This window comes from Actinomyces sp. SKVG-SVH-4(1) (assembly GCF_048514265.1).
GTDB classification, from domain to species: Bacteria; Actinomycetota; Actinomycetes; order Actinomycetales; family Actinomycetaceae; genus Actinomyces; species Actinomyces oris.
This window is the reverse complement of sequence record NZ_JBGEVE010000001.1, coordinates 1-57,671: the sequence shown is the minus strand read 5'-3', so window position 1 is coordinate 57,671 and position 57,671 is coordinate 1. Positions and strand designations below refer to the sequence as shown.

Below are 57,671 nucleotides of genomic sequence, written 5' to 3'. Positions count from 1 at the left end.
CTCCCAAGGCACAGATCACACGGGGCGGCGCGCCGCGTCGCCGTGAGAACTCACGCGGTCGGCAGAGGGCTCCCCGCTCACAGGATGCGGGGCAGGTTGACGTAAGGCGACAGGAGCATCAGGACGGCGGCCAGGCCGATGCCGAGGACGACGTCGAACAGGCGGCTGCGCGCCGCCAGCCAGGTGCCGTCGGGGCGCTGGATCCGGACGATGGCCAGCATCAGGATCCCGGCGGCCGCCCACAGGACGGCGATGCGGCGGTGCCCCAGCAAGGCGATGGCTGGGACAGCCGCCAGGCCGAGGGCCACGAGGACGACGCAGATGGTGCGGTAGGGCTCCTTGTGCTCGGCCTGCTGGGGACGCGGGTCATGAGTCACGGGCAGGAGCCTATCGGCGCGTGGGGTGCGGGTCCATGACCTTTCTCCGACTGGCACGCCCGCCTGGTGCCCGGCGCGAGGAGCCGGGCACCAGGCGGCGCAGGCGCCCCAGTGGGAGATCAGTGGGAGAAGTGGCGGGTGCCGGTGAGGTACATGGTGACGCCGGCGGCCTGGGCGGCGTCGATGACCTCCTGGTCACGGATGGAGCCGCCCGGCTGGACGACGGCGCGGACCCCGGCGTCGATGAGGACCTGGAGGCCGTCGGCGAAGGGGAAGAAGGCGTCGGAGGCGGCCACGGCCCCGCGGGCGCGCTGTGGTGCGACCGCGTCACCGGACGAGTCCGCCAGGACCTCGGCGGCGTCGGCCCCTCCCACGGCCCCCTTCTCCTGCTGGGAGCCGTCGAGTGCGGCGTCGCCGGTGGAGCGGGCCCCCAGGGTGTTGGCGCGCTCGACGGCCAGCTTGCAGGAGTCGACGCGGTTGACCTGCCCCATGCCCACGCCGACGGTGGCACCGTCATGGGCCAGGAGGACCGCGTTGGAGCGCACGGCACGCACCGAGCGCCAGGCGAAGGCCAGATCGGCCAGGAGCGCGTCGTCGGCGGCCGGCCCCGCGGCCAGGGTCCAGGTCGAGGGGTCGTCGCCGGCGGCGTCCAGGACGTCACACTCCTGGATCACGGCGCCTCCCGAGACCTGCTTGATCTCGTAGCCCTCGCGCTGGGGGGCCTCGACGAGGAGCAGGCGCAGGTTCTTCTTGGTGGACAGGATCTCCACGGCCTCGTCGTCGAAGGCGGGGGCGGCGACGACCTCAGTGAAGATCGGCTTGATCTGACGGGCCATCTCGGCGGTGACGACCGTGTTGGTGGCGATGACGCCGCCGTAGGCCGAGACCGGGTCGCAGGCGTGGGCCTTGCGGTGGGCCTCGGCTACGTCGCCGGCGGCCGAGACCGCGATGCCGCAGGGGTTGGCGTGCTTGACGACGGCGACCGTGACGGCCTGGCCGTGGTCGTAGGCGGCGCGCACGGCGGCGTCGGTGTCGGTGTAGTTGTTGTAGCTCATGGCCTTGCCGTGGAGCTGGCGGGCGCCGGCCACTCCCCCGCTCGCCCCGGCGATGCGGTAGACGGCGGCCCGCTGGTGGGGGTTCTCCCCGTAGCGCAGGCTCGCCAGGCGCTCGTAGCCGACGCCGACGTAGGCCGGCGGCGTGGCCGGCCCGCTGGCTTCGACCTCGGCCGCATCGGCCGAGTCCGTGGCGTGGGCGACGTCATCGGCCTCGATCTGGGCGGCCATCCAGGTCGACACGGCCGCGTCGTAGGCGGCGGTGTGGGCGAAGGCCTCGGCGGCCAGGCGGCGGCGGCCGGCCAGGGTGAAGCCGCCTTCTCGCACGGCGGCCGCGACGTCCTCGTAGCGGCCTGGGCTGGTCACCACGGCGACAGCGGGGTGGTTCTTGGCGGCGGCGCGCACCATGGTGGGGCCGCCGATGTCGATCTGCTCCACGCAGGCGTCGAAGGGGGCACCGGAGGCGACGGTGTCGGTGAAGGGGTAGAGGTTGACGACAACCAGGTCGATGGGGGTCACCCCCAGGGTGGCCAGCTGGTCGAGGTGGTCGGGCTTGCGGCGGTCGGCGAGGATGCCGGCGTGGACGGCCGGGTGGAGGGTCTTGACCCGCCCCTCGAGGCACTCGGGGAAGCCGGTGACCTCCTCCACCGGGGTGACGGCCAGGCCCGCGGCGGCGATGGTGGCGGCGGTGGAGCCGGTGGAGACGATCTCGACACCGGCGTCGGCCAGGGCGTGGGCGAGCGGGAGGAGGCCGGTCTTGTCATAGACGGAGATGAGGGCGCGGCGCACGGGGACGCGGTCGGGGCTGACGAGGCCCTCGGTGGGGACGTGAGCGGTGGGGACCGCCTGGTTCGCGGGCTGCGAGGACTGGGACGACGGGGACGTGGACATGGCGCTCCTGGTGTGGCGTGAGGAAGCAGGACGCCCAGGCGGGCGACGTCCCCTTCATGGACGGCCTCGGCCACTCCCCGGTGGTGCCCCACCCTCGCCAGTTGCAGCCGCCCTCATCCTATCGGGTGGCGGCCACGGCGGCATCGGATGAGGCCACCGAGCCTGCCTGACCTGACGTTTTCCATGTCGCTCCCGGCGAATCATCCGACCGAACGGCCTGTTTCCTTGCGGGCGGCTTGAGGGACCGCATACAGTCCACAGCATGACTGCGCCCATCAACATCGCAGCAACACCGGTATATCGGAGGACTCCCCCGGAGCAGTGGCAGGAGGCCGCCTCCGCCTACCGGCGCTGGTGGAGCCGCCACCCGGGATTGTCCAGTGCCCTGAACCTGGTGGTGCGCGGAGCCTACGTCCTGATGATCCCGCTGCTCATCGCCGCCCTGGTGATGGTGCCACGGCTGGCCTACGCCGCTGTGCCGGCGGCCTTCATGGCCGTGTGCCTCATGGTGGTGGCCCTCCTGGCGCGCACACGCACCATCAGCTGGCGCTCGGTTCTGCTCATGTACGGTGTCGGCGCCGCCTGGTCGCTCGTCGTGGCCGCCATCATGAGCTCGGTGCGTACCCGCGCAGGCCTGTCCGTCATGGGCAACGGGATGAGTATCGCCCTGACCATTGCCCTGGAGGTTCTCAGCCCGCTGGTGCCCCTGGTGCTCGTGGTCTTCCTGGCGCCGGGGCGGATGCGCCGCCTGGCGGCCTCCGACTGGGCCCTGCTGGGTTTCGCGGCCGGAGCAGGCCTGACGGCCCTCAACGACGGCATTCGGGCCCTTGAGGAGAGCAGCCTACTCTCCTCGGTCCTGGGCAACGGGCGCCTTCCCTTCTCCTTCAACCCGTGGACCTCGGGGTCGATGACCCAGGAGAACAGCAACGTCCTGGCCGTCAGCAACCAGGTGAGCACCGCGAACATCACGATGGCGGTGGCGCTGGCGATCACGCTGTGGCGCCTCAAGGACTCCCCGGCCTTCGAAGGGGCTAAGAACCTCGTGTGGCTGAGGATCGTGGCCTGGATCCTGCCGGCGGTGGTCATCCTGCAGTCAGTCAGCGACCACGCCACCTACATCGCCAGGATCGCCCAGCAGCTCGGCCAGAGCGACTCCGGCGGCGGTTTCCCGGCGCTGCTCATGTTCCTGTGGAGGGTCAACGGCGGAGGCCTGAGCGCCATCCCCCTGTCCGTTATCCTCATGGCCGCCTGCCTGCTCCTGGACGCCCACCGCCGCGCCTACGCGGGCGTGCACGGCTGGACGGTGGCCGGGGCGCCGGCTCCCCGCTACCCCAACCTCACCGAGGCGCCGCCCTTCGTGCGCGCCCTCATCGTCTCGGTGGTGGCCCTGGCGAACTTCACCTGGGGCGACCTGGCCGTCACCTGGGGCGCCTACGGGGACCTGCGCCAGGGACGTCTGTACGCCATGCGGGCGGGACGGGCCACGGCCGAGCAGGTGCGCGGCGTGCGGGCCGACGCGATGGAGGCCACGACGCCGGGTGCTGAGCCTAATGCCCGCCAGGGCTTCCGCCTGGGGATCCTGGTGGTCAGCGTCGTGCTGTTCCTCCTGTGCTGCATGTACGAGGTGCGCACCGTCTGGCAGCTGGCCCCCGAGCTCAAGGAGACCGAGGACGATCTGTTCCTCTCCGCCCTGCCGCGCCTGTTCTCCCAGTGGTGGAGCGGCCTGAGTGGCACCCAGGGGCTCCTCTACGCGATCGGTGCGCTGGCGGCGGTGGCCATGAGTCTGTCCCTGGTCCTGACGCTGGGGGCCCCGGGGCGCCGCATCAGCACGGCACCGTCGTCGAGCAGCCTCATCAGTCACCTGCTCACTCTCACGCCGGGGCAGGCGTGCCTGGCACTGCTGGACTTCGCCATGACCTACATGCCGCGCTCGGCCCTGAGCGCCAGTCCCGCCGGGGGCGGAACCGACCTGGCCGCCGAACTCTCCGTCAACCGGCGGATCCGGGGCGCCGAGAACTTCTCCGAGAGTCAGGCGCTGTTCACGGCGCGCACCAAGCGGCAGGTGGCGGTCGAGGCCGACATCGCGCGCCTTCGCGAGCTCGCCGAGTCCTTGGGCGTGACCGACGTCGATGCCCTGGAGCCGAGCCGGATCGATGAGACCGTCGCCGATCTGGCCGCCTCCGGGGCCGACTCCCAAGTGGTCGGGCAGATGCGCGACCTGGCCGCCTCAGTGTCGGAGCAGCAGGCCGAGATCCTGGACCTGACGCGCCGCCTCAACACCGGCAACGGCGAGCAGTTCGCCATCCTGGAGGGCTATCGGATCACCGATGACTTCCGGGGTGAGGCCATCGACCAGCGGCCGGTGGACAGCCCCGTCCACGCTCTGGCGCTGTCCCCGGCCGGGAACCAGCTGGTCGTCGTCGAGTACCAGGGGGCGGCCCCCACCATTGATGACGACGACGAGACCGACATTCCTCCCCGCAGGCTGCCGGGGCGGGCGGCGCACAAGTCGGCCGACAACGTCCTGGAGCACCTGGCCCGCGACGAGCGCGTCGCGCGGTTCTTCCGGGAGAATCCTGAGCTGTGGCGGGACATCAAGGAGGGACGCGCCCTCTTGGAGGCGAACGTCCTCTACACCCCCATCCCCGGGATGACCTACCGGGCCGGGACCGCGCTCCTGGCGGTGACGCCCGAGCTCGTCGACGGCGTGGACGCGGCCGTCAGCGCCCTGAGCGGCGCGGGCACCGCGGCGCGCTGACCTGCGGGCTCAGGCCTCGCCGTCCACCTCGTCGTCGTCCGCATCGTCCTCTTCGTCAACGGCATCGTCGCGCGCGTCCTGGCGCCGGTAGGCCGCCGGCAGGACCGACTCGGGCAGGGTGTTGCGAGCCCAGGTACGCGTGTAGGGGTGGGCCAGGACGGCCATGGCCGCCAGGCCGACACCGATCTCGACGAAGACGAGGATGACGGTGTAGAGAACCAGTGGGCCGACGCTGCTCATCCGGTTCGGCCCCACGGATCCGGAGGCGGCCAGGCACAACAGGCCCACGCCAAAGGCCACGAGGAGGGCGGCCAGACCGGCGGCGCTGAGGGCGTAGCGCACCCGCAGGGCGTTGAGCACCGTCCGACGGCGCCAGGCGGCCACCATGGCGCCGGCCGTCACCACCAGGGGCAGCCACAGGCCCACGCTGCTCAGCGGCGTCGACGGCACCAGCCCCAGCAGCGGCAGGCGCGGGACGGGGCCGGCCACGACCCGGTCGGGGGCGAAGACGGTGCCCGTGCCCACGGAGAAGCCGGCGCCGATGAGCCAGGAGCAGGCCCAGATGAGCAGGGTCGGCACCCAGCCGGCCTGAAGCAGGATGAGACCGGCCATCGCGACGAAGCCGTCCCCGGCCAGGGAGTCGTGCAGGACCGAGACCCGGCCGGCACCGTTGAAGACGGCCGCGACCACCACCAGCAGGCTCAGCAGGCTCAGGGCTCGCGTGGCACCGTAGGCCAGTGACAGGGACGGCCCCAGCCAATGGGGTCGGCGGTCCCACCAGCGGGTCAGGGGCGGCCAGTGGTGGCCGGCGCGCATGAGCTGGATGGCGACGATGACTCCGGTGAGCAGGGCGATGCCGATGACGGCGGGCCAGGTGTCCAGCCCGGCGGGGCCGGTGAGGCAGGCCAGGGCCGCCACGACGGTCGCGGCGGCGACGATGGCCGCTCCGGCCGCCGGCCGGGAGGGGTGGGCGCGCCGCACGCAGAACCAGGTCCAACCCGCCTGCACCAGGGTGAGTCCCAGCAGCGGCAGGCTGAGCACGCCGTCGTCCTCGGAGGTCAGCGCGGTCGAGCCCCCGAAGCCGAGGCTCCACAGGGCGGTCCCGGTGTGCAGGGCGTCGCCTGCGCTGAGGATGGCCGCGGCATTGAGGCTGGCGGCCGCCTTGGACACGGCGATCGTCGCCAGCACCACCACCAGCCAGACCAGGCCGACCGACTCGACCCCCACGCGCAGGGACCACAGGGCCCAGGACGCCAGGCTGGTGGCTCGCTGCCGCGCCAGGCTCAAGCGCTCACCTCTCCGGTCAGCTGACGGTAGAGCTCGCGGGCGATCTCAGCGGTCTGGCTGGGGGTGCGCCCCACCCGGACGCCGGCGGCCTCCAGGGCGATCTTCTTGGCCTCGGCGGTGCCCGAGGAGCCGGAGACGATGGCGCCGGCGTGCCCCATGGTGCGGCCCTCGGGTGCGGTGAAGCCGGCGACGTAGGCGACGACCGGCTTGGTCATGTGCTCGCGGATGTAGGCGGCGGCCCGCTCCTCGGCGTCGCCCCCGATCTCACCGATCATGACGACCAGGCGGGTGTCGGGGTCGGCCTCGAAGGCGGCCAGGGCGTCGATGTGGGTGGTGCCGACCACCGGGTCCCCACCGATGCCGATGCAGGTGGTGAAGCCCAGGTCGGACAGCTCGTGCATGAGCTGGTAGGTGAGGGTGCCGGACTTGGAGACCAGTCCCAGGGGGCCGGGGCCGGTGATGTCGGGCGGGGTGATGCCCACGTTGGAGCGGGCCGGGGAAATGATGCCGGGGCAGTTGGGACCGATGATCTGCACGCCGTGGTCGGCCGCGTAGGCGCGCATCCAGGTGGCGTCGGCCACCGGGATGCCCTCGGTGATGACGACGAGGAGGCGCACTCCGGCGTCGACGGCCTCAACGACGGCCCCCTTGGCGAAGGCGGGCGGGACGAAGACGACGCTCACCTCGGCGCCGGTGGCCTCCTTGGCCTCGGCGACGGTGCCGTAGACGGGGACCTCAACGGTTCCGGCCTGGACCTCACCGGCGCCGGGGCCGATGGGGGCGACGTCGAAGGCGACGGTGGTGCCGGCCTTGCGGGGGTTGACGCCGGCGACGACCTTCGTGCCGGCCGAGAGCATGCGGGTGGTGTGCTTGCGGCCCTCGGAACCGGTCATGCCCTGGACGATGACGCGGTCGGTCTCAGTCAGGAAGATGCTCATGTCTCAGGCCTCCTTGCCAGCGGGCCGGCCGCTGATCTTCTCGGCGATGGCGGTGACGACGTCGGCGGCCCCGTCCATGGTGTCGACGACGGTGACGCCCTCAATGGCGGCGTCGGCCAGGATGGCGCGACCGGTGTCGGCGTTATTGCCGTCCAGGCGCACGACGACGGGCTTGGGCAGCCCGCCCAGGGACTCGACGGCGGTCACGATGCCCTGGGCGACGGTGTCGCAGGAGGTGATGCCGCCGAAGACGTTGACGAGGATTGCGCGCACCTGGGGGTCGGAGGCGACGACCTCCAGGCCGGTGGCCATGACCTCGGCCGATGAGCCGCCTCCCAGGTCGAGGAAGTTGGCGGGCTTCATGCCGCCGTGGCGCTCACCGGCGCCGGCGACGACGTCGAGGGTGGACATGACCAGGCCGGCGCCGTTGCCCAGGACCCCGACCTCGCCCTCGAGGCGCACGTAGTTGAGGCCGGCCTCGCGGGCGCGGGCCTCCAGGGGGTCGGTGGCGGCGTTGTCGACGAGCTCGGCGTGGGCGGGGTGGCGGAAGCGGGAGTTGTCGTCGAGGGTGACCTTGCCGTCCAGGGCGATGATGCGGCCGTCGGCGGCCTTGACCAGGGGGTTGACCTCCACGAGGGTGGCGTCCTCGGCGGTGAAGACCTCCCAGAGGCGTTCGATGACGGCGGCGACCTCGTCGGCCAGGTGGCCGGCCTCGAAGCCCGCGGCCTCGACGATCCGGTGGGCGACGGCCGGGGTGATGCCCTCGAGCGGGTCGATGCCGATGCGGGCCAGGGCCTCGGGGCGCTCGACGGCGAGGGTCTCGATGTCCATGCCGCCCTCGCGCGAGCACATCGCCAGGTACTGGCGCTCGGCGCGGTCCAGGAGGATGGAGAAGTAGTACTCGGCGTCGAGGTCGACGCCGTCGGAGATGAGGACGGCGCGCACCGTGTGGCCCTTGATGTCCATGCCCAGGATGTCGCGGGCACGGGCCTCGGCCTCCTCAGCGGTGCGGGCGAGCTTGACGCCGCCGGCCTTGCCGCGGCCGCCGGTCTTGACCTGGGCCTTGACGACCACCAGCTCGCTTCCCGCATCGAGGAGGGACTGCGCGGCGCTGCGCGCCTCCTCGGGGGTTGTGACCACGGCGCCGTCGAGCACGGGGACGCCGTGCTGGCGGAACAGGTTCCTGGCCTGGTATTCGTACAAATCCATGCAGCTGATCCTCTCGGGGCATGTGGATGGCTTGCGGGCGCGGGCCGACGTCGGCCGGGCAGGCACCAGTGATGAGCCTAACGTCCCAGTGGCCGGTTGGGAGGGCGGACACGGGCGCGAAGCGGCGGCGTCTCACACAGCGTGGTCGCAGCGTCTCACGGAGGGGCGTGCGCACCGGGGCCTCCACCGGCCACGAGCGCCGTCGAGAACGTACTTTTCCTACGAGGACTGCGTTGTCCTCCAGATGACTGCGGTCCGGCCCCAGTCGTCTGGAGGAAAAAGCAGTCCCCGTCCGCGATGTACGTTCCCGATCCTGAGCTGCTCGCCACACACGCGAATTATCATGAATTGACACGAGGAGCTCGAGAAGGGAGACGGTCATGCCCGCACTGACGGCAACGAGCGCGCTGGTCGGCGCCGCGGTGCTGCTCGGCGTCTGGAGCGGCAGGCGGTGGGGTCGACGACGCAAACGCGCCCTCGACGCCGAGGCCCGCAGGTTCCACGCCAGCCGAGACGGGTAGTTCCCTGATCGCGGCCCTGCTGCCCCCTGCTCCCAAAGCAGGGGCACATCGTTCCCCTCCTCCTGGGGTTCACCAGGAACCGGCGAATGCGCGGATGTCGCGGCAAGGAAACGCTTCTGGGACCACAGGCGGATGACGTGGCGGCGCTCACCAGCAACAATAAGGGCTGATGCCCTCCCGGCCGACGCCGGGAGCCCGGCCCACCGGCGCCCCAGGGAAGGACCCCACATGCCAGCCGCCATGTCCTCAGACACCGCAGACACTGTCCCCTCCCCCACCGGCTCGTCGGCCGGCCCGCTGCTCGGCCTGGACGGCGAGCCCCTGCGCATCGGGGTCCTCACCTCCGGCGGTGACGCCCAGGGCATGAACGCGGCCGTGCGGGCCGTGGTCCGCACCGCCATCCGCCTGGGGGCCAGGCCCTACGCGGTCATGGAGGGCTGGGCCGGGGCCGTGGCCGGGGGTGACGGCATCCGTCCCCTGGAGTGGGACTCGGTGGGCTCCATCCTCCAGCGCGGCGGCACCATCATCGGCACCGCCCGCTCGGCCGAGTTCCGCGAGCGCGCAGGCCAGCTGGCGGCCGCCCGCAACCTGTTGGAGCACGGCATCGACCGGCTCGTGGTCATCGGCGGCGACGGCTCCCTGACCGGCACCAACGAGTTCCGCAAGAACTGGCCCTCCCTGCTCGAGGAGCTCGTCGAGACCGGTGACATCAGTGCGGAGACGGCCGCCGCCCACCCCGTCCTCATGGTGACCGGCCTGGTGGGCAGCATCGACAACGACCTGGTGGGCGCCGACATGACCATCGGCACTGACTCCGCCCTCCACCGCATCCTGGAGGCCATTGACGACATCTCCTCGACGGCCGCCTCCCACCAGCGCACCTTCGTCGTGGAGGTCATGGGTCGCCACTGCGGCTACCTGGCCCTCATGGCGGCCGTGGCCGGGGGCTGTGACTACGTCCTGGTCCCCGAGCTCCCCCCGGGCAAGGACTGGGAGGAGGACATGTGCTCCAAGCTCAAGGCGGGCCGAGAGGCCGGGCGCCGCGAGTCCATGGTGATCGTCGCCGAGGGCGCCACCGACCGCGAGGGCAACCGCATCACCGCCGACGACGTCCGCCAGGTCATCGCCGACAAGCTGGGTGAGGCCGCCCGCGTCACCATCCTGGGTCACGTCCAGCGCGGTGGCCGCCCCAGCGCCTACGACCGCTGGATGTCCACGCTGCTGGGCTGCGCTGCCGCCCGTGAGGTGGTGTCCATGGAGCCGGGCAGCGAGCCGGTCATCATCGCCGAGCGCCGCAACCGCATCCGCCGCCTGCCGATGATGGAGCAGATCGCGGCCACCCGCGCCGTCAAGGATCTCGTGGCCGCCCATGACTACCTCGGGGCGATCCAGGCCCGCGGGGCGAGCTTCGGCAGGATGCTCGAGCTGTTCGAGACCATGTCGACGCCTCCCGCCGAGCCGGCCACCGATGCGGGTTCGACGCCGTCGGCCTGCGACCGCCCCAAGCGGGTTGCCATCATCCACGCCGGCGGCCTGGCCCCGGGGATGAACACGGCGGCGCGCGCGGCCGTGCGTCTGGGCCTCGACCACGATTTCACGATGCTGGGAGTCTACGGCGGCTTCCCCGGTCTGCTGGACGGCGACGTCCGCGAGCTGACCTGGGCCGACGTCGAGGGCTGGGTCGGTGACGGCGGCGCCCAGCTGGGCACGCGCCGCGAGGTGCCCACCATTGAGCAGCTCTACGCGCTGGGGCGGGCCATTGAGCTCCATGAGATCGACGCCCTGCTGGTCATCGGCGGCTACAACGCCTACCTGAGCGCCTACCGCCTGGTCACCGAGCGGGACCGCTACCCCGCCTTCCAGATCCCGATCGTGTGCGTGCCGGCCTCCATCGACAACAACCTGCCCGGCTCCGAGCTGAGCATCGGAACCGACACGGCCCTCAACAACGCGGTGGTGGCACTGGACTCCATCAAGCTCTCCGCGGCGGCCTCCCACCGCTGCTTCGTCGCCGAGGTCATGGGCCGCAAGTGCGGCTACCTGTCCCTGATGTCGGGCCTGGCCACCGGCGCGGAGAAGGTCTACCTCAACGAGGAGGGCATCACGCTGGCGGGCCTGGCGGCGGACTCCGAGCGGATGGTGGAGTCCTTCCGCTCGGGACGCAGCCTCTACCTCGTGATCCGCAACGAGCGGGCCAGCGTCAACTACACCACCGACGTCCTGGCCCACATCTTCGCTGAGGAAGGCAAGGGCCTCTACGACGTGCGCGAGTCGATCCTGGGCCACCAGCAGCAGGGCGGCAGCCCCACGGCCTTCGACCGGATCATGGCGACCAAGCTCGTCGCCCACTCCCTGGAGCTGCTGGCCTGCGCCCTCAAGCGCGGTGAGCCGACGGCCTCCTACGTGGGCCTGATGGGGGGCAAGGTCTCCGACCAGCCCCTGGACCGCATGAACGACGACCTCGACCGCGACCACCGTCGCCCCCGCCACCAGTGGTGGCTGGGCCTGCGACCCGCCGTGGGCCTGGTCAGCCAGGACATCGGGACCCTGACGCTTCAGGACGTGCCCGACTTCGGTGAGGCGGTCGACGACGCGGCCAGCGATCAGAGGTAGCAGGAGGTGGCCGCCCGACCCGGCCCGCGGCGCAGGGCGACCCCACCAGAGGCCGCCAGAACCCCCGCCGGGGCGGAGGCGGCCCGGACACGGAGGAGCGCCTGGGCGGCCCTGGTCCTGCTCGTCGGAGGCCTGTCGATCGGCGCCGTCCTGGCTCTGGTGGGCGGCCCCTGGCAGGTCCTCGCCGTCCTGCACCTGGGGGCGCTGGCAATCTGGTTCCTCATGTGGCGCCGCAGCTGGCGCGACCTGCTGCGCTCCGCAGGGCCTCGCAGTCCCTGGTTGCTCTTCGCCGTCGGCGCGAGCCTGTGCGCTCTGTCCGCCGTGGCACACCACCCGATCGACAACCCGGGAGCCGTCCTCGCCCCTGTGACACCTACCGGGTTGCTGTCCGCCCTGGCCATGGCGCTGGGGGTCGGCGTGCTCATGAACGCCGTCCCCGAGGAGTTCTCGCTGCGCCGCTGCCTGCTCGAGCCCCTGCGGGCGCAGTTCGGAGGCGGGTTCGCCCTGTGGACCACAGCCCTGGCTTTCGTTGTCATGCACCTGCCCACCTGGATCTCCTCTCACGCCACCGTCTCCACCTATGCGGCTGAGGTCCCCGAGAAGCTTCTCTTCGGACTGGTGGCCGCCTGGTCCGTCCTGCGCCTGGACTCCCTGGCCTTCGCCCTGGGCATGCATGTGGGCGGCAATTTCACCGGCGTCCTGCTGGACTGCCTGAGCCGGGAGGAGACCCTGACCGGGTGGAGCCGGTTCACCGCTCCGTCTGTCATCGCCATGGTCACCGAGACGCTGGTGACGGCTGCAGCCATCTGGTTCCTGGGACGCCCGAGCAGCACGTCCGCGTCCCACCGCTAGACCGGGCCGCAGAAGCCTGTCGGTCTCGAAACCGCCCAGGGTCTCGAGGAGGCACCATGGGGCTCACGGACTGTGCCCGAGGCATCCACGTCGAGGGTGAGGGTGTGTCCGCGACGATCCACGTACTTGACCGCACCTCAACTGCCGGGCCGGGTATGGTGCCTGGCGTGCGCGCGCTGATACGACCCCGGTTCCTTCTGGCTGCCGCCGCGGCGGGCGTGGCCGCGGGCCTCATCGGGATCGCGATGGCGCTGCTCCTGGAGCTCTTCGAGTCACTGTTCTACGGAGTCACCCACGGCGGGCTCCTGGAACGCCTGGCCACCGCCCCGCCCTGGCGGCGCACGCTCGCCCCGGCCCTGGGCGGCCTTGTCGCCGGTGGCCTGTGGTGGTGGCTGCGCGCCACCGGCGGGATGGCGGACGTGGAGTCTGTGGTCGCGGACCGCAGTGGTCAGGCGGCTGCCCGGATGGGGCTGGCGCGGCCCTTCCTCGACGCCGTCACCCAGGTCCTCACGGTTGGGGCGGGCAATTCGGTGGGCCGCGAGGGCGCTCCGCGTCTGGCCGCCGGGGCGGTGGCGGCCAGGCTTGCCGACCGCCTGGGGATCGGCGGGAGCGAGGGCGCGATCCTCATTGCCTCCGCCGCCGGGGCGGGGCTGGCGGCTATGTACAACGCGCCGCTGGGTGGGGCCGCCTACGCCGTCGAGCTCGTCATGGTCGCCGGGATGCGACGGCGCGGTGCCCTCGTGGCGGTGCCGGTGTGCCTCATCGCCACGCTCGTCTCCTGGCTGCACTCCCACGGGCGCCCCACCTTCGAGGTCGTCTCATCGGGGCTGTCGTCGGGGACCGTCCTCGGGCTGGTGCTGCTCGTGCCCGTGGCCGCGGTACTCGGCGTGGGGGCGAGGCGACTGTGGTCGTGGATGCTGGCGCACCGGGTGCGCGTCCCCCGGTGGCTGCCGGCGGCGATCGGTACGGCAGGACTGGTCACCGGGCTGGTGAGCCTGTGGGTCCCGGCGATCGTCGGCAATGGGCGCGACGCCATGGAGATGGCTCTGGGTACTGGCCTTCCCGGGGCCTCGAACAGCCCTGTGGGAGCGGGCCTAGTCCTGCTGGTGGGCATCGTGGCCCTCAAGCCGGTCCTCACCGGTCTCACGCTCGCCGCCGGCGCCACCGGCGGCCGGCTGGCCCCCTCCCTGGCCACGGGATCGAGCGCCGGAGCCGCCCTGGCGATCGCGCTCCACGCCTGCGGGGTGCAGGCCAACGTGCCGGTCCTGGCACTGGCGGGGGCGGGTGCCGTCCTCGCCACCACTCAGAGGGCCCCCGTCTTCGGGATCGTCTTCACCTGGGAGCTGGCCCGCGCCGGGGCCTGGACGCTGGTGGCTCTGCTCGCCGTCGTCGTGGCGGTCACGCTGCTGGCCTCCCCCACCTGGCAGCGCACCGTGGTCTCACGGCTGCGGACCTCACGGAGTCGGTAGCCGGACCCGCCTGCGACGTGTCAGGGTCATTGATTCAACCGCACGAACATATACTCCTGGGCGGATCGCAACCGGCAGCCACGTCTCCATCGGAATCACTATGGATAGTCTCCACGACGCCGCACCACCTCGTCACGCGCTACAGCCCAGCGCGGCCGACGCCTACGCCCTCGAGACCGGACGGCCCGCAGCCTCTGAGGGCACCGCCCTCACCGCAGTCACCCTGCTGGCCAGCGCGCCGGCGCTGGGCACGGCCCTGGCGCTCCTGCGGGGGCCGTGGATCCTCATGCTCGTCCTCCTTCACGTCGGCGGGCTCGCCCTGTGGTTCGGACTGTCCGGCCGAGGCTGGCGCGACCTGCTGACCGGCGGCGGCATCCGCAGCAGAACCGTCCTGTTCGCCGCTGGCGCGCTGGGCGGAGTCGCCTTCGGCGGCCTGCACACCTGGATGGGGCCGACGGGTACCGGCCCGCTGTGGAAGCCGGAGATCACCGCCTCCATGGTGCTTCACGCACTGGCCTTCGCCCTGACAGTCGGCGTCGTCTACAACGCGATCCCCGAGGAGATCACGCTCAGGCGCACCCTGTTCTCACCGATACACGAGCGCTTCGGGGCAACAGCCGCTGTGCTGATGACGACGGCGTCCTTCACCGCCCTGCACCTGCCGACCTGGCTGACCTCCGACACCAGCCTCAAGGGCTATGCCTGGCAGATCCTTCACAAGGTGCTCTTCGGGCTGCTCGCCGGCTGGTCGGTGGTGCGGCTGCGGTCGGTGTTCTTCGCCCTGGGCCTGCACGTCAGCGGAAACGCGCTGGGACTGTTCATCGGCCAGCTCGAGAGCGAGAACCTGCCCGACTTCGAGCTCTCGTGGCTCAACACGGCGATCCTGCTCACCGGCGCAGCCGTGGCCGCTTCCCTCATCCTCCTCCTGGGCCGACGTAGAAGAGTGCCACCACCAGTCTTCTAACCAGCGAGAAGGGCATCATCAATGGCTTGGCGAAGAAACTCCGACCGGCTCTTGCCGTGACGCTCAGCGTGCGCATCGATGGCCTGTAAACGTGAGGCAGGTATGCGGAACGAAATAGTCCTCATCTCTTCCTCGTACAGACGAGGACGACCCTGCACTACAGGACCAAGCCTCCCCTTCCAGTCACCTGCCTCATAGTCGGCAGCCAAGGAATCAAGTTGCTCATCAGTCACCCCGAAGGCGGCGTTCATCTGATCGCGGTTCATGATCTCCTCCTGTCGATGGATAGTTCCTTGAGAGTCTTTTTCGAGGGCGGCGTCATAGCATGATAAACAAGCCAGTCTCCACGCCCATTATGAACAGCAACCATCTCCAGCAACCGCCCCTTGACGTCCACTCCCACTGACACCCATGTGCGAGAGTCGTCCACCCGAGGCGCAGAGCGGATCGCATGCTTCCAGGCGGACTCACCCTTGGCAAGCAGCCCTCTGCGCTCAGTCCTTGATCGTGAGGATCTCGTTGACATCGACGCGGCTGGGGGCGAAGGCCGCCAGCGCCGAGTCTGCGGGATGGCCCAGCGCGATCCCGATCGCGACGATCTCATCGGCTCCGATCCCCATGGCCTCGCGCACCTCGTCCGGGTACATGACCAGGGCGTAGGCGTTGATAGCGCCAAGGCCCTTGTCGGCGGCCGCCAGGACGAGCATGGCGGAGAAGGCCCCGAGATCGTGGAAGGACCACGGGGTGGACTCGACCGGGATCGTCACGTACAGGGCTGCCTGGGCGTTGAACAGCCGTCCTTGCGATGCCTGGAACTCCTGGACGCCCTCGCCCAGCTGTGCACCGATCTGCTCGCCGAGCGCGGCCATGTTCTCCTGGGTGGTCGCAGACCACTCCGTACGAGGCTTCACCGGGAGGTCGGCGTTTCCCTTCCTGCCGGCAGCGACGTCCGCAGCATGGCGCTTCTTGATCCTGGCCAGCGTGGCCCCTGTGGCCGCATAGACCCGCCAGGGCTGGGAGTTCACCCACGACGGCGCCTGCTGGGCGGTGCGGACAATGTCGACCAGATCCTCCTGGGAGACGGGCTGGTCGGTGAAGTCTCGTACCGAGTGACGATTGGCGACGACCTGGCTGAACTCCATGGTGATCCCCTGCTTCCGAAATCCGCGGGTGTGTCCACCGAGGCCAACGACCGGCCGGCCAGCACTATTCCAGTTGGGGCCGTCGGGTAGGCGCAGAGCGCGCCCGACCTCCTCAGGCCCGACGGCGCAGCAGGACCGAGTCCCATCCCGGTAGTGCCTCCGGCAGGCCCGAGTGGGCCGAGCCGGGCTGAACGTCCGGATCGGCGGCGCGCAGCACCTGCTCGGCACCGCTCCACTCCTCTGGCTCCAGGCCCTCGGCCGCGAGCGCCGCCAGCAGGCCGCCCTGACCGGTCAGGGGCAGGTCCTCGCGGGCGCACTGGGCGATGAGCAGCAGCTGCTCGATACCGCCGCCCTGCGTCTCGGGGGCGCGCCACTGGCGCAGGATGACCCAGGCGGTGGGGTGGTCGGCGGCCAGGAGCCGGAAGGTGCCCAGGGCGAGGGCGTCGTCGTCGTGCCGCAGGGCGATGAGCTGGCGGTAGTGCTCGAAGACGCTGCCAGGTACTCCCACCTGGGCGGCGGCGTTGACGGTGCCGTGGTCGGGGGCCAGGGCGATCCAGGGCTCGCCGGTGGTGAACCCGGCCTTCTCGCTGCTGTCCCAGTGGACGGGGGTGCGGGCGTTGTCCCGGGAGACGGGGGCGATGCCGGCCAGGACGGCGGCCGGGTCATCGCCGGCGCGCACGCGCTCGTGGAAGTGGTTGACGGACTCCAGGTCCCGGTAGTCCTCGATGCCACGGAAGACCGTGTTGGCCATGCCCAGTTCTTCGCCCTGGTAGATGTAGGGGGTGCCGCGGTGGGTGTGGAGGATCGTGGCGAGGGTCTTGGCCGAGCGGACACGCCAAGCGGGGTCGTCGTCGCCGAAGCGGGAGACGGCGCGGGGCTGGTCGTGGTTGTCCCAGTAGGCGGAGTTCCAGCCCTTCTCCGCGCTCACGGCACCGGTGGGGGTCGTGTCGGGAGCGAGGGCGGCCTGCCAGTGGGCCAGGTTCTGCTTGAGGGTGACGAGCTCGAGGGGCTGCGGGTCGAACTTGCCTCCGGGCCCGTCGGTGAGGCTGACGTGCTCGAACTGGAAGACCATGTCGAGCTCGCCTCGCGCGGGGTCGGTGTAGAGGGCGGCCTCGGCGCTCGTGGCCCCGGGCATCTCCCCGACGGTCAGGACGTGGCCGGGCCGCGGTGCGAGGACCTGCTGGTTCATCTCGCGGAGGAACTCGTGAATACGGGGGCCGTTGGCGACGGCGGCGAAGGCGTTGCCGTAGAGGTCGCCCTCGCCCTGGGGCGCGTCAGTGAGCGGGTAGGTCTTGGAGATGAGGTTGATGACGTCCATGCGGAAGCCGTCGACGCCGCGGTCCAGCCACCAGGTCATCATCTCGTGGATGGCGCGGCGCACCTGCGGGTTCTCCCAGTTGAGGTCGGGCTGCTTGGGTGAGAAGAGGTGCAGGTAGAACTCCTGGGTGCCTTCGTCCCAGGCCCAGGCCGACCCGGAGAAGGCCGATCCCCAATTGGTGGGCTCGGTGCCCGGCTGCCCGGGGGCGAGCCCGTCGACCTGCCGGGCGGGTCGCCAGATGTACCAGTCGCGCTTGGGGTCGTCCTTGGAGGAGCGGCTGGCGGTGAACCAGGGGTGCTCGTCGCTGGTGTGGTTGACGACGAGGTCCATGACCAGGCGCATGCCGCGGCAGTGCAGTCCCTCGATGAGGGCGTCGAGGTCGGCCAGGGATCCGAAGAGGGGGTCGATGTCCTGGTAGTCGGAGATGTCGTAGCCGTTGTCGTCCTGAGGGGAGTGGTAGACTGGGCTGAGCCACACGACGTCGACACCCAGCTCGTCGAGGTGGTCCAGGCGGCTGGTCAGGCCGGGGATGTCACCGATCCCGTCGCCGTCGGAGTCGGCGAAGGAGCGGGGGTAGACCTGGTAGACGACGGCGCGGCGCCACCAGTCCGGATCGTCGCCGACGTGGTGGGCAGAGACAACGAGGGGCGCGGGAGAGGTCACGGGCGACTTCCTTCCTACCGGACAGGGGATGCGAGGAAAGCGGGCCGGGTGCGTGAGGGCCTTCCCCTGCTCCGCCGCCAGGGCTGACGGGATCTTGCGGGCCGGTACCGATTGTGTCAGAACCCGCCCGAAAGGAGGGCCGATTAAGATGAGTTCTCGCGCCTCACTCGGGGCGCCGCCTCTCCCACCGCCCCCGCGACGACTCCTGCTGTGAAAGGCCGACTGTTGGTTTCTCCTCTCCGCGATGCCCCTGACACTCCGCGCCCGGCCGCAGCCCGCCCTGAGGCGGTCATCGCCGGGACCTCGTCGGAGGAGTCCGGCTACCGGTTCACGGTGCTCACCTCTCGGCTCATCCGCATGGAGCACTCCCCCACGGGCGTCTTCACTGACGCCGCCACCCAGCTGGTCGTCAACCGCGACCTGGGTGAGACGCCGTCGTTCCGGGTGGTGCACGGTCAGGACCGCGTGGAGATCATCACCGAGCACCTGCACCTGACCCATGTGCCCTCCCTGGGATTCTCCCCCGCCGGGCTCAGCGTCAGGCTGCGTTCGACGGCGCTGCACGCCCACGGCGGCACCTGGCACCACGGCGACGTGTGGGACCCGGCCGAGACCTTCCCGACGAACCTGGGCGGTACCACCCGCACCCTTGATGAGGCCGACGGCGCCGTCGCCCTCGGTCCGGGCCTGCTGAGTCTCAACGGCATCACCGCCCTGGATGACTCGGCCTCGCTGCTGCTCACCCAGGACGAGTGGGTTCAGCCCCGTGAGCCCGGCAACCGCCTGGCCGACGGGGCGCAGGACCTCTACGTCTTTGGCTACGGCCAGGACTACCAGGAGGCGCTGCGCGACTTCTTCCACCTCACCGGGCCGAGCCCACTCATCCCGCGGGCGCTGCTGGGCAACTGGTGGAGCCGCTACCACCCCTACAGCGGCCAGGAGTACCTGGCGCTCATGGACCGCTTCGCCGCCGAGGAGCTGCCCTTCTCCGTGGCCGTCATCGACATGGACTGGCACGTCACCGACATCGACCCGGCGATCGGCACGGGATGGACCGGCTACACCTGGAACCGGGAGCTGTTCCCGGACCCGGCGGCCTTCCTGGCCGGCCTGCACGAGCGGGGCATGCTCACCACGCTCAACGTGCACCCGGCCCAGGGGGTGCGCCGCCACGAGGAGGCCTATGAGGAGGTCTGCGCCGACCTGGGCCTGGATGCGAGCACCGGGGAGGACGTGCCCTTCAACATCGCCGACCGGGACTTCGTGGGCTCCTACCTCTCGCGCCTCCACCATCCCCTGGAGGACGAGGGCGTGGACTTCTGGTGGCTGGACTGGCAGCAGGGCGGCTCCACGACGGTTCCCGGCCTGGACCCGCTGTGGATGCTCAACCACGTCCACTACCTCGACTCGGGCCGCGAGCGCCCGGCGGCCGACGGTGGCGTGGAGCGGCGCCGACCGGTGACCTTCTCTCGCTTCGCCGACGCCTCGAGCCACCGTACCCCGGTGGGCTTCTCCGGGGACACGATCATCAGCTGGGACTCCCTGCGCTTCCAGCCGCGTTTCACGGCCACGGCCGCCAACATCGGCTACTTCTGGTGGTCCAATGACATCGGCGGGCACATGCTGGGCGGCAGCGACGACACGATGGCGGCGCGCTGGTTCCAGCTGGGCTGCTTCTCCCCCATCAACCGCCTGCACTCGTCGAATTCGGGCTTCACCTCCAAGGAGCCGTGGCGCTACTCGCGTGACGCGCGCGCCACGATGGAGGCGCACCTGCGGCTGCGTCACCGGCTGGTGCCCTACCTGTACACGTGGGCGCGCCGCTCGGCGGGTGAAGGCATCGCTCCGGTGCGTCCGGTCTACCACGACCACCCGCGCGAGCTGGCCGCCTACGAGCACCGGGGCAGCTTCTGCTTCGGGGACCTGCTGGTGGTGCCCTTCACCTCCCCGCTCGATGTGGCCACCGGCCTGGGGCGGGAGCTGACCTGGCTGCCCGACGGCGTCTGGTACGACCTGCCCACGGGGCGCCGCTATGAGGCCACCACCGGTGGGCGCGGGCGCATGCTGAGCCTGTCGCGCCCGTTGGACAGGATCGGGGTACTGGCCCGGGCCGGCTCCGTGATCCCTCTGGCCGGGAACCTGACGGAGGCGGCCGGGGACAATCCGCGCGAGCTGGAGATCGTCGTCGTGCCCGGGGGCTCGGGGAGCTTCACCTTGGAGGAGGACGACGGCTCGGCCCAGCCCGGGCAGGACCAGATCGCCCGCACCCACATGGCGCTGACCTGGCCGGAGGCCGAGGAGGAGGACGGCGCCGACGTGGTGCTGCGCATCCGCCTGGAGGGGGCGGCCGACGTCGTGCCGGCCTCGCGGCTGGTGACGGTGCGGCTCCTGGCCGGCCAGGTCGCCGGCGCCTGGCTGGGTGTGGGTGAGCGGGCACGACGGCTGGCCACCGAGGAGGTCCGTGGGGACGGCTTCACCCTGGGGGCCGGGACGCTGGTGCACCTGGAGGAACTGAGCCGCCAGGAGCTCATCGACGGCGTCCAGCTGGTCCTCCGCGGCACGAAGCACTCCCCAGCCGACTGGCGCGATGAGGTCCACGCGATCCTGGACGCCGCCCGTGTGGAGTACATGGCTAAGGACCTGGCTTGGGACGCGGTGCAGCGGGGCCTGAGCGGAACCGCCCTGCTGGGTGAGCTCGAGGCCCTGGGCCTGCCGGAGACGCTGCGGGCGGCCGTGGCCGAGGTGCTCCCCCACTCCTGATCAGGCTCCGAGCGCCGACTCCGGCGGGTCGGCTCGAACCGGCCGACGGGCGCATCGGGCCGCCGCTAGGCTGCTGGGTATGAGTGAGACCCCCACCCCGCGCTTCCCGGAGGCCGAGCCCTACTTCGTGGGCGACGAGCGCACCAACCGCGAGCGCATGCTCGCCGGTGACTGGTACGTCGCCGACGACCCGGACAACGCCAGGATCGCCGCCCACGCCCGCACAATGCTCCACCGCTTCGAGCGGGCCTTCGCCGAGGGCGAGGAGGACTGCTGGGACCTGCTGCGCTCAGCGATCCCGGGGCTGGGCGACAAGGCACACCTGCTGCCGCCGGTGCGCGTGGACTTTGGGGACAACATCGCCGTGGGTGAGGGGACCTTCGTCAACTACGGGCTCGTGGCCCTCGACGTCGCCCGGATCAGTATCGGCGCGCACTGCCAGATCGGCCCGAACGTCCAGCTGCTCACGCCGGTCCACCCCCTGGAGCCGACGCCGCGCGCCTGCTCCCTGGAGGCGGCCGACCCCATCACGATCGGGGACAACGTGTGGCTGGGCGGCGGGGTCATCGTCTGTCCCGGCGTGACCATCGGGGACAACTGCGTCATCGGCGCGGGCTCGGTAGTCACCAAGGACATTCCCGCCAGCAGCCTGGCGGTGGGCAACCCGGCCCGGGTCCTGCGCCAGCTGGACGACTCCACCTTCGGCCCCCGCCATCAGCACCCGCCTCAGGAGACGCCGCAATGACCCCCGAGACCTTTTCCGACCTGGCCGCTTCCCGGCACTCCGTGCGGGACTTCCGGACCGATCCCGTACCACCTGAGGTCATCGAGGAGATCCTGGAGGATGCCCGCCAGGCACCGAGCTGGTCCAACACCCGACCCTTCATGGTGGCGCTGGCCACCGGTGAGCAGGCGGACCGTCTGCGCGCGGCCTACATCGAGGAGTTCGACGCTGCCCTCCCTCTCCAGCACAAGGAGCCTGGGGCGATGGCCCGCCTGGCCCTGAGCGGCAAGGCGCCCGACGGCGACTACCCGACCTGGGCGCCCTACCCCGCGGACCTGCTGCCCCACTCCCAGGCGGTCGGTGGCCGGCTGTACGCGCACATGGGTATCGGCCGCAAGGACCGCGAGGCCCGTGACGCGGCCGCCCGCCGCAACTGTGAGGCCTTCGGCGCCCCGGTCATCGGTTTCGTCCTGGTCCACGAGGGCCTCATGCCCTTCGCCGCGCTCGACGCCGGGATCATGTTGCAGACCCTGTTCCTGTCCGCCAAGGCCCACGGCGTCGACTCCTGCCCCCTGGGGGTCCTGGCCACCTGGCGCCGTCCCTTCGACGCCGAGTTCGAGGCGCCGTCGGACTACCGCCTCATCACGGGCTTCGCTCTGGGCTACGCCTCCGAGGCCCCGGTCAACGACTTCCGGGCCGAGCGGCGCCCTGTGCGCCTGGTGCCGAGCCGCAGCTGATCCGGTTGCGGTCGGCTCACGCCGTCACCGCCCGAGGTGCTCGACGTCGCGGTCGTACCTTGAGCCTCGCGTTCGAGGGGTAGAGGGTACGACCGCGCGCCCCATGGTACGAACACACAGTGCTCCGTCCTGGTTTCGTGACGGATCCTATGCCGGCTGCGTGCCGTCCAGTGCGGCCTGAGGCGGGCGGCGCCAGCAGGGCGGGACGACGAGCCCGCGCCGGCGGACCGCCAGCAGCATGGCCACGCCGGCCGCGGTGCACAGCACGACCGCGACGACGGAGGCCTCGATTCCCATGGCTCCGCCGGTCAGCAGGTCGGGGCCGGTGAAGCGGGCCTCGATGAGTCCGCGTCCTGACCCGGTGCCGGAGATGTCGGAGCCGAAGATGCCGCCCTGGACGAAGTTCCAGGCGGCGTGCAGCCCGATCGCCAGCCACAGGCGACGGGTGAGCAGGTAGCAGGCGCCCAGCAGGATGCCCGCCTCCAGTGCGATCGCCACTGCACCGAAGACGGTGGCTTGAGGGTTGCCGAGGTGGGCGGCGCCGAAGAACGCTGCGGTGATGGCCAGCGCCCACCAGGTCCCCAGCCACCCCTCGATGAGGCGGAGCATGACACCTCTGACGAGGATCTCCTCGGTGAATCCGGCAACGATACCGGCTTGGAGGCCGACGAGGATCCCCGTGTTCCAACCGACGTCCACCACGTGATAGGAACCGAGCAGGGCCAGGACCGCGATGACGGCACCCATGAGCAGCGCACCCATGGCCAGGCCGGCCAGGAGCTCACGCAGTGCCGCCCCACGCCCGCCCAGCTCGATGACGGGCCGGCCACCGACGAAGCGCACCAGCAGCCAGTACCCGAGCACGGTCAGGGGCACGGCACTGATTGCGACGATGAACGCGACACCCGGGCGGGCTGCCGCCCCGCCCCCGTGTCGCACGAGTCCAGTCGCCACCGCCAGCAGCCCGACGATCATCTGAGCGCCGAGGACGACCAGGATCCCCAGAAGGAGCTGGAGCCAGCCGAGGCGCTCCGCCTTCCGCGGAGGAATGCGCCACTGGGGACTGACCGGGACGAGCCGGTCCAGGAGGCGAGGAGCCCGCGGATCCACGGATGATGTCGGGAAGGAGACCGGGGTGTTCATGACCCCAGTGTTTCCTACCCGCCGATTGCCACACCTCCCCCGCCAGGAGGAACCGGCGCCCACTGACTTCAGCACGGTTTCCGATACCGCGGGAGGCTGATGGCGGATGGTGTTGTCAGATCTTGGCGACGGGGGCGTAGCGCAGGATGAGGCGCTTGGTGGTGGGGGCGCCGTCAATGACGAACTCGACGCGGGCGGTCAGGGATCGTCCCTTGCCCTCCAGGCCGACGACGGTGCCCACCCCGTAGGAGTCGTGGCGGACCTGGTCGCCGGTCCTCAGCCCGGCGACGGCTGCGGGCAGGTCCTCCGAGGAGGCGGCACCGGCCGGTGAGGAGTCGCTCTGCTTGCCGCGGGCCTCGAGGCGGGCGGAGGCGCGCTTGGCGGCCCGGTCCTGGGCGGTCTCCACGCGCCCCAGCTTGCCCGAGCGCTTGGTTCCTGCGCCCACGGGCGGGGCGAAGTCATCGTCGTCGGAGTAGGAGCTCTGCCGGGAGGAGCCTGAGCGCCGCCCGCCCGAGCCGAAACCGCCCTCGCCCCAGCTGCTGCCCCAGCCGGTGCCGCCGCCGCGCAGCGCCTCCATGGAGGAGGCCAGACGCTTCCAGTCGATGGTCTCGTCCGGTACGTCGTCGAGGAAGCGGGAGGCGGGCATGGCGTTGGCGGCTCCCCAGGCCGAGCGCACGGCGGCGCGGGTGAGGTAGAGGCGCTCGCGGGCGCGGGTGAGGGCCACGTAGGCCAGGCGCCGTTCCTCGGCGAGCTCGGTCTCCTCGGCCAGGGAGCGGCTGTGAGGGAAGGTGCCGTCCTCCATGCCGGTGACGAAGACGACCGGGAACTCCAGGCCTTTGGCGGTGTGGACGGTCATGAGGGTGATCTGACCCTGCTCCTCGGCCTGCCGGGCCTCCTCGTCCTCCAGGTCGGCGCTGGGCGGGAGCTGGTCGGAGTCGGCCACGAGCGAGACGCGTTCGAGGAAGTCGGCCAGGGTGCCGTCGGGGTTGGCGGCCTGGAAGTCACTGGCCACGGAGTGGAGCTCGGCGAGGTTCTCCACGCGGGTGGCGTCCTGGGGGTCGTCGCTGGCGCGCAGCTCGGCGAGGTAGCCCGAGGCGTCCAGGGCGGAGTCGAGGACGTCGGCGACGCCGTCGCCGGCGGTGACCATGTGGCGCAGGGTGGTGAGCAGCTCGTGGAAGCCGCGCACCTGGTTGCGGGCCCGGGTGGTCAGGCCCTCGACCTCGGGCGGCTCGTCAGTCCCGGTGGTGGAGGGTGCCTGTCCGTCGGTGTTCTCGGTTCCGTCCGTCTGGGCCTCACGGGAGGCTCCGGCGGCGTCGGCGACGGCTTGCCCGAAGGAGACGGAGTAGCGGGCGGCGTGCTCGGCCAAGGCACCCTCGGCCTTGTCACCCAGGCCTCGTTTGGGGACGTTGAGAATGCGGCGCAGGTTGACGTCGTCGTCGGGGTTGTCGACGGCGCGCAGGTAGGCGATGGCGTCCTTGATCTCGCGGCGGTCGTAGAAGCGGGTGCCGCCGATGACCTTATAGGGCTGGCCGGCGCGCATGAAGGCCTCTTCGAGGGCGCGGGACTGGGCGTTGGTGCGGTAGAAGACGGCGACGTCGCGGGGGCGCACGCCGTGCTCGTCGGCCAGGCGGTCGACCTCCTGGCTGATCCAGCGGGCCTCGTCGTGCTCGGAGTCGGCGACGTAACCGGTGATGGGGGCGCCGTCGCCGGCGGCGGTCCACAGGTTCTTCTCCCGCCGGCCGCTGTTGCGGGAGATGACGGCGTTGGCGGCCGAGAGGATGTTCTGGGTGGAGCGGTAGTTCTGCTCCAGCAGGATGGTGCGGGCCGAGGGGTAGTCCTCCTCGAACTCCTCGATGTTGCGGATGGTGGCGCCGCGGAAGGCGTAGATGGACTGGTCGGAGTCGCCGACGACGGTGAGCTCGCCCGGAGGCAGGGCTGAGCCGGCCCCAGAGGTGCCGGGCCCGCCGACGAGCTCGCGCACGAGGACGTACTGGGCGTGGTTGGTGTCCTGGTACTCGTCGACCAGGATGTGGCGGAAGCGGCGCCGGTACATCTCGGCCACGGCCGGGCGGGTCTGGAGCAGGGAGACGGTGCGCATGATGATGTCGTCGAAGTCCAGGGCGTTGGCGGCGCTCAGGCGCTGGGCGTAGGCGCGGTAGACCTCGGCGAGGTGACGCTCAAGGGGGTTGGAGGTAACGGCCCGCTCGGCGAACTGGGCCGGGGTGATGAGCTCGTTCTTGAGGTCGGAGATGCGGTGGGCGAAGGTCTTGGGGGTGAAGCGCTTGGGGTCGATGCCCAGCTCACGCACGATGAGGGTGATGAGGCGGGTGGAGTCGGCGGCATCGTAGATGGAGAAGGTGGAGCGCAGGCCGGCGGCCTCATGCTCGCGGCGCAGGATGCGCACGCAGGCGGAATGGAAGGTGGAGACCCACATGCGCTCGCCGGCGGGGCCCACCAGGGCGGTGACGCGTTCACGCATCTCGGCGGCGGCCTTGTTGGTGAAGGTGATGGCCAGGATCTCGCCGGGGCGGGCGCGGCCGGTGGCGATGAGGTGGGCGATGCGGTGGGTCAGGACCCGGGTCTTGCCCGAGCCCGCACCGGCGATGATGAGCAGGGGGGCGCCGGCGTGGGTGACGGCGGCCTCCTGGGCCGGGTTGAGGCCACGGATGAGCTCGGCCGGGTCTGAGACTGTAACGCCCCAGGCCGGGCCAGTGGGCCGGCCCGAGGGCGCGGCGCCGTCGGCCCGGGCGCGGGCCGCGGCGGCATTGGCCTGGGCGCGGGCGACCAGAGCGGAGACCTCATCCTGACGCTCCTCCCAGGTGGGGGCTGCGGCCGACTCGTCCTCAGGCGGTGGGGCGTCCTCGGGGCCCCAGTCCTCCTCCGGGGCCTCGGCCTCGGCCCAGGAGTCGTCGTCGAAGGAGCCTGCGGCGGGGACGAGGGCGGGCAGCGCGGCCTCGGGCGGCGGCGTGGCCGCACCGCCGGAGCCGGGCATGGGCAGGGCACCGAAGAGGGAGTTCATCACGTTCATCGTGAGGCCAAGCCTAGGCCAGGCCACCGACATGTCCCGCTTTCCCCGCCGCACCGCCCGCCTTCACAGTACGTTGTGAACAGGTTGCGAAAGCCGCTGCGAGAGGAACCCAGATGCGCACCATCGCCCTGTACACGACCGAGACCATGGCGGACTGGGAGTACGCCTACCTCACCACTCAGATCGCGGGCGCGGAGCAGCTCAAGCCCGGTCGCTTTCGGCTCCTGCTCGTGGGCGACGGGCTGAATCCGGTGCGCACGCTCGGCAACCTGCCACTGACGCCTGAGGCCGACCTCGACACCCTGCAGGCCCTGGCCGACGACGGCTCGCTCGCAGCCCTGGTCATCCCTGGAGGAGACCACTACGCGGCTGGGCACGACCGGCTCATCAAGGCAGTCGGCCGTCTCGCGAATGAGGAGATTCCGGTGGCGGCCATCTGCGGCGCCACGCTCCTGCTGGCCCGCGGTGGTTTCCTGGACGAGCGCCGCCACACCTCAAATGCCGCTCAGTACCTGGAGGCCAGTGGATACCGAGGCGGTGCGCACTATGTGGAGGCCCCAGTGGTGACCAACCGAGGCGTCACCACGGCCTCAGGCATTCACGCGATCCCCTTCACCGCGGAGATCATGCGGATCACCGGGCTCGTGCCCAACGCTATGGCCGACACCTGGGAGCAGGTCTTCCTGAGCGCCCGGGAGGACGACTACATGGCACTCATGGAGGCGACCGCCGCCTGGCAGAACAGCTAAAAGGACACGGGTCAGCGCCTGCCGCCACAGGACAACGAGTCGCTACGACACACCCCTGGCATCAGCGGCAAGCCGCGGCCGCTCGACTGAGCAACCTCTCCCCGAAGGGACCACAGAGCCCGCCCAAGGACACTTCCTTGCCCACCTAATACGAACCTCGTACTATACGTTCTACGTAGTAGTTGGATGTGAGCGCAGCATCTCGCTGTCGCGTGAGTCCGAGGAGGCTTCCATGAGTCGAGCAATCGAGTACCGCACATTCGGCGGGCCAGAGGTCCTGGAGGAGGCCGAGCGCCCGCCGCAGGTACCCGGCGACGGAGAGGTACGCATCGCGGTGCGCGCCGTCGGGCTCAACCCCCTCGACTTCAAGACCTTCCGAGGCGATCTGCGAAGGCTTGAACGGGTTCAGCGCATCCTTCATCCTCGACGCTGGCTGGAGGGCGCATCCGCTCGCTTCCCCGGGGGCGTGGCCCGCGACTTCGCAGGCGTCATTGATGCCGTCGGTGCGAACGTCACCGACCTCGCCGTGGGCGATGCCGTACTGGGTACCTTGCGAAGTGCGCCCGGTCAGGCCGACACCCGCGGGGCACTCACCACCGAGCTGGTGGCACCCGCCGACGACGTCATCAAGAAGCCAGCTCCACTGTCCTTCACACAGGCGGCCTGCCTGGGTGTGGCTGCACAGACCGCGTGCGGCGCATTCAGACACCTGAACCTGCACGAGGGCGATGTCATTGTCATCAGTGCCGCCGCGGGCGGTGTGGGTTCGCTCGCCTCTCAGCTGGCCGCGAGCCGAGGCGCCACCGTCATCGGAATCGCCGGCGCCCGCAATATGGACTACCTCCGCTCCTTGGGTGCCATTCCAGTCACCTACGGTGAGAATCTGACCAGCCGGGTTCGCGACGCGGCTCCCTCCCCCGTCACCAAGCTCCTGGACTGCTACGGCGGTACCTACGTACGGCTTGGCCGCGATCTCGGACTGACGGGCCGTTCCATCGGCACCCTGGTTCCCTCGCCCGCAGCAATCCTCAGGGGCGCGCAGTTCACCGGCTCACGGCACAGCAGTGGACGCGGCGACCTCGAGGAGGTGGCAGAGCTGGTGGCGGATGACGCCATCAAGGTTGAGGTCGCCCACACCTATTCCTTCACAGTGGAGCAGATTCGCGCCGCCTACACCGAGCTGGCAAAGGGTCACGTCCGTGGCAAGCTCGTCATCGATCTATCCTGACACTCATCCATGTTCACCCCGATCAGGAGGGCCGCTTGAGCGGAGGGATTCACGATCAGCGTCTCATCCGGGCGTTGCGTGCCATGAACAGCGAGCTCGCCGCCAGCAACCGCGCTGTCGCTGCGAAAACTGGACTCAATGACAGCGACCTGGCGGTACTCGACGCCCTGCACCGCGACGGCCCGCAGACCCCCACTGCCCTCGCCCGCCGCACCCGGATGGGGACGACAACGATGACGAGCGTGCTGCGGCGACTCGTCCGCGATGGCTGGGTTGAGCGTCGCCCCAGCGAGACGGACCTGCGCTCCTTCACCATCCACGCCACGAGCGCTGATCGTCTCGCCGAGATATTCCTGCCCGCCAACCGGAAACTGACGGCACTGGTGGACGGCTGGCCCGAGAGCCGGGTCAATCAGCTCATTGCGTTCCTGGAGGACGCCACGACAGTGATCCACGAGTCGGCGGATCAGCTATCCTCCGCAGGCGGTCGTAACTCCTGACCCAGATCGTGCACCCAATCCACGAACGGCGATTCCACACCCGCTCAAACTGCAACACCTCAACTCACCAGATGCGAGCGAGCGTCACTCAGCCCGAACAACCACCTACTGCCCCGCACCAATACCAGCAAACACCAACAATTTAAACAAAATACAAACCTTGCGCATAGCAAATATAATAATGCACTAAATTACAACTCATACCCCACTCCTTACGGTCAATGAGTTTGAAATTCAGCCAAAATTATACACTTCTTCTTCGAGTCTCATGAATTTCTGGACAAACGACATTATCTCTATGATTAACAGCCACGACAATTAGCCCAACAAGCGCCACAATGGACGTGAGCACACCCCAAAATATATCGCAACGAAAAAGATGAAGAATAATCGAACTTGAATACAGTGCAGGTAATCCACACAGTAACAACATACTAAAATGCCATGCGAACCACCTCGGAAAACGAGCAACTCTCGGAGTAATGTAGCGTTCGCCTATACTGGAACCAAATATAACCTCATCATTATTCTCATATTCCTTGTATACAATTGGATCAGGTGCAACTTTAGCGATAAGGCGCTCATACTCTCGGCACTGGAACGCATGTCCACTAGTAGCCCCCGCCATAATCGAGTGATGAGCAAGCAATGCCCAAGGAATGCTAGAAATCAAAAACAACCATTCCTCAGGCACTCCTTCGGGATTAGGTAAGAAAATAATAGCTAAACCCAGGGAACTCACAGCAAACCCCAAAATGTTAGTACTGGCCCCAAACATTGCAGCGCAATCTGCTCGTTCAGCCGCGTAACTGGCAATCACAATGTCGATCTGCTTCTGATTCATTGAAGGACAGGACGGGTCGTTGTTCTCATTCTCATGCATAGCATTCTCTCGAAGTAATCCTAGTAGGTGCAGACGTGAATTATGACACGGAGGTCAGATCACTAAAACCCTGATATTGCTCAATAGACTAATTCCGATGCTCAGTCTGAAGTCCGTACTCCTCAACCGACACCCCTACGTCACGACAAACGAGACTTCCACAACCAAAACCGCAGAGTAATTTGTGTGCTCAAAATCCCTCGAACTTCAATAGCCACGCAAGCACAACTACCAGCAGCATCGCTCCCCGCCATCTCCAGTTATACGCTGAACACCCCCTTATTCTTTTAAAACAAACCAAATTAACAAGATTATGAGTTAACGAGACGACTCAGTAACTTCAGACACGATCATCTTCCGATCCAACGATTCACACGACCGCACGAGCAACCTACCCATCTCTCCCATGGAAATATGATCGTCGTCGCAACCGGAGTGACCCTTAGATCAATACTTGGAAACGTAACGTCAATTCCTTCATCACTATACCTTCGACGGGATCCACCACACAAAGTACCCGGCCTCCCTCGCTCAGTTAAATACACACTAATCCCGTACTCCGATAGTTACACAGTATTATCAGCCCACCGTACTAGAATGTTCAGCTCTCGCACATAACACATGCCAGCAACCTAACGACCGCGGTCGTAATCGTTCAGCACTTGCATATACAGTTTCACATAATCCGAACCAGTGACATGAGGAGACATGTCAGCCAACGCGCCCTTCGTATTCTCAACAAGTTGCTGATACAACGCCGGTTCGACAATCTGTCGCATTCCTTTCGTTAGACTCCTAATATCTGGGCGCACAAGTAGGCTGTTACGCGAACTTAGCCCAGCATCAAGACGGTCATCACAATAAAGGATAGGAACTCCGGCGACAAGTGACTCGGGGATAACGACGGGTTGATTATCGAAGCGATACGACGCAAGAACAAACACGTCAGCTTCACACAACAATTGAGCAACTCTTTTTAGGCTGCCTACGTGTCCGGTAAAGGAGATGTTCATCTCTCCCTTTGCGCGCTGCATCAACCTGGCGCGTTCTGCACCGTCACCAACAATAACTAGTTCACTATTTTGTATGGCAGCCTTTTTAAAGGATTCGATGATAACATCAACTCGTTTCTCCTTAACGAGTCGACTTACGCTGATAAAACGTAGTCTGCCATCCCTTTGTTTACCGCCAAGTCGAATTTTGCGCACATGATGCTCAAAAGTACGATTGTATCCAGTCCGCACGACTGCGATAGATGAAAGCAATCCATTTGATGCGGCTCGTATATAGTTCGACATGTACCGTGAAGGTGTAGTCGATGCGTCGACTGCGTAAGCAATGATTGCTTGAGTACGCCAATCAAACCGACAAATCCTTTTATTCAAGGCGAGTCGAGGAGCATCGGTAGGGAATCTCGGTAGATGGCGCATGTGAATACGAGCGATATTGGTTGCCAACATACGATAGCCAAGACTTGCGAAGAAAGTCGAAATTGGCACGGTATGCGCTCCGGCTATGTTGGTATGAAATGTATGGACATGTGGGATACGCTGCATTTGCGCTAGTTTCGACGCCAACAGTAACGCTCCAGTGTCGGTTTGACTATGAACCACGTCAAAACGATACTTCCCTCCAATTTCACGCAATGTACGACGAGAAACGCGCAGTATTCGTGTGTGCTTAGGCATTCCAGGGAGGCGAAACGAAGGAACCGTAATTACTTGAGTACTTTTTGGAATTATACTATCCGAGACCGGCGCAATTAATGTGACCATATGCCCCAAGCGAGTGAGTTCCTCGATTTGAGTTTGAACAGATCGACTTACGCCGCTTCCCGACGGGAACTTATCATCGATAATAACTGCAACAGAAAGATACTTCATGCGGAGACCATCCTTCGCAACTATTCTGAATCGTGACGCGAAGCAACCTAAATTGTGACACTAGGCGAGAGAATGAATCATGTAAACAAGTCTTCTTGAACAGTTCACCCACAGTAGCATATCATTGCTTTCGACCGAACTGAATTTAGCTCTAGGGGTAGTATTGTGCAGTTTTCAAATATTCCGACACTGCGAATGTTGAGAACCCGGCTCGGCTGCGAGGAACAGACAAAACACGGAGTTTGCTGGTATGAATGCAATACTGCAGCCGATAAAGTTGCGTACATCTTCCACGGAGTTACTGGAAACAAGCTTGATATGATTCCTCTCGCAGAGCGTTATGTCGGTTTCGGATACGCCGTCTACTTGGTTGATCTTCCGGGACATGGGGGGTCGGCACGACAAGAGATAAACACTTACTCGGATTTGGACGTTTGGTTCACGGACGTTATTAAACTAGTTAATCGACCACCCCACCTCATTATAGGAACTTCATTCTCATCTTCGATGCTGTATCATGCTCTGAGCGCACGACTGATACCACCTCGGACCAGGATAATCCTGGGGAGCCCTACACCGGATGTATCTAGGCTTGCAAGTTACACATATGTATTCTTTTCAAAGATGCCGGAAGTGCTAGGCTGGGGAATGTATAATCTTCGTGCTTCTCAGTATGTACGTGCACACTTCGCCCTCAAAGCACAGCGGCGTGACGCATGGTTATGGTTACGGGAATCAGAACGAAGTAAGAAGCGTTCTCTTGCTCTCAGGGACGGACTGTCCCTCTCTGCACTGCTACGCGAGCAGAATCCATACGTTGCTGAAGTACCGATGGAGTACCAGGATGACATTACTGTCATACTTGGATGCAAGGACAACGTTGTTACTCCCAGAACTTCACTGATTATGCGGAGACTACTTCCTGAAGCATTCATTATTTCAGTGCCGAATGCCGGTCATTTACTGCAGTTCGAAGCTGTAAGCCACTACCCTGACTTGTAGTTGAGAATAGGGAGCTCGAACTTCGGTATTTTGTTTACGAGGCTAATGAGGGCGCGTTACGACTTGTTTTAAACTGCTATCCATTTATGTAAATAGATCCGATAAACGCCCCGTTATCAACTGTCAGATTTCTCCCAATTCCTAGGTTCGTTTGATCCTCTCGTTCCACATCATTTCGAAGTCACTCCATGAGTGAAGTGAGGCAAGGCAACTTCAACTGGCACATAAGAGATCCATTCAGGATGCGTTCGTTCAATCTGCGACACCTCAGCTCACCAAATGCGAGCGAGCACCACCCACCCCGAACAAGTGCTCGCAGCAGTCAGACTCAGTTTGGTTCTCAGAGCCACCTCTGCCGGAGTGGGGCCTACCGCACGGCGCGCAGGTAGCGATCGCGGCCGGTGAGGTCCTTACCCGTCTCGGCCTGCTTGAACCCCGCCCCGAGCGCAGCCGCACGCAGCAGCGCCCCCTGCTCGTGGTCGTGCTCCATGACGAGCACCCCACCGGTGCGCAGCAGCGCGACCGAGCGCACCAGGACGTCAATCGGAATCTCCAGCCCGTCCGGGCCCCCGCCGTAGAGTGCCACCGTGGGCTCGTGCTGCTCCGTCTCGGTGTCCTCCACGGCGCCGGCCGGCACGTAGGGCGGGTTGGAGACGACGACGTCGACCTGCCCGTTGAGGTCGTGAAGGACCAGCGGGTCGGTGGCGTCGGCGTGGATCACCTCGACGCGACCGGGCACCAGCCGCTCACAGTTCTCGCGGGCCAGGGACGCCGCGGTCTCGCTGATCTCAACGGCGACCACCCGGGCTCCCGGCACCTCCTTGGCGACGCAGGCCGCGATCGCCCCCGAGCCGGTACACAGGTCGGCCGTCAGGACCACTCCCCCGCTGCCGTCCATGACCGCCCGGGCCGCCTCAATGGCGGCCCCGGCCACCACCTCGGTCTCCGGGCGCACGATGAACACACCGGGACGGCTGATGAGCTCGGCACCCCGCAGCCACATGCGCCCAATGATGTGCTGGAGCGGCTCACGGCACTCGCGGCGCAGCACCAGCGCGTCATAGGCGGCCGGGAAGTCGCCGTCAGCGCCATCGGCCAGCAGCAGGGCCCGCCCCAGCAGGTGCTCGGCCAGGATTCGGGCATCGACCTGAGGGCTGGTCACGCCGGCCGCAGCCAGCCGACCGGCAGCCTGACGCACCAGCGCCCGCAGCCCGTAGCGGTCCACCGCACCCGCCGGCGCGCCGCCGCACAACTCAGGAACCACTGCCCTCACCCACCTGGGATAATCGTTCAGCCTCGTCCATGGCGATGGCCGAGGCGATCACTGGACCGAGATCACCGTCAAGAACGGCGTCGAGGTTGTAGGCCTTGAAGCCGGTGCGGTGGTCGGCGATCCGATTCTCAGGGAAATTGTAGGTGCGGATGCGCTCGGAGCGGTCCACAGTGCGCACCTGACTGCGACGGGCCTGCGCCGCCTCGGCGGCGGCGGCCGCCGCACGCTCGGCCAGGAGCCGGGCCCGCAGGACCCGCATGGCCGCTTCCTTGTTCTGCAGCTGGGACTTCTCGTTCTGCATGGACACGACGATCCCCGTGGGCAGGTGCGTGATGCGTACGGCCGAGTCCGTGGTGTTGACGCTCTGGCCCCCAGGTCCCGAGGAGCGGAAGACGTCGATGCGCAGGTCGGCGGTGTCGATCTGGAGCTCACCGGGGTCGTCGGCTTCCGGCATGACCAGGACGCCGGCCGCAGAGGTGTGGATGCGGCCCTGGGACTCGGTGACGGGGACGCGCTGGACGCGGTGGACGCCGCCCTCGTACTTCAGGTGCGCCCACACCCCGTCCTGGGGCTCCACGGGCCCGCGGGCCTTGATGGCCAGGCGCACGTCCTTGTAGCCGCCCAGGTCGGAGTCGGTGGCGTCCAGGACCTCCACGGCCCAGCCCTGCCGCTCGGCGTAGCGGGAGTACATGCGGGCCAGGTCGGAGGCGAACAGCGCCGACTCCTCACCGCCCTCACCGGCCTTGACCTCGATGATGACGTCGCGGGAGTCGTCAGGATCCCGGGGCACGAGGACCTCGCGCAGGTGCTCGCCGGCAGCGGCCTCGGCAACCTCCAGGGCCGGAACCTCGGCGGCGAAGTCCTCGTCCTCCGCGGCCAGCTCGCGGGCGTCGGCCAGGTCGGCACTGGCCGACTGCCAGGCCCGGTAGGCGGCCACGACCCTGCCCAGCTCGGCGTAGCGGCGCCCCAGCCGACGCATGGCACCGGGGTCGGAGGCCGCGGGCCCGGCCATCTCGGCCTCGATGTCCGCATACTCGGCCAGGAGCGGCTCTGCGGCGGAGAAGTCCTCACTCATGGACTCGGGTTCCTTCACTGGCTAGGAGTCGTGCTGACGGGCACCAGCGGCACTCGTGCGATATGCAAACGACGCCGACGGCGACTCTGGGAGCCGGCCGCCGGCGTCGTGAGACGCGGCTACTTGCTGCGCTTGCCGTACCGGGCCTCGAAGCGGGCGACGCGGCCACCGGTGTCGAGGATCTTCTGCTTGCCGGTGTAGAACGGGTGGCAGGCCGAGCACACGTCCACGCGGATCTCACCGGAGGTGACGGTGGAACGGGTCTCGAAGGTGTTGCCACAGGTGCACGTGACCGTGGTGGTCACGTAGTCGGGGTGGATGCCCTGCTTCATAGGTTTCTCCTTAAGCGTCAGAGGGTCCCGGGTCCCACGCGGGAGCGAGGGTGAACCGGAGGCCAGCAGCAGATTTTGCCACTGTCTCACGCGCCGTCGCAACGGCTGGGCCGCGTGAGACCGGGCACCTGGCCGGTTGCGTTACTCGTCCTCGCCGTCGGCCAGGGAGGTGCCGGCCGGGGTGGTCTTGGACAGCACCATGAGGAACTCGGCGTTGGACTGGGTGTCCTTGAGCTTGGAGAGCACCAGCTCGATGGCCTGCTGCTGCTCCAGCCCGGCGAAGAGGCGGCGCAGACGCCACATGATCTTGAGCTGGGCGGGGTCGATGAGCAGCTCCTCGCGGCGGGTGCCGGAGGCCGCCACGTCCACGGCCGGGAAGATGCGCTTGTCGGCGAGCTGGCGCGACAGCCGCAGCTCCATGTTTCCGGTCCCCTTGAACTCCTCGAAGATGACCTCGTCCATCTTGGAGCCGGTCTCCACCAGGGCCGTGGCCAGGATGGTCAGGCTTCCGCCGTTCTCCACGTTGCGGGCCGCTCCGAAGAAGCGCTTGGGCGGGTAGAGGGCGGAGGCGTCCACACCACCGGAGAGGATCCGGCCGCTGGCCGGGGCCGCCAGGTTGTAGGCGCGCCCGAGGCGGGTGATGGAGTCCAGCAGCACGACGACGTCCTGGCCCAGCTCCACGAGGCGCTTGGCGCGCTCGATGGCCAGCTCGGCCACGATCGTGTGGTCGGAGGCGGGGCGGTCGAAGGTGGAGGCGATGACCTCGCCCTTGACCGTGCGCTGCATGTCGGTCACCTCCTCGGGGCGCTCGTCGACGAGCACGACCATGAGGTGGGCCTCGGGGTTGTTGACGCTGATGGCGTTGGCGATCTGCTGCAGGACGATTGTCTTACCCGCCTTGGGCGGGGAGACGATGAGCCCGCGCTGCCCCTTGCCGATGGGCGAGACCAGGTCGATGATCCGTGGGGTGACGGCCTTGGGCGTGGTCTCCAGGCGCAGCTGCTCCTGGGGGTAGAGGGGGGTGAGCTTGGCGAACTCGGGGCGGCGCTTGGAGCGCTCGGCGTCCATGCCGTTGACGGTCTCGACGCTGACCATGGGGTTGTACTTGACCCGACCGGCCCGGTTCTGACGGCGGTTGTTGCGCCCGCCCTGGTGGGGCGTGGAGGACTCTCCGCCCTCGCGGACCCAGCCGGTCACGGCGTCGCCGGCACGCAGCCCGTTGTCCTTGATGAGCTGGTTGGAGACGTAGACGTCCTTGGGGCCGGGCAGGTACCCGGAGGTGCGCAGGTAGGCGTGCTGGTTGTCGGTGACGTCCAGGATGCCGGCGACCGGCAGGAGGACCTCGTCCTCACGCGGCTGGTTGCGGTTGCCGCGCCCGGCGGAGCCGTCCCGGCCCTCACGGCCGGAGTCACGGTCATCACGGTCGAAGCGGTCGCGTCCGCGCTTGCGGCCCCGACGACGGCGCCCACCGCGCTCCTCGTCGTAGCCGTCGGACTCGTCATTGCCGTCACGGCCCCGGCGCGAACGCTCCTGGGGCTCGACGACGGAGGTCCCGGTGGCGTCGGCCAGGTCCCGCATGAGGGCGGCCTTGGCATCGGCGTGGTCCTCGGGTGAGTCGGTACGGGGCTCGCGCGAGGCGCGCTCCTGGTTCTCGGGGGCGCCGGCGGAGGCCTGGGCGCGCCGGCGGCCGCGGCGGAACTGGTCGCGCGAGGAGCGCTCGCCGCGCTCCGAGCGGCCGTAGGAGTCACGGTCATCGCCCTCGGTGGTCTCGGAGCGCTCGGCGCGCTCAGTGCGCTCGCGCCACCGGCTGCGTGCGGGGCGCTCCTCGTCACGGCCGGAGCCGCTGTCCGAGTCGCTGCTGGAGGAGCCGGAGCGATCGGGCAGATCGAGGCCCAGGTCGAGGGCCGGCGCGGACTGGCGCTCCTCGGGGGCCCCGGAGGCCGCGGTGGCGCGACGACGGCGGGAGCGTCCGGAGGCCGCGGCCGGGGGCTGCTCCGGTGCGGGCTCACTGGCCGCTGAGGCGGCGGAGGAGGAGCCCGCGGCGTTGGTCGCCCCGGCATCGGGCGAGCTCTTCGACGTGCTGTGGGAGTTGGGAGTGGAGGCGGAGGAGCCGCGCGCCTCACGGATGGCGGCGACGAGCTCACTCTTACGCATACGGGAGGTGCCCTTGAGGCCCATGGAGCCGGCGAGCGACTGAAGCTCGGCCAGACGCATGGTGGAAAGCGAGGGCTGGGCGCTGGAGGTCTCGGTCACGAGTGTCCTAACGGTGTGATAACGCTCCGACAAAGGAGACGTTCAACTGGGGAGACTTCCCCGGAATCATTCACGGGGGTGGGTCATGCACTGCCGGCTTCTGCTGAGACCTGAGTCTCAGGTCCGGGGCTGGTGCGGTCAGCGGCGTGGTGCGATCCGTGCGGCCGACAGCGTCATCATAGCAGCCCGGAGAAGCAGCACCTAACGGAACACTGGCGAGCAACGCCGGGGATGCAGCCATTATTCCATCCATGACACTTCTCGTCGTCGCCGTGACGCCGGTGGGGCCGACCGTACCCACGATCAGCCCCACCGGAATGATCGACTCGGACACCACCAAGCCGACTCTTGCCCTTCAAGCCCCCAGGCTCACGACCTCAACGACCTGCGAGAAGCGCCTCCATGGGCGCGAAGTCGGCCAACGGGTCAACCGGCGCCTGGCGCGGGAAGCGCTCCATGAGCGTGGCCAGCTCCCGTCCCGCCCGGGCTACGCGCTCACTCAAGGGCGACTCGGGCCTCTCCGAGGATGATGGCGTCTGCCAGGCCGCACCGAAGTCCTCGCTGGCCGCGAAGACAGCGGTCTGCGTCGGCAGGGCCTTCATGTAGACCACCAGCGGCCGCAGCGCCATCTCGGTCACAAGACTGTGCCGCGCAGTGCCGGCCGTCGCCCCCAACAGGACGGGGACACCCTCAAGCGTGCCGGCCGGCAGCACATCCATGGCGGACTTGAACAGTCCGGAGTAGGAGGCCTGAAAGACCGGGCTGACCAGGATGACGCCGTCGGCGGCGGACAGGGCATCGATCACCTTCTGCAGGTCGGCGGACACCGGGCCACCCACACCGGCCAGGGCGATGTCCTTGACCAGGGGCCTGAGCCCGATGACCTCGATGCTGGCCAGGCGGGAGTCGGCCTCCAGGGCCTTGCGAGTCGACTCAGCCAGCCGCTCGGCGAGCATCTGGGAGGTCGAGGGCTCCGAGACCCCGGCGTGCAGAGCAACGATCCGGCTCAGACGCCCCATCTGGGTATTGGCGTAGGCGTCATAGGTCGGCGATCCGGCCAGGGACTGGGTGCCCCCGGAAGGGGCGACGGGCGCGGTCGTATCAGCGGTCATGTCATCCATCTCCTGCCTGTCACTCGTCGTGTCACGGGTTTCCCATGCCATCTCAGATCCTCACCTTCCGGCCCGTGAGCGGGTCGAATTCGTTGGACAGGGAGAAGGGCTCCTCAGCCGGTGGCTCGGCCCCCTCCAGCAGGGCCCGGTGGCGCGGGTGGAGCGGCGCGTCGGGAACCCCCTCGGGCCTGGTGGACTCCAGCTCGGCGCGCAGCGCCGGAACGATCTCGGAACCCAGGTACTCGATCTGCTTCATGATCTCCTTGTGCGGGACGCCACCCAGGTCCAGGTTGAAGGCCTGACGCTGGTAGTCGCCGATCGCGTCCCGGTAGGTCAGGTACTTCTCCACGATCTGCTCAGGCGTGCCGACCGCGAGAGGCGTGTGCTGTGTCATCTCTTCCAGCGACGCCCCCTGGTAGACGTAGGTGTTGCGGAAGTAGGGGGTGTATCGCTCGATGGCCTCGGCCTCACTCCTGGCAGCGAAGATCTGTCCACCCAAGCCCACGATCGCCTGCTCGGGCCGGCCATGACCATAGAAGGCGAAGCGCTCTCGGTAGAGGTCGACCATCTTCTTGACGTGGTCGATGGGCCAGAAGATGTTGTTATGGAGGTATCCGTCTCCGTAGTAAGCGGCCTGCTCGGCGATCTGGGGCGAGCGGATGGAGGCGTGCCACACGAAGGGCGGGACGCCGTCGAGTGGGCGGGGCATGGATGTGAAGTCCTGCAGCGCGGTGCGGAACTCACCCTCCCAGTCCACGTTGGTCTCGCGCCACAGGCGGCGCAGCAGGTCGTAGTTCTCCACAGCGAGCGAGATGCCCTTGCGGATGTCCTTGCCGAACCAGGGGTAGACCGGTCCGGTGTTGCCACGCCCCATCATGAGGTCGACGCGCCCGTCGGAGAGGTGCTGGAGGTAGGCGTACTCCTCGGCCAGGCGCACCGGGTCATTGGTCGTAATGAGGGTGGTCGCAGTGCTCAGGAGCAGCTTGTCCGTGCGGGCGGCGATGTTGGCCAGCAGGGTCGTGGGTGACGACGGCGCGAAGGGTGGATTGTGGTGCTCCCCGGTAGCGAAGAAGTCCAAACCCGCCTGCTCGGCCAGGACCGCCATCTCGACCGTGTTCTTGATGCGCTGATGCTCACTGGGAGCCTTGCCAGTAGCCGGATCGGTCGTGATGTCTCCAACTGTGAAGATCCCGAACTGCATCAGACGTCCTCCCTGTTCTCAACACTGGATTTCAATGATTTCTTGTGTACTGAGAGAACTGGAGAAGCCCATAGTTTATTTCTCAACTACCCAGATGTGGTGCACGTCCCACCTGGAAGTAGGGCTCTGCCGCCTCACCGGGGATTCGAGGCGGACGCAGATCGCGGGCGTCCTCGGACTCGAGGGCGCCCACGATCAGGGAGCGGATGAAGAAGCCGTCCGCGCAGATCAGGAGGTCAGGACCGCCCCACGGGTGTCGATTCCGGGGCTGAGCACGCTCCAGCCGTGGTTCTCCAGGGCGAATCGGGTCTGGTCGGCCAGGGTGGACAGGACCAGCACTGTGGGACCGGCGCCGGAGATGACGGCCGGGTAGCCCTGCTCGCGCAGGGAGTCCATGACGGCCATCGAGGCGGGCAGGACCCCACGCCGGTACTCCTGGTGGAGGCGGTCCTCGGTTCCGGCCATGAGCAGGTCGGGACGCCCGGCGAGCGCCAGCATGAGCACGGCGGCCCGGGAGGTGTTGAACAGGGCGTCCTCGCGCGGCACGGAGACCGGCAGGACCTGACGGGCCTCCTTGGTGGACAGTCGCGTCGTCGCCGGTGGGATGAGCAGGCTCACCCCGAGGGAGGCGTCCACGGGCATGGGCGCCATGCGCGGGCGTCCCCCGCGCTCGACCCAGGCGACAGTGGCGCCTCCGAACACGGCGGGCGCGACGTTGTCGGGGTGGCCCTCGAAGTCGGTGGCCAGGGCGAAGATCCGGTCATCGCTGAGGGCCTCGGGCTCGGCGATGAGGCCGCGCGCCAGCATGAGTCCGGCCACGGCGGCGCTGGCGGACGAGCCCATGCCCCCGCCGTGGGGGATCCGGTTGACGCAGCGCATCTCGAAGCCGGCCTGTGGGGCGCCGACGGCGTCCAGACCGGCTCGCAGCGCCTGCACGACGAGGTTGTCGTCATCGGTGGGGACCGTCTCGGCACCCACGCCCTCGACAATGACGCGGGTGGTGCCGGTGATCGGCCGCACCGAGACCTCGTCGTAGTAGCGGAAGGCCATGCCGAAGGAGTCGAAACCCGGCCCCATGTTCGCCGTCGTGGCCGGGACCCGGACGGCCGCGCGCTCGTAGACGATGCGCATGTCACTCGCCCTCGACGCGTTGGATGGAGACGACCTCGGCGACCCGGTCGGAGTCCCGCAGGCCCTCGACGGCGGCGTCGAGGTGGAAGACGGGGGCAGGGTGGGTCACGAAGGTGACGACGGCCTGGTCGTGGCTGCCGTCGGAGGTGACGTAGGCGCTCTGGCGCACCGAGTTGATGGAGACCTCGTTCTCGGCGAAGACGGAGGCCATCGCGGCCAGGGAGCCGACGGCGTCGTCTGAGCGCAGCTGGATCTGGTAGCGGGTGACGGCGGCCTCGGGGCCGAGGACCGGCAGGCTCGCGTAGGAGGACTCGCGGGGGGCCTGGCCGCCGTGGACCCGGTGGGCGGCGGCTGCGACGACGTCGGACAGGACCGCGGAGGCGGTCGGGGCTCCTCCCGCTCCCTGACCGTAGAACATGAGGCGCCCGGCGCTCTCGGCCTCGACGAGGACGGCGTTGTAGGCGCCGTGAACGCTGGCCAGCGGGTGGTCGTTGGGGACCAGGGCGGGGTGGACGCGCACGGAGACGCCTTGCGCGTGCTCGTCGTCGCGGCGCTGGGCGATGGCGAGGAGCTTGAGCTCGCAGCCCGAGGCGTGGGCCTCGCGGATGTCGTCGGCGGTGACCTCGCGGATGCCCTCGACGGAGACGTCGTCGAGGCCCACGCGGGTGTGGAAGGCGAGGGAGGCGATGATGGCGGCCTTGGCGGCGGCGTCCAGGCCGTCGACGTCGGCGGTGGGGTCGGCCTCGGCGTAGCCGAGCTCCTGGGCGGTGGCCAGGGCGGTCTCGAAGGAGAGTCCCTTGGTGCTCATCTCGTCGAGGATGTAGTTAGTGGTGCCGTTGACGATACCGAGCACGCTGGTGACGCGGTCACCGGCCATGGACTCGCGCAGCGCGTAGACCACAGGGATGGCGCCGGCAACAGCGGCCTCGTAGTAGAAGTCGGTGCCTGCGGCCGCGGCGGCGGTGTAGAGCTCGGGGCCGTGGGCCGCGATGAGGGCCTTGTTGCCGGTGATGACGCTGGCCCCGGCCTTGAAGGCGGCCAGGATGAGGGTACGGGCCGGCTCGATCCCGCCGATGAGCTCAATGACCAGGTCGTTGCCGGTGGCGACGGCGGTGGCGTCATCGGTGAGGAGGTTCTGGGGGACTGCGAAGTCACGCGGCGCGTTGACGTCGCGGACGGCGACGCCCGTGATCTCAAGACGTGCGCCGGAGCGGGCGGCGAAGTCGTCGGCCTGCTCGGTGAGGAGGCGAATGACCTGGCTGCCGACGGTCCCGGCGCCGAGGACGCCGACGGTCAGTGTGCGCTGGGCGGGTGAGAGGTCCTGAGCCACGGGATGACCACCTTGCTGTGTGTGCTGTGTTGCGTGCCGCGTGTGGGCACTTCGACTGCGTCATGCGATGGGCCGATCGGCTGGCACGGTCAACCGACCGCCCACCGGCGCTGGCCATCACTGCGGGCCAGCATAAGGGGCATCGGCCGTGGAGCGCTTGCATGTCCGTCTGTGGACACACGGCCGGCTCTGTGCTCACCGGTGCGATGAGGCCGGCGGGGGTGCCTCCGGCGCTGGCCTGAGGCTGCGCGCGGACGGGGCGGAGTTCTCAGCGACGCCAGATGATCTGCTTGAGCAGTCGGCCGATCACCCGTCCCAGTCCCAGGGATACCGGGGCGGCCGCCCTGTCGGAGTACCCCCAGGCCGGAGGCGGCTGCTCCAGGGAGGAGAGGAAGGAGGTCAGTGAGGACGAAGAGGAGGAGGTTGTTGCGCTCATGCCTTCAGGCTAGAAAACAGCCACGCGATAAGCGCCCCTCGAGAGAATGATTAGCGGGGCGGCCTCCTCCTCCCCACGGCCGAGACGATCGAATGGGGCTCTCCTGCTTTCGGCAGATCCACCGAGCCGGACCGTCGGGGCGGGACCCCAGGGCGCAGACGGCCAGTGGCCCCGCCCCGGTTGAACCGGAGAGGGGCCACTGGATGGGCTCTGCTGACAGAGCGTTCAGGCTCGAGAAGCGGTCACCCGCGTTCAGGAGGCGTTGCGGCGACGAGCCACCAGCAGGGCACCGCCACCCAGGCCGGCGCCGGCGAGCAGCACGAGCGCAACGGCGTTAGCACCGGTGTGCGCCAGCGGCGGGGTGCCACCGTTCGGCGTCTTCGGGGTGGAGGTGGGCGGCACCGGAGCACCCGGGGTGCTCGGCGGCTGCTGCGTAGTGGTCGGCGGGGTCGCCGGCGGGTTGTCGACCGTGGGCGGGGCCTGCGTGGTGGTCGGCGGGGTCGCCGGCGGAGTGGTCACCGTGGGCGGGGTCTGCGTGGTGGTCGGCGGCGTCGAGGTGGTCGTCGTCGTGTTGGTCAGAGAGACATTGACGATCTCCTGGTCGCGGATGGTGAAGGTGTTGGTCTTCTGGCCGTCGATGGTGAAGACCGGCTCGCCCCAGCTGAAGCCGGAGGCGGCGGGCTGGGCCTTGGAGGTATCCTCGGTGAGCGTGACCTTGGTGCCCACGGGGAAGGTGCCGTCGAAGGTGACCGGCTCACCGGGCTTGACCGTGACGGAGGAGGTTCCGGTGCGGCCCTCGCCGGTGGCCTTCTGGCCCTCGGGAGCCTTCCAGTCCGGGTAGGAGCTGGCAGCGGCCGGCAGCTCGTAGGCGACGTCGACGACGAAGCTGGAGCCGGCGGCCTTCGCGGCAGCCTCGCCCTCGACGACCTTGGTCACGTTGAAGCTGCCGAAGCCGGGCTCCATCTGGACCGAGATGTCGAAGTACTGGACGTAGGACTGCTTCTGGGTGCTGGTCAGGTCCGTACCGTTGAGGTTCACGGTGTTCTCGTAGGAGGTGCCTCGGGAGGCGGCGACGGCCTTGCCGTTGGCGTCCACGAAGGAGACGGGGTACTCCAGGGTGAAGTTGGTACCGTTCTGGAACGGACCGGTCACCTCGTAGGTGGCGGTGCGGCCGTCCTCGGAATAAGTGGCCTTGACGTCATAGTCACCGTACTGGGTGGTGGAGTCCTGGCCGGCGGCATTGGTCAGCGGGATGGACTTGCCGTCAGCGGGACGCAGGTTGAGGACCGTGCGGGTGGCGTCAGCCTGGTTGAAGGTCATGCCGCCACCAAGGGTGTCGGTGAAGACGATGCTCTGGCGGGAGCCGTCGAAGGTCTTGCCGAGCTTGCCACCAGTGGTCTGGTTGGTCCCGAAGTTCACACCCCAGGTCAGCTCCTTGTAGTTGTTGTAGAAGCTGGAGGCCCACTTGGTGAGCTCCCAGTCGCTCTCCTTGGGGCCGCCGATGCCGCCGCCACCGGGCAGGGTGACGGTCGTGGTGACACCGTTGACGGTGAAGTCAACGGACTGCACGTCGGTGGCCTTGGCGACGGACACCAGGGCGGAGCCGGAACCCTTGAAGTTGTGGAAGCCTGCGGCCTTGAGCTCGTCAACCTTGGAGTTGAAGGTGCAGGTGACGTCCTTGACGGTCAGGGTGCAGGTACCGACCTCGACATCCTTGCCGCCGTACTCGACGGTCATGGGGTGGGTCTCGCTGTTCTGCAGGTTGGTGAAGTACTCACCCAGACCGATCGTGAAGGAGTCTCCGCTCTTGAGGTTGGCGTCGACGCCGCTCCAGTCGAAGCTGAGACGGGCGAGGTCGTAGGTGTTGAGCTGTCCGTCCTGCTCAACGTTGTTGCCGTCCACCCGTGTCAGAGACAGGTTGGTGACGTTGACGCTCTTGTTCTGCTCAGCGCTCGCCTGGGGGGCGAACTGAGACAAGATCGCGACAAGGAAGAGAGTGAGGATGGCAGCGGCCCCCCTCACCGCCCCTCGCGTGAGGGCCGGCCGAGAGGCGGCGCCCGTGGACATTGTGTTCATGGGTTCTCCGGATTCCTGGCATAGATGACAAGGGTCTGCCTTGCGAAACATCACCGAACGTTCCCACCGTCTGTTCAGGAGAGGGAAAGGCCGCCCCGTGATGACCAAGACCACTGTGTCACAAACCGACTGATTGGGAACAGGGAACACTCAAAACACGCGCGACGTCACAGTCTCGTCACACCCAAACCTGCCTGTTCCGACAAACAGCAGCCTACTTCCTTGTAGGTTTCCTACAATGAATCTATCGCCAAGCCATGCCACCCCTGTGTCTCCCCTATCAGGCAAGCCGCACGTCAGTTGTGTCAGCCCTCCAAAACAATCGACATTCACCCCGCATTTGAAGCGGCTACACCCAGCACTCTTTAAGATTGTTGTTGCCCTCAGGGTCACCTCACCGTTTTATCAGAACATACACAGAAGCGCCGTCGTCGCAGGAATTTTCCTGGCACGACGGCGCTTCAGCGAGCGACCGATAGGAGACCTCAGCCCTCCAGGCGCACAAGGTCCTCGATGGTCTCGGGGCGCAGGACCCAGCCCGACTCGCCCTCACGCACCCAGCGCACACCGGGGCGGGTGAAGAGGTTGTAGTTGGAGGCCATGGAGCGCCCGTAGGCGCCGGTGGCGGGCACGGCCAGCACGTCACCGACGGCCAGGTCCGCGGGCAGGTCCACGTCGCGCACGACGACGTCACCGGACTCGCAGTGCTTGCCCACCACCCGGCTGCGCACCAGCCCGGCCTGCGGGTCGGGGCGGCGGTTGGCGACCAGGGCCGTGTAGGCGGCCTCGTAGAGGGCGGGGCGGATGTTGTCACTCATGCCGCCGTCGATGCTGACGTAGAGGCGCGAGGCCCCCTCCCCCAGTTCGACGCGCTTGAGGCCGGTGATGGTGTAGAGGGTGACCGTCGTCGGTCCGGCGACTGCACGGCCGGGCTCGATGGAGACGGTGGGGACCTCGTCTCCAAGGCGCTCGCAGGTCTCGCGCACGGCCTCGGCCAGGGTACGGGCGACCTGCGCCGGGCTGGGCGGCACCGGGTCGGCCCCGGTGTAGGCGATGCCGTAGCCGCCGCCCAGGTCGACCTCCGGGCACAGGTGCCCGGTGTCGACGGCAACCTCGTGGCGCAGGGTGAGGACGATGCCGACGGCCTCCCGGAAGCCGGCCAGGTCCAGGATCTGGGAGCCGATGTGGGAGTGCAGCCCGTACAGCTCGAGCTCGGGGGCGGCGATGATCGCGTCGATGGCCTGCCGGGCAGCGCCTCCGTGGACGGAGAGGCCGAACTTCTGGTCCTCGTGGCCGGTGGAGATGTACTCGTGGCCACCGGCGTGCACGCCGGTGGTCAGGCGCACCATGACCTTGCCGGTCTCCTCGGGCCCGTAGACGCCACTGGCACGCAGCTCGCGCACGGCGCGGGCAGCGAGCTCAACCTCCTCGAGGGAGTCGAGGACGAGGTGACCCACGTGGTGGGTGAGGGCGACGGCGATCTCGGCCTGCGTCTTGCCGTTGCCGTGCAGGCCCAGACGGGTGGCGTCCGTGGTGGCCTCCTCCCCGTCCACGTCCTGCAGGGCGGCCAGGGACACGGCGAGCTCGCCGCGGCTGGCGGTGTCGATGCCCATGCCCTCCTCGAGGACCCACTGGGCGACCTTGGTGGTCAGGAAGGCCTTCCCGGCATAGAAGGCCTCTCCCCCGGCCATGCCGTAGCTGGGCCAGAACTCCTCATGCATGGCAGCGGCCCAGGAGGCGGCGCGACCGCGCAGGTCGGCCTCATCCAGGACGAAGACGGGGCTGGGGGCCTCGGCGAGGATCTCGGAGACGGTCAGCCCGCCCAGGACGAGCTCGCCGTCGTCCGTGCGCCGTGCCGTGGTGGGCCACAGGTCGGGACGGTCCTCGGGCTCGGGGCAGGCCAGTGCCCCCAGGGACGGCTCTCCGGCGGGAATCTGGTCAGTCATCAACTCTCACATCCTCTCGGGGGCGCTCACACCCAGCAGGTCGAGCCCGTTGGCAAGGACCTGCCCGACGGCGTCGTTGAGCCACAGGCGGGCGACGTGCCCGGAGTCCACGGCGTCGTCCCCGCGAGGGGTGACGCGGGTGGCGCCGTACCAGGCGTGGTAGGCGGCGGCGAGCTGCTCGAGGTAGCGGGCCACGCGGTGCTGCTCGCGCAGCTGCGCGGCCTGGGCCACGGTGGCGGGGAACTGGGCCAGGACCCCCAGCAGGGCGGCGTCGGCCGGATCGTCCAGGGCACCGGGCTCGAAGGGCGCCTCGTTCGGGTCGCGGCTCACGCCGTGCTCAGCGGCGTTGCGGGCCACGTTGCGGGTGCGGGCGTGGGCGTACTGGACGTAGTAGACGGGGTTGTCGGAAGTGGAGGAGGCCAGCAGATCCAAGTCGATGTCGATCATGGAGTCCATGGAGGAGCGGGCCAAGGCGTAGCGGGCGGCGTCCACGCCGACGGCGTCGACCAGGTCCTCCAGGGTGACGATGGTGCCGGCCCGCTTGGACATGCGCACCGGGACGCCGTTGCGCACAAGGTTGACGAGCTGGCCGATGAGGATCTGCATGTTGGTCCCGGGGGTGTCCCCGAAGGCCGCGCACATGGCCATCATCCGGCCGATGTAGCCGTGGTGGTCGGCCCCGAGCAGGTAGACGGCGCAGTCGGCGCCGCGCTCGCGCTTGTCCAGGTAGTAGGCGAGGTCGGCGGCGAAGTAGGCGGCGTTGCCGTCAGACTTGATGAGGACGCGGTCCTTGTCGTCCCCGAAGTCGGTGGTGCGCAGCCAGGTGGCGCCGTCGCGCTCCTCGATGACACCGCGCTCGCGCAGGCGGGCGATGGCGCGCTCGACGGCGCCGGAGGTGTGCAGGGAGTCCTCGTGGAAGAAGACGTCGAAGTCGGAGCGGAAGGCGTGCAGCTCGGCCTTGACGGCGGCGAACATGAGGTCGACGCCGCGGGAGCGGAAGACCTCGGTGGCCTCGGCGTCGGGCAGGGTGGCCGGGTCGGGGCGGCCGGCGGCGAGCTCGTCGGCGGTCACCTGCTGGGCGATCTCGCTGATGTAGGCGCCCCCGTAGCCGTCCTCGGGGGTCTCCTGGCCGCGCGCGGAGGCCAGCAGGGAGCGGGCGAAGCGGTCGATCTGGGTCCCGTGGTCGTTGAAATAGTACTCCCGGGTGACCTGGGCACCGCAGGCGGACAGGATTCGGGCCAGGGAGTCGCCGACGGCGGCCCAGCGGGCGCCACCCAGGTGGACCGGCCCGGTGGGGTTGGCCGAGACGTACTCGAGGTTGATGTGCTGGCCGCTCAGGGAGTCGTTGCGGCCGTAGGCCTCACCGGCCTCGACGATGGAGCGGGCGAGCTCGCCGGCGCTGGCGGCGTCGAGGCGGATGTTGAGGAAGCCGGGGCCGGCGACCTCCACGGAGGCGATGCCGTCGAGGGCCTCAAGACGAGGGACGAGGAGCTCGGCGAGATCGCGCGGCTTGGTGCCGGCCTTCTTGGCCAGCTGCATGGCCACGTTGGTGGACCAGTCACCGTGGTCGCGGTTGCGGGGGCGCTCGACGCGGGGGGCGGGAATCTCTGCGGCGGGCAGGGCGAGGGAGCCCTCGGCGGAGGCCTCCTCCAGGACGGTGCGGATGGCTGCGGCAAGCTCTTCTGGGGTCACGCGCGTCAGCGTACCGTCAACGGGCGGGCCGGATCACGAGCGAGCCCGGCGGCTGCCGGGCATCGTGGGACATGTCGCATGTCTCGCGCCGGTTTCACTCCAGGACCGGGACGCTGGTACAGTCACGCCTCGGGCCCCGGTAGCTCAGTGGATAGAGCGTCTGCCTCCGGAGCAGAAGGTCGCAGGTTCGAATCCTGTCCGGGGCACCACCTCCGAGCCCTCGTCGCCACTCGCGGCGGGGGCTTGCTCATGTATTCGAGGCATGACAACAGGGCAACAGTGTGTCCATGGCTCAGACCGGTCATCATGCGGCTGGCGTGTTCTGATGGGAAAGATAAGCCTCAACGGCATCGCGAATGACGGCACTGGCGGTAGTGCCGTGCTTCTCGATGTAGGCGTCAAGAGCCGCGTTGGTGTGCTCGGGCAGGCGGACCTGGCGGCGCGGGGAGCGTCCGCGGCCGGTGGCGTGGGACTGTCCGAGGCCTGGGCGGCCACGGAGGATGGCGTCAAGATCTGTGTCGCTGACGCGTGAGCCGTCACGGCGGGTTCCGCGTCCAACGGTGGGCACGCGGCCCGCGGTGACGTCCTCATCGAGCTGGTTGTAGTAGGCCTGCTCAGCATCAGTGAAAGGGGCGCGTGTGGAATCAGGAGACATAGCGGCTCTATCTGGTCGGTCAGTGGTCGACGGGTGGAACAAGGTGACGGTAGAGATCAGTGACCTCCATGACATGGAAGATGGTGCGTCGACCACGACCGTCAACAGCGACGCCGACTTCGAGGTAGCGCAGTGCCTGCGGGTGGGGCAGACCGACGAACATGAATGACTGCTCACCTGCACGGCGGGGTTGGAGGATCTCGTAGTCGACATGATGCATGACGGCGTACTCCGCATCGGAGCGGGGCACGCCATGCTTGTCCGCAGAATCGCTGAACTCGAACCTCACGACATTATGGTAGTACCGAGGATAGAGGTGGGCAAGATTCCGTACACCGCTGCTCAGCGGTGCGACTCGCCTCGCCCAGCGTCACCCCAGGGTCTTGAGGGCGAGGCTGGGGACGTCGGTCATGATGGCGTCCACGTTGAGGTCGGCCAGGTAGCGCATCCGCTCGGGGTCGTCCACTGTCCAGACGTGGACCTCCAGGCCCGCGGTGTGCGCGGAGGCGACGAAGCGGCGGGTGACCACCGGAACGCCGTGGTAGCTCTCCGGCACCTGGACGGCGTCGACCCTGCCGCGGGTCCAGCCCCAGCGGGTCTGGGGCAGGGGGACGGCCGCCTCACTGCGCAGCATGAGGCCGAGCACGTCACTGACGCCCAGTGAGGTCATGGCCCGTGGCTCCTGACGGCGCAGCACAGCCAGCCGGCGGGCGGAGAAGGAGGCGAACCGGACTCGGTCGAGGGCCTGGGCGTCGCGCACCGTCTGCAGGGCCGCCTGGACGACGCAGGAGTCCTTGAGGTCGATGTTGAACTTCATCGCTGGCTGGGCGTACAGGGCGTCGTCAAGCCGGACAAAGCCGCGCCCGTCGCCGGAGTCGAGGTCGGCCAGCTCGGCCCACATGACCTCCCCCACGGTGCGGGGGTCGTTCGCGGTACGCCGCAGGTCCTCGTCATGGCTGAGCACGACGACGCCGTCGGCGGTCAGCCGCAGATCGGTCTCCATCCACTCCAGCCCGAGCGCGGCCACGTGCTCGACGGCGCTCCAGGTGTTCTCGGGAACCTCGCGTCCGCCGCCGCGGTGGGCGATGACGGCAGGACGGCGGGTTCGTGACGCGGCAGGCGGCACAGTGGGTCTCCCTCAGCTGCAGTTGGTGGTGAGCTCGACGGCGTTGTGCTGCTTGAGCCAGCCCCACGGCTCCACGGTGGACTCGTCGGCGGTGTCGTCCTTGGTGCGCACCTCGAAGTGCAGGTGAGAACCGGAGGACCGGCCCGTGTTACCCACGCCGGCGATCATCTGACCGGCCGTGACGGTGTCACCGACCTTGACGTGGATGCCGTCCTCGTACATGTGCAGGTAGCTGGTGTACCAGACCTGGCCGTCGATCTCGTGCTTGATGGTGATGGTTCCGGTGCCGTCGACCATGCCGGCGGTGGTGACGGTGCCGGCGGCGGCCGCGTAGATGGGCGTCCCCACGGGGGCGGCCATGTCCTGCCCGGCGTGCAGCTTGCGGTAGCCGAGGGTGGGGTGGGTGCGGTACCCGTACTCGGAGGAGATCTCGTAGGTGCCCGGAAGCATCGGGTAGAACAGCTGCGGCTTGGAGCTGAAGGCGGTGGTGTCGCCGGAGGCGCCTGTGGCCGAGGAGCATGTCTTGGCGGCGTTCTGGAAGGCCTCACGGATCCGGGCGCGGGTGGCGGCGTCGGGCACGTTGGACAATTGGGTGTCGGAGTCGTCGTCCAGGTCGTCGCTGCCGAGCACGGCGCTGGCCACGGAGGAGGCCTTCGTGCCGCCGGCGGCCGGGCTCTGCGTGGCGGAGCCGTTGGAGTGCATCTTCATGGCGGCCGAGGCCAGCGGAGTGTTGTCGAGGTGGCTGGACAGGGGGGCGAGCACCGTGGCCATGGCCAGGACCGACAGGACGGCGGTGCGCCCCAGGATCCCGGAGCCGGTGCGGCGCCGGGTGGGACGGGCGGGAGCGGGGCCGGTCGAGGAGTCGCGGTGGGCCTCCGGCTTCGATGCCGCTTTGGCCTTGGCCGACGACGTCGGGGAGCCGGCCTCATCGGCCGCCTCGCCTCGCTTGGCCTGGGCGGCTGTCTTCTCGGGCTTGGTCTTCTTGGTGCTCCGGGCGGCCTTGATGGCGCGGATGGTCTCCTCGTCCGCAAGCGGGACCCCGGCCTTGCGGGCGGCCATGATCTTGCGGACCTCGGGGACCTCGATGGTCTCGGCACCTCGGAAGTCCGTGATCCGCTGCGAGAAGCGGATCTCGTGGGGTGTCTCGGGAGCGGAGGTCGCCTGGGGAGCCTGCTGCGCGGGTGCTGACGGCTCAGCCTGCGGCGTCTGGACGGCGGGGTGGTCCGCCTGCGCGCCAGGGACGTCGAAGGAGGCGGTGTGGTGGGACGTGGCGGCGACGACGGGCTTGGCCGAGGCGGTCGAGGCTGGGGCTGCGGCGGAGGCACGTTGCCGGCGACGGCCCGCGGATCGAGAGGCGGGCTCGGAGGCCGCCCCGATCTCCGGCTCGGCGGAGGTGGTCTGCGCGGCTGCGTGCCGATGACCGTGACGCTGTGTGTCGTCGAGCGAAGCAGGAGCCGTGCCACTAGCGGCCCACCACGGCGTGGCACCGGCGGGGTGAGCGGCTGCCGGCTCAAACCCTGAGGTGGACTCGGCCAGTGAGGCTGCAACCAGGGGCGACAGTGCCGAGGGAGTTGAAGGTGCCGCGGTGGGCGCGGCCTGGTCCCCACGATGCGAGTGGTGCTGGTCGTGGTGACGCTCGGAGTGTTCCTCGGGGCGGTGGGCCTGGGGCTGCACGGGGCTCTGGACAGCCGGGTTCTCCCGCGTCTGCTCGGGGTCCTCGAAGACCTGGGCGGTGCGCAGATCCTTGCGGGAGCGCCGGGTGGGGCGAGTGTCACCGGTGACCTGCGGCGAGGAGGAGAAGACGGAGGGGGCCGCAGAAGCGTCACTGTGCGCCTGAGGCGCCGAGGCCTGCGGCTGCTGGGAGGTGGGCTCGGGCCCTTCGATGGTGCTCTGATGCCGGCGGGCCATGCGGCTCATCGGTGCGACGGGCTGCGATTGCGCCGGCTCTGCGGGAGCCGGCGGCGCTGAACCGTCCCCTGGGCGCGTCGCAGGCACTGCCGGCGCCACGGGCCGCTGCGGGTGGTTCTGCTTCTGCGGGGCGACCGGGACGTCGGGGAGAGCCGATGGGCTCGGAGCGGTGACGGGGCTGGAGGCGGCGCCGTTCTCGGCGCGGTGAGCGTGAAGGTCGCGACGTGAGCGGCGAGTGGCTCCGGCGACGTGAGTGGTGTGCGTCGTCGACGGTGACGACGGGGCGGTTCCGGCCTGCGCCTCAGCGACTTGGCGAGCAGCTTCGGCAGCACGTTCCGCCTCGCGACGCTGGCGTCGACTCATGGGCTGCGGGGTCACGCGGGAAGCCTCCAGGTGGCTGAGTGTCATAGGGAAGTCGTTGCGGCCGGTCTCCCGGCTGTGGCGACATGGTGGCTGCCAGAGCGACAGCCCGGGTTGTACTCGGTTAAAACAGTAGCGGTCCGCTGTGAGTCTTGCCAGGAGAACCAGCACACCTTTGTGTGACCTGCACTTCTCACACAAACCCCAGGGGTTCCATCCGACCAGCCGGCTGCAAACCGGATTCGCGTGCCATACGAAGGAATCAGCGCCTGACCACCAGCGCTGGAGCAGCGATCGACAATGGTCGCCCCAGGCAGCCCATGTTGTGGGAATCCGCCGATTCCACCCTTTAAATCACGATTTAATCACGGCGCTGGTGCTCCTCGCGCTGCATGGCGTCGTTGACCTCGCCGACGAGCTCTTCGAGGATGTCCTCCAGGAAGAGGACCCCGATGAAGCGCCCTTGCGCGTTGCGCACATGCCCGAGGTGAGCCCCCGAGCGCTGCATGGCCGCCAGCGCCTCCTCGACCTCGTCGTCGTAGCCGACGGGCACGAGCGCGCGAGCACGCCAGGCGGGTACCGGCTCGGTGCGCTCGGCGCCGTCGGCGTAAAGGATGTCCTTGAGGTGCAGGTAGCCGGTGATGACGGGCTCCTCCCCCTGGTCGACCGCGGCCGGGTCGGCCACCAGCGGGAAGCGGGAGAAGCCGGTGGAGGCCACGGCCCGCTCCACGTCCTCCGGGGTGCAGTCCTGGGGCAGGGTGACGAGCTCGCTCAGGGGCACCATGACGCTGCCGGCGGTCTCCTCGGAGAACTCCAGGGCGCCGCTGAGCAGGCCGGTGGAGTCCTCCAGGACGCCTTCGGCGGTGGAGCGCTCGACGATGGAGGCGACCTCCTCGGCGTTGAAGGCCGCGGCGATCTCCTCCTTGGCCTCGACGCCCAGGACCCTCAGGACCCCGTTGGCGAAGCCGTTGAGGGCGTTGACCACGGGGCTGAAGACGCGCGAGCACCACACCAGGGGCGGGGCGAGCCAGCGCACGGCCTTCTCCGGGGAGGCGATGGAGATGTTCTTGGGCACCATCTCCCCGGCGACGACGTGCAGGCCCACGACGATGACCAGGGCAATGACGACTGCGACGGCGTGGGAGCCGGCGCGCCCGACACCGACGGCCGCGAGCAGGGGCTCCAGGGCATGGGCGATGGCCGGCTCGGCGACGACGCCCAGGCCGGTGGAGCACAGGGTGACGCCGAGCTGGGCGGTGGCCAGCATGCGCGAGACGTTCTGCAGGGCCCACAGGGCGGTGGCGGCGCGGGCGTCGCCGGCCTCGGCCAGTGGCTCGAGCTGGCTGCGGCGTGAGGAGGTGACGGCGAACTCGGCACCGACGAAGAAGGCGTTGCCTGCCAGAAGGATGGTGGTCATCAGGAGGGCGAGCGGAGTACTCATCGGCGCTCCCCCTCTGGTCCTCGACCTCCGGGAGCGGCCTCGGGGTCCTTGGGGCGCACGTGGAGGCGGGTGACGCGGCGCCCGTCCATGGCGTCGACGGTCAGGGAGGCGTGGGGCAGCTCGACGACGTCGCCGACGGCGGGGATGCGGCCGAGCTCGGTCATGACCAGGCCACCGAGGGTCTCGTAGGGGCCGTCGTCGGGAACCTGGATGGCGGCGCGGGTGGCGAGCTCGTCGGGGCGCATCCACCCGGGGACGACCCAGTGGCCCGAGGGGTCGAGGTGGGCGCCGGCGCGGCGGCGGTCGTGCTCGTCGGCGACGTCCCCGACGACCTCCTCGACGGCGTCCTCGAGGGTGACGACGCCGGCGGTACCGCCGTACTCGTCGACGACGATCGCCATCTGGGAGCCCTGGGCGCGCAGCTCGACGAGCAGGTTGGCCAGCGGCATGGTCTCGGGGACGCGGGGCGCGGGGGTCATGAGGGAGGTGGAGGCGACGGGGACGTCGGCGCGCCGCTCGTAGGGGACGCCGATGGCGCGGCGCAGGTGGACGATGCCCATGACGTCGTCGATGTCGCGGCCGATGACGGGGAAGCGGGAGTGGCCGGTGGCGCGGGCCAGATGCACGACGTCCTCGGCGGAGTCGTCGGCATCAAGGGTATGGAGGCGGCCCCGGTCGGTCATCACGTCGACGGCGGTGAGGGCCCCCAGGCCGATGGAGCGGGTGAGCAGGGTGGCGGTGGAGGCGTCGAGGGTGCCCTCCTCGGCGCTGTGGCGCACGAGGGAGGCGAGCTCGCCGGCGCTACGGGTGCCGCTGAGCTCCTCAGCGGGTTCGATGCCCATGGTGTGCAGGACGGCGTTGGCGGCGCCGTTGAGCAGGATGATGAGGGGCTTGAGGAGGGTGGTGAAGCCCATGAGGAAGGGGGCCACGAGACCGGCGGCGCGCATGGGGTCGGCCAGGGTGGCGTTCTTGGGGATGAGCTCGCCGATGACCATGGAGAAGGCGTTGACGACGATGAGGGCGATGACGACTGCGGCGCCGGTGGCCACGGAGGTGGCCAGCCAGTGGCTCATGAGGTCGGTGAGCAGGTTCGCCAGGGCGGCCTGCATGGTGTAGCCCAGGAGCACGGTGGTCAGGGTGATGCCGACCTGGGCGCCGGACAGGAGTGTGGACAGGCGCCCCAGGGCGCGTCGGACGGTGGTGGCGCGCTTGTCCCCGGTAGCGGCGCGGGTCTCGACGGTGGAGGGGTCAAGGGCGACCAGGGAGAACTCACCGGCCACGAACAGGGCGGTACCCACGGTGAGGACCACGCCGACGGCGATCATGAGCCAGTCGGTCATGCGGGCCCCTCCCCCACGTGGGATGCGGCGTGGACGCTGGAGGCGGACGAGTCGGGGTGGGGGTGGTCAGAGGCGGGCGAGGAGGCGCAGTGCGTGCGGGCGCGGCGCCTGCAGGCCCGGCGGAAAGCCGATCGCATAGTGACCGAACGGTACCACCGCGGCAGCAGTGAGGCCGAGGTAGCCATCAGGTGTCACACCGCCATCACAGAGGGACCGGTTTCTCACGATTGGGGTAACCTACGCCACAGACCAAGTGAGCATGGAGGTTGCAATGCCGTCACGGAAGCCACGGAAAATAGCGGTCCGCTCAACCGACCTAGGCCAGTCCGGCTGGTGGATCCTCCCACCGACCGCTGGCATCATCGCCGGCGGCGTCAGCACCGTATCCTCTCAACTCCTCACACACAACACAGCGAGTTCTGCGATAGCGGGCGTCGTGAGCGCAACCGTCACAGGACTCAGCGCCGCAACACCCCAGTTCCGCGACTGGTTCTCAGCGCGCTCCCACAGGCGGCAGATCGCTGAATCAGCAGGGGCTACAATCGACATAAGCAGGGATCCTTTAGATTCACTGAGGGTGCACACCTCGAATCGCGATATCACAGAGTTCGTTCCTCGCGACATTCAGGACCAACTGATCAAGCACCTCAGTAACGGAACACCCGTTTTAATTGAGGGTCCATCCATGTCCGGGAAGACTCGCCTGACAATAGAGGTAATTCGTTCCCAATGGCCAAATCGTCCACATTGGTTCCCACCAGATGAGGACAGCATCGAAATAATCCTCAAGAACCAGCTGCAGCCAAAACGCGGAGCAATTATCATCTTGGACGACCTTGACAGATTCCTATCCAACCAAAGCCTCAAACTAGGTCAACTCAACCGATGGATAAGCAATTCATGCATCATTATCGCGACCATGATGCACTCACAGTACGTCAAGCACAGCGACCGCAGCAGCGAGGAAGTGGCGGGATGGGATGTAATCAACCGATTCAAAAGAGTAACGCTCAGCCGCTCACTTTCAACAACCGAACTTAAGGCCACACAACTCACACCCTACGCGAACCAGATATCACAGATTGAGAGTATTGGATTAGGCCCCCTACTAGGGTGCGCCGAAGCAGTGCGCGCCGCGTTTGCAGACGAACTCAGGAATCACTCGTGGTGTGGAGTACTCATCAAGGCCGCAGCAGACTGGCGCAGAATTGGCCTAGGGTCCGCCTCAAGAGAGCAACTCATCACATTTTCTAGAGATTACAGCAACGCCGCCTGGGGACCCGCCGACTGGGATGACGTTTGGCAACAAGCAACCAAACCCATCAACGACACCATAGCACTCCTGCGGCAAGTGGGAAACGACAGCTGGGAAGTACTTGACATTATTGCCGACGAAGCCAACTGGACAACACCAAGTTCAACACTCAGTACCGCAGCCACATTAGTCACAAAACCATCCCAACTTCTCAGTATCGCCACAGCAATGACGATCACCAACAACGCAACTGAAGCGCTTCAAATATTAAATAAAGTCATCTCCCTAGAACCCAGAAACACGCGAGCACTGGGAAGTTACGCGATCCTCCTGAAGAACCAGGGCGGAGACCCTAATGAAGTTCATCGGACATATGAGTCAGCAATTAAGATCCAGTCCTGCGAGTCGGAGATTATCATGAGTTACGCCATCTACTTACAGCGGCAAAACGACAGAAACCTAATGAAGATAAAACACTTATACGAACGAGCATTATCACAGAGTCCGAATAACCCAACATACCTGGCCAGCTACGCCTTATTCTTAGATGGCGACCTAAATGACCATACTGCCGCAAAGGATCAATTTGAAGCATCCCTGAAAATCGACCCAGACAATGCCACGACATTAACAAGCTTCGCCGCAACCCTGATGAAGTCGAAAGAAGAGAGGGAGGCAGAACGCATTGAGGAACTATATAGGCACGCCCTCGAGATCGAACCCGAAAACGACTTAACCTTAATTGCATATGGGCAGTTTTTACAACTATTCCACCAAGACCTCCAAGGTGCCAGAGACAGGTATCGTAAGGCATTATCAATCAACCCCAATAACGAGATGGCAGCCAAACTGCTTGACGAAATAAGCTTCCAGTCACATCCCTAAAACACGACTAGATGCGGGGAATCTAAACTCGACGAAATTGCCACACACATAGAATCAATCCCTATAATTTAAACACAGAACAAACTGAAATGCAGTTAATTTAAAGTTGTCAGACAGTAATTCCGCCCAATCCTGACGACATCTCCACCATCC

44 protein-coding genes and 1 tRNA gene are annotated in these 57,671 nt (G+C 67.9%); 15 read left to right on the top strand and 30 right to left on the bottom strand.

Features of this window, described 5'->3' with window-relative positions:
- Positions 1–77: 77 nt before the first annotated feature.
- A complete protein-coding gene (locus AB7V09_RS00225) occupies positions 78–377 on the bottom strand; it encodes a DUF3017 domain-containing protein (RefSeq protein WP_419142581.1) in 300 nt (99 codons plus the stop codon).
- Between the two features lie 119 nt (positions 378–496).
- Positions 497–2,320: a bifunctional phosphoribosylaminoimidazolecarboxamide formyltransferase/IMP cyclohydrolase gene (gene purH / locus AB7V09_RS00220; protein WP_419142580.1), complete on the bottom strand. Its 1,824-nt coding sequence runs from the start codon at positions 2,318–2,320 to the stop codon at positions 497–499.
- 262 nt (positions 2,321–2,582) lie between these two features.
- Between purH and AB7V09_RS00215 the strand changes: the two genes are divergently transcribed.
- Positions 2,583–5,078 (top strand): hypothetical protein, encoded by a 2,496-nt coding sequence (locus AB7V09_RS00215; protein ID WP_075414671.1) that lies wholly within the window; start codon positions 2,583–2,585, stop codon positions 5,076–5,078.
- A 9-nt stretch (positions 5,079–5,087) separates the two neighbouring features.
- Here AB7V09_RS00215 and AB7V09_RS00210 read toward each other — a convergent pair whose 3' ends face one another.
- From AB7V09_RS00210 to sucC, 3 genes are read right to left on the bottom strand one after another with little or no spacing between them, the layout of a single operon-like run.
- The gene (locus AB7V09_RS00210) at positions 5,088–6,365 is read right to left on the bottom strand and encodes a DUF6350 family protein (RefSeq protein WP_075414670.1); all 1,278 of its coding nucleotides are present in this window, start codon (positions 6,363–6,365) and stop codon (positions 5,088–5,090) included.
- Positions 6,362–7,303 (bottom strand): succinate--CoA ligase subunit alpha, encoded by a 942-nt coding sequence (gene sucD / locus AB7V09_RS00205; protein ID WP_075414669.1) that lies wholly within the window; start codon positions 7,301–7,303, stop codon positions 6,362–6,364. The genes AB7V09_RS00210 and sucD overlap by 4 nt, the downstream gene beginning before the upstream one ends.
- Before the next feature lie 3 nt (positions 7,304–7,306).
- Positions 7,307–8,512, bottom strand: coding sequence for an ADP-forming succinate--CoA ligase subunit beta (gene sucC / locus AB7V09_RS00200; protein ID WP_419142579.1), 1,206 nt, complete (start codon positions 8,510–8,512; stop codon positions 7,307–7,309).
- A gap of 380 nt (positions 8,513–8,892) precedes the next feature.
- On the opposite strand from sucC, the gene AB7V09_RS00195 reads away from it, so the two are divergent.
- From AB7V09_RS00195 to AB7V09_RS00175, 5 genes are all read left to right on the top strand, one after another.
- Positions 8,893–9,033, top strand: coding sequence for a hypothetical protein (locus AB7V09_RS00195; protein ID WP_279012893.1), 141 nt, complete (start codon positions 8,893–8,895; stop codon positions 9,031–9,033).
- A 228-nt stretch (positions 9,034–9,261) separates the two neighbouring features.
- Positions 9,262–11,646: a 6-phosphofructokinase gene (locus AB7V09_RS00190; protein ID WP_419142578.1), complete on the top strand. Its 2,385-nt coding sequence runs from the start codon at positions 9,262–9,264 to the stop codon at positions 11,644–11,646.
- 6 nt (positions 11,647–11,652) lie between these two features.
- A complete protein-coding gene (locus tag AB7V09_RS00185) occupies positions 11,653–12,498 on the top strand; it encodes a lysostaphin resistance A-like protein (RefSeq protein ID WP_419142577.1) in 846 nt (281 codons plus the stop codon).
- A 167-nt stretch (positions 12,499–12,665) separates the two neighbouring features.
- A complete protein-coding gene (locus AB7V09_RS00180) occupies positions 12,666–13,967 on the top strand; it encodes a chloride channel protein (protein WP_419142576.1) in 1,302 nt (433 codons plus the stop codon).
- Between the two features lie 100 nt (positions 13,968–14,067).
- The gene (locus AB7V09_RS00175) at positions 14,068–14,931 is read left to right on the top strand and encodes a type II CAAX prenyl endopeptidase Rce1 family protein (protein WP_419142575.1); all 864 of its coding nucleotides are present in this window, start codon (positions 14,068–14,070) and stop codon (positions 14,929–14,931) included.
- Here the strand turns inward: AB7V09_RS00175 and AB7V09_RS00170 are convergent.
- The 3 genes from AB7V09_RS00170 to AB7V09_RS00160 all read right to left on the bottom strand — a co-directional run bounded on the left by AB7V09_RS00170 (position 14,928) and on the right by AB7V09_RS00160 (position 18,054).
- Positions 14,928–15,197, bottom strand: coding sequence for a ribbon-helix-helix domain-containing protein (locus AB7V09_RS00170; protein WP_075414664.1), 270 nt, complete (start codon positions 15,195–15,197; stop codon positions 14,928–14,930). The genes AB7V09_RS00175 and AB7V09_RS00170 overlap by 4 nt on opposite strands.
- A gap of 228 nt (positions 15,198–15,425) precedes the next feature.
- Positions 15,426–16,073, bottom strand: a complete 648-nt coding sequence (locus AB7V09_RS00165) for a nitroreductase (RefSeq protein WP_075414662.1) — start codon at positions 16,071–16,073, stop codon at positions 15,426–15,428.
- 112 nt (positions 16,074–16,185) lie between these two features.
- Positions 16,186–18,054, bottom strand: coding sequence for an alpha-glucosidase (locus AB7V09_RS00160; RefSeq protein WP_075414661.1), 1,869 nt, complete (start codon positions 18,052–18,054; stop codon positions 16,186–16,188).
- A gap of 225 nt (positions 18,055–18,279) precedes the next feature.
- Between AB7V09_RS00160 and AB7V09_RS00155 the strand changes: the two genes are divergently transcribed.
- The 3 genes from AB7V09_RS00155 to AB7V09_RS00145 all read left to right on the top strand — a co-directional run bounded on the left by AB7V09_RS00155 (position 18,280) and on the right by AB7V09_RS00145 (position 22,275).
- A complete protein-coding gene (locus AB7V09_RS00155) occupies positions 18,280–20,814 on the top strand; it encodes a TIM-barrel domain-containing protein (protein WP_419142574.1) in 2,535 nt (844 codons plus the stop codon).
- Positions 20,815–20,893: 79 nt separating this feature from the next.
- The gene (locus AB7V09_RS00150) at positions 20,894–21,559 is read left to right on the top strand and encodes a sugar O-acetyltransferase (protein ID WP_419142573.1); all 666 of its coding nucleotides are present in this window, start codon (positions 20,894–20,896) and stop codon (positions 21,557–21,559) included.
- A complete protein-coding gene (locus AB7V09_RS00145) occupies positions 21,556–22,275 on the top strand; it encodes a nitroreductase (RefSeq protein WP_075414658.1) in 720 nt (239 codons plus the stop codon). The genes AB7V09_RS00150 and AB7V09_RS00145 overlap by 4 nt, the downstream gene beginning before the upstream one ends.
- 147 nt (positions 22,276–22,422) lie before the next feature.
- Here the strand turns inward: AB7V09_RS00145 and AB7V09_RS00140 are convergent, their stop codons facing one another.
- A complete protein-coding gene (locus AB7V09_RS00140; RefSeq protein ID WP_419142572.1) occupies positions 22,423–23,418 on the bottom strand; it encodes a lysostaphin resistance A-like protein in 996 nt (331 codons plus the stop codon).
- Between the two features lie 115 nt (positions 23,419–23,533).
- A complete protein-coding gene (locus AB7V09_RS00135) occupies positions 23,534–26,446 on the bottom strand; it encodes a UvrD-helicase domain-containing protein (protein ID WP_419142571.1) in 2,913 nt (970 codons plus the stop codon).
- Between the two features lie 113 nt (positions 26,447–26,559).
- Here AB7V09_RS00135 and AB7V09_RS00130 point away from each other — a divergent pair, with 113 nt between their 5' ends.
- From AB7V09_RS00130 to AB7V09_RS00120, 3 genes are all read left to right on the top strand, one after another.
- Complete coding sequence (locus tag AB7V09_RS00130; protein WP_419142570.1) at positions 26,560–27,195, top strand: DJ-1/PfpI family protein; 636 nt, start codon at positions 26,560–26,562, stop codon at positions 27,193–27,195.
- Between the two features lie 232 nt (positions 27,196–27,427).
- Positions 27,428–28,423: an NADP-dependent oxidoreductase gene (locus AB7V09_RS00125; RefSeq protein ID WP_075414654.1), complete on the top strand. Its 996-nt coding sequence runs from the start codon at positions 27,428–27,430 to the stop codon at positions 28,421–28,423.
- A 35-nt stretch (positions 28,424–28,458) separates the two neighbouring features.
- Entirely contained in the window at positions 28,459–28,923 is a 465-nt protein-coding gene (locus AB7V09_RS00120; protein WP_075414653.1) for a MarR family winged helix-turn-helix transcriptional regulator, read from the top strand.
- Between the two features lie 244 nt (positions 28,924–29,167).
- Here the strand turns inward: AB7V09_RS00120 and AB7V09_RS00115 are convergent, their stop codons facing one another.
- On the bottom strand, positions 29,168–29,767 hold the full coding sequence (locus AB7V09_RS00115; RefSeq protein WP_143225325.1) for a hypothetical protein: 600 nt from the start codon (positions 29,765–29,767) through the stop codon (positions 29,168–29,170).
- A gap of 671 nt (positions 29,768–30,438) precedes the next feature.
- Positions 30,439–31,689, bottom strand: coding sequence for a glycosyltransferase (locus AB7V09_RS00110; protein ID WP_075414652.1), 1,251 nt, complete (start codon positions 31,687–31,689; stop codon positions 30,439–30,441).
- Between the two features lie 198 nt (positions 31,690–31,887).
- Here AB7V09_RS00110 and AB7V09_RS00105 point away from each other — a divergent pair, with 198 nt between their 5' ends.
- Entirely contained in the window at positions 31,888–32,691 is an 804-nt protein-coding gene (locus tag AB7V09_RS00105) for an alpha/beta fold hydrolase (protein WP_178388668.1), read from the top strand.
- 367 nt (positions 32,692–33,058) lie between these two features.
- On the opposite strand, the gene prmC is transcribed toward AB7V09_RS00105, so the two are convergent.
- From prmC to argS, 12 genes are all read right to left on the bottom strand, one after another.
- Positions 33,059–33,955: a peptide chain release factor N(5)-glutamine methyltransferase gene (prmC, locus tag AB7V09_RS00100; RefSeq protein WP_075414650.1), complete on the bottom strand. Its 897-nt coding sequence runs from the start codon at positions 33,953–33,955 to the stop codon at positions 33,059–33,061.
- A complete protein-coding gene (gene prfA, locus AB7V09_RS00095; RefSeq protein WP_075414649.1) occupies positions 33,945–35,039 on the bottom strand; it encodes a peptide chain release factor 1 in 1,095 nt (364 codons plus the stop codon). Before prfA ends, prmC begins: the two co-directional genes overlap by 11 nt.
- 119 nt (positions 35,040–35,158) lie before the next feature.
- On the bottom strand, positions 35,159–35,371 hold the full coding sequence (rpmE, locus tag AB7V09_RS00090) for a 50S ribosomal protein L31 (protein WP_075414648.1): 213 nt from the start codon (positions 35,369–35,371) through the stop codon (positions 35,159–35,161).
- A 141-nt stretch (positions 35,372–35,512) separates the two neighbouring features.
- Entirely contained in the window at positions 35,513–37,624 is a 2,112-nt protein-coding gene (rho, locus tag AB7V09_RS00085) for a transcription termination factor Rho (RefSeq protein WP_419142569.1), read from the bottom strand.
- Positions 37,625–38,001: 377 nt separating this feature from the next.
- Positions 38,002–38,787 (bottom strand): CE1759 family FMN reductase, encoded by a 786-nt coding sequence (locus AB7V09_RS00080; protein WP_081385318.1) that lies wholly within the window; start codon positions 38,785–38,787, stop codon positions 38,002–38,004.
- Position 38,788: 1 nt separating this feature from the next.
- A complete protein-coding gene (locus AB7V09_RS00075) occupies positions 38,789–39,937 on the bottom strand; it encodes a CE1758 family FMN-dependent luciferase-like monooxygenase (RefSeq protein WP_070510941.1) in 1,149 nt (382 codons plus the stop codon).
- 228 nt (positions 39,938–40,165) lie between these two features.
- Complete coding sequence (thrB, locus tag AB7V09_RS00070) at positions 40,166–41,068, bottom strand: homoserine kinase (RefSeq protein ID WP_009747892.1); 903 nt, start codon at positions 41,066–41,068, stop codon at positions 40,166–40,168.
- A 1-nt stretch (position 41,069) separates the two neighbouring features.
- On the bottom strand, positions 41,070–42,398 hold the full coding sequence (locus AB7V09_RS00065) for a homoserine dehydrogenase (RefSeq protein WP_009747846.1): 1,329 nt from the start codon (positions 42,396–42,398) through the stop codon (positions 41,070–41,072).
- Positions 42,399–42,666: 268 nt separating this feature from the next.
- Entirely contained in the window at positions 42,667–42,834 is a 168-nt protein-coding gene (locus AB7V09_RS00060) for a hypothetical protein (RefSeq protein WP_178388667.1), read from the bottom strand.
- A gap of 252 nt (positions 42,835–43,086) precedes the next feature.
- Positions 43,087–44,910 carry a DUF5979 domain-containing protein gene (locus AB7V09_RS00055; RefSeq protein WP_043538149.1) on the bottom strand — a complete coding sequence of 608 codons (1,824 nt, stop codon included), beginning with the start codon at positions 44,908–44,910 and terminating at the stop codon, positions 43,087–43,089.
- 485 nt (positions 44,911–45,395) lie between these two features.
- Positions 45,396–46,856, bottom strand: coding sequence for a diaminopimelate decarboxylase (lysA, locus tag AB7V09_RS00050; protein ID WP_419142568.1), 1,461 nt, complete (start codon positions 46,854–46,856; stop codon positions 45,396–45,398).
- Between the two features lie 6 nt (positions 46,857–46,862).
- Positions 46,863–48,548 carry an arginine--tRNA ligase gene (gene argS / locus AB7V09_RS00045; protein ID WP_419142567.1) on the bottom strand — a complete coding sequence of 562 codons (1,686 nt, stop codon included), beginning with the start codon at positions 48,546–48,548 and terminating at the stop codon, positions 46,863–46,865.
- Positions 48,549–48,681: 133 nt separating this feature from the next.
- Here argS and AB7V09_RS00040 point away from each other — a divergent pair.
- Positions 48,682–48,757 (top strand) — tRNA-Arg (locus AB7V09_RS00040).
- Between the two features lie 95 nt (positions 48,758–48,852).
- Here the strand turns inward: AB7V09_RS00040 and AB7V09_RS00035 are convergent.
- The 6 genes from AB7V09_RS00035 to AB7V09_RS00010 all read right to left on the bottom strand — a co-directional run bounded on the left by AB7V09_RS00035 (position 48,853) and on the right by AB7V09_RS00010 (position 55,378).
- The gene (locus AB7V09_RS00035) at positions 48,853–49,203 is read right to left on the bottom strand and encodes a ribbon-helix-helix domain-containing protein (protein ID WP_419142566.1); all 351 of its coding nucleotides are present in this window, start codon (positions 49,201–49,203) and stop codon (positions 48,853–48,855) included.
- 19 nt (positions 49,204–49,222) lie between these two features.
- Positions 49,223–49,492, bottom strand: coding sequence for a hypothetical protein (locus tag AB7V09_RS00030; protein ID WP_141759021.1), 270 nt, complete (start codon positions 49,490–49,492; stop codon positions 49,223–49,225).
- 81 nt (positions 49,493–49,573) lie between these two features.
- A complete protein-coding gene (locus AB7V09_RS00025; protein ID WP_070510935.1) occupies positions 49,574–50,329 on the bottom strand; it encodes a glycerophosphodiester phosphodiesterase in 756 nt (251 codons plus the stop codon).
- A gap of 12 nt (positions 50,330–50,341) precedes the next feature.
- Positions 50,342–52,615, bottom strand: coding sequence for a peptidoglycan DD-metalloendopeptidase family protein (locus AB7V09_RS00020; RefSeq protein ID WP_419142565.1), 2,274 nt, complete (start codon positions 52,613–52,615; stop codon positions 50,342–50,344).
- A 343-nt stretch (positions 52,616–52,958) separates the two neighbouring features.
- Positions 52,959–54,038: a hemolysin family protein gene (locus tag AB7V09_RS00015; protein ID WP_314157123.1), complete on the bottom strand. Its 1,080-nt coding sequence runs from the start codon at positions 54,036–54,038 to the stop codon at positions 52,959–52,961.
- Positions 54,035–55,378 (bottom strand): hemolysin family protein, encoded by a 1,344-nt coding sequence (locus tag AB7V09_RS00010; protein WP_419142564.1) that lies wholly within the window; start codon positions 55,376–55,378, stop codon positions 54,035–54,037. The genes AB7V09_RS00015 and AB7V09_RS00010 overlap by 4 nt, the downstream gene beginning before the upstream one ends.
- 253 nt (positions 55,379–55,631) lie before the next feature.
- Between AB7V09_RS00010 and AB7V09_RS00005 the strand changes: the two genes are divergently transcribed.
- Entirely contained in the window at positions 55,632–57,518 is a 1,887-nt protein-coding gene (locus AB7V09_RS00005) for a tetratricopeptide repeat protein (RefSeq protein ID WP_419142563.1), read from the top strand.
- Positions 57,519–57,671 lie beyond the last annotated feature (153 nt).

Bases quoted from the DNA above. Each gene is read 5' to 3' on its own strand.
- purH (WP_419142580.1), bottom strand. From the start codon at position 2,320: ATGTCCACGTCCCCGTCGTCCCAGTCCTCGCAGCCCGCGAACCAGGCG.
- AB7V09_RS00215 (WP_075414671.1), top strand. From the start codon at position 2,583: ATGACTGCGCCCATCAACATCGCAGCAACACCGGTATATCGGAGGACT.
- sucD (WP_075414669.1), bottom strand. From the start codon at position 7,303: ATGAGCATCTTCCTGACTGAGACCGACCGCGTCATCGTCCAGGGCATG.
- sucC (WP_419142579.1), bottom strand. From the start codon at position 8,512: ATGGATTTGTACGAATACCAGGCCAGGAACCTGTTCCGCCAGCACGGC.
- AB7V09_RS00195 (WP_279012893.1), top strand. From the start codon at position 8,893: ATGCCCGCACTGACGGCAACGAGCGCGCTGGTCGGCGCCGCGGTGCTG.
- AB7V09_RS00190 (WP_419142578.1), top strand. From the start codon at position 9,262: ATGCCAGCCGCCATGTCCTCAGACACCGCAGACACTGTCCCCTCCCCC.
- AB7V09_RS00175 (WP_419142575.1), top strand. From the start codon at position 14,068: ATGGATAGTCTCCACGACGCCGCACCACCTCGTCACGCGCTACAGCCC.
- AB7V09_RS00170 (WP_075414664.1), bottom strand. From the start codon at position 15,197: ATGAACCGCGATCAGATGAACGCCGCCTTCGGGGTGACTGATGAGCAA.
- AB7V09_RS00165 (WP_075414662.1), bottom strand. From the start codon at position 16,073: ATGGAGTTCAGCCAGGTCGTCGCCAATCGTCACTCGGTACGAGACTTC.
- AB7V09_RS00150 (WP_419142573.1), top strand. From the start codon at position 20,894: ATGAGTGAGACCCCCACCCCGCGCTTCCCGGAGGCCGAGCCCTACTTC.
- AB7V09_RS00145 (WP_075414658.1), top strand. From the start codon at position 21,556: ATGACCCCCGAGACCTTTTCCGACCTGGCCGCTTCCCGGCACTCCGTG.
- AB7V09_RS00140 (WP_419142572.1), bottom strand. From the start codon at position 23,418: ATGAACACCCCGGTCTCCTTCCCGACATCATCCGTGGATCCGCGGGCT.
- AB7V09_RS00135 (WP_419142571.1), bottom strand. From the start codon at position 26,446: ATGAACGTGATGAACTCCCTCTTCGGTGCCCTGCCCATGCCCGGCTCC.
- AB7V09_RS00130 (WP_419142570.1), top strand. From the start codon at position 26,560: ATGCGCACCATCGCCCTGTACACGACCGAGACCATGGCGGACTGGGAG.
- AB7V09_RS00125 (WP_075414654.1), top strand. From the start codon at position 27,428: ATGAGTCGAGCAATCGAGTACCGCACATTCGGCGGGCCAGAGGTCCTG.
- AB7V09_RS00115 (WP_143225325.1), bottom strand. From the start codon at position 29,767: ATGAATCAGAAGCAGATCGACATTGTGATTGCCAGTTACGCGGCTGAA.
- AB7V09_RS00110 (WP_075414652.1), bottom strand. From the start codon at position 31,689: ATGAAGTATCTTTCTGTTGCAGTTATTATCGATGATAAGTTCCCGTCG.
- prfA (WP_075414649.1), bottom strand. From the start codon at position 35,039: ATGAGTGAGGACTTCTCCGCCGCAGAGCCGCTCCTGGCCGAGTATGCG.
- rpmE (WP_075414648.1), bottom strand. From the start codon at position 35,371: ATGAAGCAGGGCATCCACCCCGACTACGTGACCACCACGGTCACGTGC.
- AB7V09_RS00080 (WP_081385318.1), bottom strand. From the start codon at position 38,787: ATGGCATGGGAAACCCGTGACACGACGAGTGACAGGCAGGAGATGGAT.
- AB7V09_RS00075 (WP_070510941.1), bottom strand. From the start codon at position 39,937: ATGCAGTTCGGGATCTTCACAGTTGGAGACATCACGACCGATCCGGCT.
- thrB (WP_009747892.1), bottom strand. From the start codon at position 41,068: ATGCGCATCGTCTACGAGCGCGCGGCCGTCCGGGTCCCGGCCACGACG.
- AB7V09_RS00060 (WP_178388667.1), bottom strand. From the start codon at position 42,834: ATGAGCGCAACAACCTCCTCCTCTTCGTCCTCACTGACCTCCTTCCTC.
- AB7V09_RS00055 (WP_043538149.1), bottom strand. From the start codon at position 44,910: ATGAACACAATGTCCACGGGCGCCGCCTCTCGGCCGGCCCTCACGCGA.
- lysA (WP_419142568.1), bottom strand. From the start codon at position 46,856: ATGACTGACCAGATTCCCGCCGGAGAGCCGTCCCTGGGGGCACTGGCC.
- AB7V09_RS00035 (WP_419142566.1), bottom strand. From the start codon at position 49,203: ATGTCTCCTGATTCCACACGCGCCCCTTTCACTGATGCTGAGCAGGCC.
- AB7V09_RS00015 (WP_314157123.1), bottom strand. From the start codon at position 54,038: ATGAGTACTCCGCTCGCCCTCCTGATGACCACCATCCTTCTGGCAGGC.
- AB7V09_RS00010 (WP_419142564.1), bottom strand. From the start codon at position 55,378: ATGACCGACTGGCTCATGATCGCCGTCGGCGTGGTCCTCACCGTGGGT.